54 protein-coding genes and 1 pseudogene (2 of these 55 only partly in view) are annotated in these 55,888 nt (G+C 67.9%); 23 read left to right on the forward strand and 32 right to left on the reverse strand.

The window, feature by feature from the left end; genetic code table 11:
- Positions 1–357, forward strand: partial view of a thiamine pyrophosphate-binding protein gene (locus ACNJ7E_RS37560; protein WP_418342226.1) — the 3' portion only. It extends 1,245 nt beyond the left edge of the window; 357 of the gene's 1,602 nt are visible here — the last part of the coding sequence; the start codon falls outside the window, past its left edge; its stop codon occupies positions 355–357.
- Between the two features lie 77 nt (positions 358–434).
- Positions 435–1,070: a TetR/AcrR family transcriptional regulator gene (locus ACNJ7E_RS37565; RefSeq protein WP_105413268.1), complete on the forward strand. Its 636-nt coding sequence runs from the start codon at positions 435–437 to the stop codon at positions 1,068–1,070.
- Positions 1,071–1,073: 3 nt separating this feature from the next.
- Here ACNJ7E_RS37565 and ACNJ7E_RS37570 read toward each other — a convergent pair whose 3' ends face one another.
- Genes ACNJ7E_RS37570 through ACNJ7E_RS37580 form a run of 3 tightly spaced genes read right to left on the reverse strand, consistent with a single transcriptional unit; the run spans position 1,074 to position 4,695 of the window.
- A complete protein-coding gene (locus tag ACNJ7E_RS37570) occupies positions 1,074–3,038 on the reverse strand; it encodes an oxidoreductase (RefSeq protein ID WP_418342227.1) in 1,965 nt (654 codons plus the stop codon).
- A 5-nt stretch (positions 3,039–3,043) separates the two neighbouring features.
- The gene (locus tag ACNJ7E_RS37575) at positions 3,044–4,534 is read right to left on the reverse strand and encodes a cytosine permease (RefSeq protein WP_418342256.1); all 1,491 of its coding nucleotides are present in this window, start codon (positions 4,532–4,534) and stop codon (positions 3,044–3,046) included.
- Positions 4,534–4,695, reverse strand: a complete 162-nt coding sequence (locus ACNJ7E_RS37580; protein WP_280781408.1) for a hypothetical protein — start codon at positions 4,693–4,695, stop codon at positions 4,534–4,536. The genes ACNJ7E_RS37575 and ACNJ7E_RS37580 overlap by 1 nt, the downstream gene beginning before the upstream one ends.
- Before the next feature lie 129 nt (positions 4,696–4,824).
- On the opposite strand from ACNJ7E_RS37580, the gene ACNJ7E_RS37585 reads away from it, so the two are divergent.
- The gene (locus tag ACNJ7E_RS37585) at positions 4,825–6,225 is read left to right on the forward strand and encodes a flavin monoamine oxidase family protein (protein ID WP_418342257.1); all 1,401 of its coding nucleotides are present in this window, start codon (positions 4,825–4,827) and stop codon (positions 6,223–6,225) included.
- Positions 6,226–6,310: 85 nt separating this feature from the next.
- Here ACNJ7E_RS37585 and ACNJ7E_RS37590 read toward each other — a convergent pair whose 3' ends face one another.
- Complete coding sequence (locus ACNJ7E_RS37590) at positions 6,311–6,796, reverse strand: hypothetical protein (protein WP_280781406.1); 486 nt, start codon at positions 6,794–6,796, stop codon at positions 6,311–6,313.
- Between the two features lie 144 nt (positions 6,797–6,940).
- On the opposite strand from ACNJ7E_RS37590, the gene ACNJ7E_RS37595 reads away from it, so the two are divergent.
- On the forward strand, positions 6,941–7,816 hold the full coding sequence (locus ACNJ7E_RS37595) for a cyclase family protein (RefSeq protein WP_418342228.1): 876 nt from the start codon (positions 6,941–6,943) through the stop codon (positions 7,814–7,816).
- A gap of 10 nt (positions 7,817–7,826) precedes the next feature.
- Here ACNJ7E_RS37595 and ACNJ7E_RS37600 read toward each other — a convergent pair whose 3' ends face one another.
- The 5 genes from ACNJ7E_RS37600 to egtA form a co-directional block, all read right to left on the reverse strand.
- Entirely contained in the window at positions 7,827–9,020 is a 1,194-nt protein-coding gene (locus ACNJ7E_RS37600) for a PQQ-dependent sugar dehydrogenase (RefSeq protein WP_418342229.1), read from the reverse strand.
- A gap of 73 nt (positions 9,021–9,093) precedes the next feature.
- Positions 9,094–10,068: an L-histidine N(alpha)-methyltransferase gene (gene egtD, locus ACNJ7E_RS37605; protein ID WP_280781403.1), complete on the reverse strand. Its 975-nt coding sequence runs from the start codon at positions 10,066–10,068 to the stop codon at positions 9,094–9,096.
- Complete coding sequence (egtC, locus tag ACNJ7E_RS37610; RefSeq protein ID WP_418342230.1) at positions 10,065–10,811, reverse strand: ergothioneine biosynthesis protein EgtC; 747 nt, start codon at positions 10,809–10,811, stop codon at positions 10,065–10,067. The genes egtD and egtC overlap by 4 nt, the downstream gene beginning before the upstream one ends.
- 1 nt (position 10,812) lies before the next feature.
- Complete coding sequence (gene egtB, locus ACNJ7E_RS37615; protein WP_418342231.1) at positions 10,813–12,117, reverse strand: ergothioneine biosynthesis protein EgtB; 1,305 nt, start codon at positions 12,115–12,117, stop codon at positions 10,813–10,815.
- A complete protein-coding gene (gene egtA / locus ACNJ7E_RS37620) occupies positions 12,117–13,331 on the reverse strand; it encodes an ergothioneine biosynthesis glutamate--cysteine ligase EgtA (RefSeq protein WP_280781400.1) in 1,215 nt (404 codons plus the stop codon). The genes egtB and egtA overlap by 1 nt, the downstream gene beginning before the upstream one ends.
- A gap of 145 nt (positions 13,332–13,476) precedes the next feature.
- On the opposite strand from egtA, the gene ACNJ7E_RS37625 reads away from it, so the two are divergent.
- The 3 genes and pseudogenes from ACNJ7E_RS37625 to ACNJ7E_RS37635 all read left to right on the forward strand — a co-directional run bounded on the left by ACNJ7E_RS37625 (position 13,477) and on the right by ACNJ7E_RS37635 (position 16,603).
- Entirely contained in the window at positions 13,477–14,652 is a 1,176-nt protein-coding gene (locus tag ACNJ7E_RS37625; RefSeq protein ID WP_105413279.1) for an aminotransferase class V-fold PLP-dependent enzyme, read from the forward strand.
- A gap of 53 nt (positions 14,653–14,705) precedes the next feature.
- Positions 14,706–14,990 (forward strand): annotated as a pseudogene (locus ACNJ7E_RS37630) (PNPOx family protein); the annotation flags it as partial.
- Positions 14,991–15,130: 140 nt separating this feature from the next.
- Positions 15,131–16,603, forward strand: a complete 1,473-nt coding sequence (locus ACNJ7E_RS37635) for an FAD-dependent oxidoreductase (RefSeq protein WP_418342232.1) — start codon at positions 15,131–15,133, stop codon at positions 16,601–16,603.
- Positions 16,604–16,608: 5 nt separating this feature from the next.
- Here ACNJ7E_RS37635 and ACNJ7E_RS37640 read toward each other — a convergent pair whose 3' ends face one another.
- Positions 16,609–17,859 carry a GAF domain-containing protein gene (locus ACNJ7E_RS37640; protein ID WP_418342233.1) on the reverse strand — a complete coding sequence of 417 codons (1,251 nt, stop codon included), beginning with the start codon at positions 17,857–17,859 and terminating at the stop codon, positions 16,609–16,611.
- Positions 17,856–19,643 carry a flavin-containing monooxygenase gene (locus tag ACNJ7E_RS37645; protein ID WP_418342234.1) on the reverse strand — a complete coding sequence of 596 codons (1,788 nt, stop codon included), beginning with the start codon at positions 19,641–19,643 and terminating at the stop codon, positions 17,856–17,858. Before ACNJ7E_RS37645 ends, ACNJ7E_RS37640 begins: the two co-directional genes overlap by 4 nt.
- Before the next feature lie 334 nt (positions 19,644–19,977).
- Here ACNJ7E_RS37645 and ACNJ7E_RS37650 point away from each other — a divergent pair, with 334 nt between their 5' ends.
- Together ACNJ7E_RS37650 and pth are read left to right on the forward strand one after the other, a co-directional pair.
- Complete coding sequence (locus ACNJ7E_RS37650; protein WP_105413284.1) at positions 19,978–20,604, forward strand: 50S ribosomal protein L25/general stress protein Ctc; 627 nt, start codon at positions 19,978–19,980, stop codon at positions 20,602–20,604.
- Positions 20,605–20,711: 107 nt separating this feature from the next.
- Complete coding sequence (pth, locus tag ACNJ7E_RS37655) at positions 20,712–21,284, forward strand: aminoacyl-tRNA hydrolase (protein WP_005238771.1); 573 nt, start codon at positions 20,712–20,714, stop codon at positions 21,282–21,284.
- Positions 21,285–21,349: 65 nt separating this feature from the next.
- Here pth and ACNJ7E_RS37660 read toward each other — a convergent pair whose 3' ends face one another.
- Positions 21,350–22,981, reverse strand: coding sequence for a fatty acyl-AMP ligase (locus ACNJ7E_RS37660; RefSeq protein WP_418342235.1), 1,632 nt, complete (start codon positions 22,979–22,981; stop codon positions 21,350–21,352).
- Positions 22,982–23,193: 212 nt separating this feature from the next.
- On the opposite strand from ACNJ7E_RS37660, the gene ACNJ7E_RS37665 reads away from it, so the two are divergent.
- Positions 23,194–24,927: a peptide chain release factor 3 gene (locus ACNJ7E_RS37665; protein WP_317568146.1), complete on the forward strand. Its 1,734-nt coding sequence runs from the start codon at positions 23,194–23,196 to the stop codon at positions 24,925–24,927.
- A gap of 76 nt (positions 24,928–25,003) precedes the next feature.
- Here the strand turns inward: ACNJ7E_RS37665 and ACNJ7E_RS37670 are convergent, their stop codons facing one another.
- Together ACNJ7E_RS37670 and ACNJ7E_RS37675 are read right to left on the reverse strand one after the other, a co-directional pair.
- A complete protein-coding gene (locus ACNJ7E_RS37670) occupies positions 25,004–25,909 on the reverse strand; it encodes a 5-dehydro-4-deoxyglucarate dehydratase (protein WP_418342236.1) in 906 nt (301 codons plus the stop codon).
- Between the two features lie 52 nt (positions 25,910–25,961).
- Positions 25,962–27,041, reverse strand: a complete 1,080-nt coding sequence (locus ACNJ7E_RS37675; RefSeq protein WP_418342237.1) for an ABC transporter ATP-binding protein — start codon at positions 27,039–27,041, stop codon at positions 25,962–25,964.
- 172 nt (positions 27,042–27,213) lie between these two features.
- Between ACNJ7E_RS37675 and ACNJ7E_RS37680 the strand changes: the two genes are divergently transcribed.
- The gene (locus tag ACNJ7E_RS37680) at positions 27,214–28,038 is read left to right on the forward strand and encodes an NAD-dependent epimerase/dehydratase family protein (protein WP_418342238.1); all 825 of its coding nucleotides are present in this window, start codon (positions 27,214–27,216) and stop codon (positions 28,036–28,038) included.
- A 46-nt stretch (positions 28,039–28,084) separates the two neighbouring features.
- Here the strand turns inward: ACNJ7E_RS37680 and ACNJ7E_RS37685 are convergent, their stop codons facing one another.
- Positions 28,085–29,266: a hypothetical protein gene (locus ACNJ7E_RS37685; protein WP_418342239.1), complete on the reverse strand. Its 1,182-nt coding sequence runs from the start codon at positions 29,264–29,266 to the stop codon at positions 28,085–28,087.
- 56 nt (positions 29,267–29,322) lie between these two features.
- On the opposite strand from ACNJ7E_RS37685, the gene ACNJ7E_RS37690 reads away from it, so the two are divergent.
- The 7 genes from ACNJ7E_RS37690 to ACNJ7E_RS37720 all read left to right on the forward strand — a co-directional run bounded on the left by ACNJ7E_RS37690 (position 29,323) and on the right by ACNJ7E_RS37720 (position 36,553).
- A complete protein-coding gene (locus ACNJ7E_RS37690) occupies positions 29,323–30,408 on the forward strand; it encodes a hypothetical protein (protein ID WP_418342240.1) in 1,086 nt (361 codons plus the stop codon).
- Between the two features lie 268 nt (positions 30,409–30,676).
- Entirely contained in the window at positions 30,677–31,636 is a 960-nt protein-coding gene (locus ACNJ7E_RS37695; protein ID WP_418342241.1) for a carbohydrate ABC transporter permease, read from the forward strand.
- Positions 31,637–31,641: 5 nt separating this feature from the next.
- Positions 31,642–32,523 (forward strand): carbohydrate ABC transporter permease, encoded by an 882-nt coding sequence (locus ACNJ7E_RS37700; protein WP_418342242.1) that lies wholly within the window; start codon positions 31,642–31,644, stop codon positions 32,521–32,523.
- 26 nt (positions 32,524–32,549) lie between these two features.
- Positions 32,550–33,872: an ABC transporter substrate-binding protein gene (locus ACNJ7E_RS37705; protein ID WP_418342243.1), complete on the forward strand. Its 1,323-nt coding sequence runs from the start codon at positions 32,550–32,552 to the stop codon at positions 33,870–33,872.
- A gap of 27 nt (positions 33,873–33,899) precedes the next feature.
- Positions 33,900–35,060 (forward strand): enolase C-terminal domain-like protein, encoded by a 1,161-nt coding sequence (locus ACNJ7E_RS37710; protein WP_418342245.1) that lies wholly within the window; start codon positions 33,900–33,902, stop codon positions 35,058–35,060.
- Between the two features lie 72 nt (positions 35,061–35,132).
- The gene (locus tag ACNJ7E_RS37715) at positions 35,133–35,930 is read left to right on the forward strand and encodes an IclR family transcriptional regulator (RefSeq protein ID WP_418342246.1); all 798 of its coding nucleotides are present in this window, start codon (positions 35,133–35,135) and stop codon (positions 35,928–35,930) included.
- Between the two features lie 110 nt (positions 35,931–36,040).
- Positions 36,041–36,553 (forward strand): metal-sensitive transcriptional regulator, encoded by a 513-nt coding sequence (locus ACNJ7E_RS37720; protein ID WP_280781390.1) that lies wholly within the window; start codon positions 36,041–36,043, stop codon positions 36,551–36,553.
- A 19-nt stretch (positions 36,554–36,572) separates the two neighbouring features.
- On the opposite strand, the gene ACNJ7E_RS37725 is transcribed toward ACNJ7E_RS37720, so the two are convergent.
- The 3 genes from ACNJ7E_RS37725 to ACNJ7E_RS37735 are packed head-to-tail and all read right to left on the reverse strand — an operon-like array spanning position 36,573 to position 38,215.
- Positions 36,573–37,250, reverse strand: a complete 678-nt coding sequence (locus tag ACNJ7E_RS37725) for a pyridoxine/pyridoxamine 5'-phosphate oxidase (protein WP_105413298.1) — start codon at positions 37,248–37,250, stop codon at positions 36,573–36,575.
- Between the two features lie 28 nt (positions 37,251–37,278).
- Positions 37,279–37,692 carry a VOC family protein gene (locus ACNJ7E_RS37730; RefSeq protein ID WP_164059195.1) on the reverse strand — a complete coding sequence of 138 codons (414 nt, stop codon included), beginning with the start codon at positions 37,690–37,692 and terminating at the stop codon, positions 37,279–37,281.
- A 46-nt stretch (positions 37,693–37,738) separates the two neighbouring features.
- Positions 37,739–38,215 (reverse strand): nuclear transport factor 2 family protein, encoded by a 477-nt coding sequence (locus tag ACNJ7E_RS37735; protein WP_009478940.1) that lies wholly within the window; start codon positions 38,213–38,215, stop codon positions 37,739–37,741.
- A gap of 374 nt (positions 38,216–38,589) precedes the next feature.
- Here ACNJ7E_RS37735 and ACNJ7E_RS37740 point away from each other — a divergent pair, with 374 nt between their 5' ends.
- Complete coding sequence (locus ACNJ7E_RS37740; RefSeq protein WP_280781388.1) at positions 38,590–40,086, forward strand: acetyl-CoA acetyltransferase; 1,497 nt, start codon at positions 38,590–38,592, stop codon at positions 40,084–40,086.
- Between the two features lie 13 nt (positions 40,087–40,099).
- Here the strand turns inward: ACNJ7E_RS37740 and ACNJ7E_RS37745 are convergent, their stop codons facing one another.
- The 8 genes from ACNJ7E_RS37745 to ACNJ7E_RS37780 form a co-directional block, all read right to left on the reverse strand.
- Positions 40,100–41,884, reverse strand: a complete 1,785-nt coding sequence (locus ACNJ7E_RS37745; RefSeq protein WP_054247602.1) for an ABC-F family ATP-binding cassette domain-containing protein — start codon at positions 41,882–41,884, stop codon at positions 40,100–40,102.
- Positions 41,884–42,819, reverse strand: a complete 936-nt coding sequence (locus ACNJ7E_RS37750; protein ID WP_105413301.1) for a 4-(cytidine 5'-diphospho)-2-C-methyl-D-erythritol kinase — start codon at positions 42,817–42,819, stop codon at positions 41,884–41,886. The genes ACNJ7E_RS37745 and ACNJ7E_RS37750 overlap by 1 nt, the downstream gene beginning before the upstream one ends.
- A 72-nt stretch (positions 42,820–42,891) precedes the next feature.
- On the reverse strand, positions 42,892–43,545 hold the full coding sequence (locus tag ACNJ7E_RS37755; RefSeq protein WP_418342247.1) for an urease accessory protein UreD: 654 nt from the start codon (positions 43,543–43,545) through the stop codon (positions 42,892–42,894).
- Positions 43,545–44,234: an urease accessory protein UreG gene (gene ureG, locus ACNJ7E_RS37760; RefSeq protein WP_280781386.1), complete on the reverse strand. Its 690-nt coding sequence runs from the start codon at positions 44,232–44,234 to the stop codon at positions 43,545–43,547. The genes ACNJ7E_RS37755 and ureG overlap by 1 nt, the downstream gene beginning before the upstream one ends.
- Positions 44,235–44,268: 34 nt before the next feature.
- Complete coding sequence (locus ACNJ7E_RS37765; RefSeq protein WP_418342248.1) at positions 44,269–44,901, reverse strand: urease accessory protein UreF; 633 nt, start codon at positions 44,899–44,901, stop codon at positions 44,269–44,271.
- A complete protein-coding gene (locus ACNJ7E_RS37770; RefSeq protein ID WP_280781384.1) occupies positions 44,901–46,622 on the reverse strand; it encodes an urease subunit alpha in 1,722 nt (573 codons plus the stop codon). The genes ACNJ7E_RS37765 and ACNJ7E_RS37770 overlap by 1 nt, the downstream gene beginning before the upstream one ends.
- Complete coding sequence (locus ACNJ7E_RS37775) at positions 46,619–46,933, reverse strand: urease subunit beta (protein WP_029539516.1); 315 nt, start codon at positions 46,931–46,933, stop codon at positions 46,619–46,621. Before ACNJ7E_RS37775 ends, ACNJ7E_RS37770 begins: the two co-directional genes overlap by 4 nt.
- An 8-nt stretch (positions 46,934–46,941) precedes the next feature.
- Positions 46,942–47,244, reverse strand: a complete 303-nt coding sequence (locus ACNJ7E_RS37780) for an urease subunit gamma (protein ID WP_005238744.1) — start codon at positions 47,242–47,244, stop codon at positions 46,942–46,944.
- 138 nt (positions 47,245–47,382) lie between these two features.
- Here ACNJ7E_RS37780 and ACNJ7E_RS37785 point away from each other — a divergent pair, with 138 nt between their 5' ends.
- Positions 47,383–48,765 carry a cation:dicarboxylate symporter family transporter gene (locus ACNJ7E_RS37785; protein ID WP_418342249.1) on the forward strand — a complete coding sequence of 461 codons (1,383 nt, stop codon included), beginning with the start codon at positions 47,383–47,385 and terminating at the stop codon, positions 48,763–48,765.
- Here the strand turns inward: ACNJ7E_RS37785 and ACNJ7E_RS37790 are convergent.
- Entirely contained in the window at positions 48,759–49,601 is an 843-nt protein-coding gene (locus ACNJ7E_RS37790; RefSeq protein WP_283354019.1) for a YdcF family protein, read from the reverse strand. The two genes, ACNJ7E_RS37785 and ACNJ7E_RS37790, sit on opposite strands and share 7 nt — an antisense overlap.
- Before the next feature lie 227 nt (positions 49,602–49,828).
- Here ACNJ7E_RS37790 and ACNJ7E_RS37795 point away from each other — a divergent pair, with 227 nt between their 5' ends.
- Positions 49,829–50,797, forward strand: coding sequence for a helix-turn-helix transcriptional regulator (locus tag ACNJ7E_RS37795; RefSeq protein ID WP_283331602.1), 969 nt, complete (start codon positions 49,829–49,831; stop codon positions 50,795–50,797).
- Positions 50,798–51,017: 220 nt separating this feature from the next.
- Complete coding sequence (locus ACNJ7E_RS37800) at positions 51,018–51,338, forward strand: hypothetical protein (protein WP_418342250.1); 321 nt, start codon at positions 51,018–51,020, stop codon at positions 51,336–51,338.
- 89 nt (positions 51,339–51,427) lie between these two features.
- Here the strand turns inward: ACNJ7E_RS37800 and ACNJ7E_RS37805 are convergent, their stop codons facing one another.
- The 5 genes from ACNJ7E_RS37805 to ACNJ7E_RS37825 all read right to left on the reverse strand — a co-directional run bounded on the left by ACNJ7E_RS37805 (position 51,428) and on the right by ACNJ7E_RS37825 (position 55,285).
- Positions 51,428–51,631, reverse strand: coding sequence for a cold-shock protein (locus ACNJ7E_RS37805; protein ID WP_005255446.1), 204 nt, complete (start codon positions 51,629–51,631; stop codon positions 51,428–51,430).
- 213 nt (positions 51,632–51,844) lie between these two features.
- Positions 51,845–51,982 carry a hypothetical protein gene (locus ACNJ7E_RS37810; RefSeq protein ID WP_280781381.1) on the reverse strand — a complete coding sequence of 46 codons (138 nt, stop codon included), beginning with the start codon at positions 51,980–51,982 and terminating at the stop codon, positions 51,845–51,847.
- A gap of 136 nt (positions 51,983–52,118) precedes the next feature.
- A complete protein-coding gene (gene rsmA, locus ACNJ7E_RS37815) occupies positions 52,119–53,009 on the reverse strand; it encodes a 16S rRNA (adenine(1518)-N(6)/adenine(1519)-N(6))-dimethyltransferase RsmA (RefSeq protein ID WP_418342251.1) in 891 nt (296 codons plus the stop codon).
- Between the two features lie 10 nt (positions 53,010–53,019).
- The gene (locus ACNJ7E_RS37820) at positions 53,020–54,147 is read right to left on the reverse strand and encodes a resuscitation-promoting factor (RefSeq protein WP_280781380.1); all 1,128 of its coding nucleotides are present in this window, start codon (positions 54,145–54,147) and stop codon (positions 53,020–53,022) included.
- 22 nt (positions 54,148–54,169) lie between these two features.
- Positions 54,170–55,285, reverse strand: a complete 1,116-nt coding sequence (locus ACNJ7E_RS37825) for a resuscitation-promoting factor (protein WP_280781379.1) — start codon at positions 55,283–55,285, stop codon at positions 54,170–54,172.
- A 241-nt stretch (positions 55,286–55,526) separates the two neighbouring features.
- On the opposite strand from ACNJ7E_RS37825, the gene ACNJ7E_RS37830 reads away from it, so the two are divergent.
- Positions 55,527–55,888: the 5' portion of an amino acid ABC transporter substrate-binding protein/permease gene (locus ACNJ7E_RS37830; protein ID WP_373418917.1), read on the forward strand. The gene runs 1,108 nt beyond the window's last position; the window shows 362 of its 1,470 coding nt (coding positions 1–362); the start codon lies at positions 55,527–55,529; the stop codon falls past the right edge of the window.

The following is a 55,888-nucleotide window of genomic DNA, read 5'->3' on the forward strand; positions in this document are numbered from 1 at the left end:
GCGTCCGTCGCCGACCCGGACGCGCGTGTCCTGGCGATCCTCGGTGACGGCGGGGTGATGTTCACCCTTCCCGAGCTCGCGACCGCGGCGCAGCTTCGATTGCCACTGCCCATCGTCGTCGTCGACAACGGCGGTTACGGCGAGATCCGCAACGAGATGGCGGACCGCGGCGACACCGTCCACTCGGTAGCCCTCGGCGGCATCGACTTCCCCGCCGTGGCGCGGGCGATGGGATGTCACGGACGAGCCATCGAGTCCCCCGCGGCGCTGACGGACGCGATCACGGCGGCGTTCGACGCGGATCGCCCGACCCTCCTGCACATCCGTGAGAACAGCAGGGCAACGCAGCAGGGGTGACGGCTACGCTGGTTCGGCCGAACTCTCGACTACGGTCTCTGTAGACGAGACGTCACATCCTAGGAGTTGAGAGCGCGATGCCACGCCCCAGCGTTGAAGCGGAACGTCGAGAACAGATCCTTCAAGCGACGTGTGAAGCCATCGCCGAGCTCGGCTTCCGCGCCGTCCGGATCGCCGACGTCGCGACACGGGCCGGGGTGAGCAACGGGACGATCCACTACTACTTCGATTCCAAGGATGCGCTGCTGCATGCGGCGTTCCAGTTCAACTTCGAGCACTCGCTGGAACGACGGCGATGGATCATGGAGAAGAGCGACGTCCCGCTCGTGCGGCTCCACCGGCTCGTGGAGTCGTACCTGCCCGCCGGGCCGGAGACGATCACGGCCTGGCGGGTGTGGGTGGAGCTGTGGGCGTCCGCGCTCGGCAACGTCGAACTCCAGGAGCTCAACGACACCGTGTACGGAGAGTGGCGCGGGGTGGTCCGGGAGACCGTCGAGGCCGGTGTCGAGCAGGGCGCTCTGCGGGTGAAGGATCCCGGGGCCGCCACCGACATGCTCCTCGGCCTTCTCGACGGCCTCGCGATCCAGGTGCTCACCGGTTCCACCCTGATGACTCCGACGCGGATGCGGGCGGTGTGCGACGACTTCATCGACGCCATCACCGTCGACAAGCACCGGGTCGCGTCGACCGCCCGCAAACGCACCGCCAAGTAACCGTCAGAGCGCCGATGCGACGGTGAGCCCTTCCAGCACTGCTTCTTCCACGGTGCGCGGCGACAGGCAGTCACCGACGGCATGGATCCGCTCCCGCGGGAACCCGTCGACCTCCAGCAGATCGGTGACCGACGCATGTCCCTGGGCGAGAACGACTGCGCTGACATCGTCGACCAGCACGGGCCGTTCGGTGAGCGTGTGCTGCAGATAGGCCGTGTCGTCGTCCGCGCCGCGCAAGCGGACGTTGGGAAGGATCTCGACCTTCGCCTCCACCGCCGCGGCCACCATCGCGTTCCGCACGTACTGCTGGAGGTGTTCGCCCGCAGCGTATCCGGTGACCGCGAGCGTGACGCGGTGGCCGAGCCGGGCGAGGTGGTTCGCGACACCCAGCCCGATCCAGTCGCCGCGCCAATCGGCGACGAGGACCCTGCCGGCGGGGAGTGTGTGCCCGCGGATCACGTCCCACGCCTCCACCAGATGAGGCTCGTCGAGCGTCTCGATCCCGGGGCGGAACGGCCTCGCACCGGTCGCGACGATCAGCTCGTCGGGTTGCTCCGACCTGACCAGTCCGGGATCAACCGTCGTCCCGGTCACGAACCGCACACCCGCCCGGCGTGCCTCCCCCTCCAGGTTGGTGACGGCGCCACCGAACTCGCTCCTGCCCGGCAGCAGTTCGGCCAGCAGCACCTGGCCTCCCACCCGGGGCGCCGCCTCGTACAGGGTCACCCGGTGCCCACGCTCCGCGGCCACCGCGGCCGCTTTCAGCCCACCCGGTCCGCCGCCGATCACCATGACGCTCTTCGGCCGGCGTGTGATCTGCAGAGTTCCGAAACGCACTTCGCGGCCGGTCTCCGGATGCTGGATGCACGAGATCGCACACCCTCGCTGGAAATGCCCCATGCACGCCTGATTGCAGCCGATGCACGCGCGAATCGAATCGACCTCGCTGCGTTCGGCTTTCGCGGGCATCGCGGGGTCGCAGATGAGGGCGCGGGTCATCGCGCACGCGTCGGCCTGCCCCTGCGCGATCACCGTGTCTCCCTCGTGCGGTTGATTGATCCTTCCCGCCACGATCACCGGAACCCGGACCACCGATTTGACGGCCGCGGCCAGCGGAGCGGTGTAGGCGGCGGACTCGGTCATCGGGGCGGCGATGTGCACCGCGCCCGACAGACTCGACGAACTCCCGGCGCACACACTGACGTAATCGAGCAGTCCGTCCGCGTCCAGCGACGCGCACACCGCCTGCGATTCGTCCGGCCGCAGTCCGTCGTTGCCCATCTCGTCGCCGGAAATCCTCATCCCGACCACGAAGTCGCGGCCGACCGCCGCACGGACGGCCGCGAGTGCGGCGCGGAGGAATCGCTGGCGATTCTCCGCCGACCCGCCGTACTCGTCCGTGCGGAGGTTGGTGCGGGGGTTGAGGAACTGTGCCGGTAGATAGCCGTGGCTCGCGACGATCTCGACGCCGTCGAGTCCGGCGCGCTGCAGTCTCCGTGCAGCGTCGCCGTACCCCCGCACGACCGCGTCGATCTCGCCCGCCGTCATCGCTCTCGGCATCACGTGGAAGCGTTCGCTCGGCACGGCGGACGGTGCCAGCGCGACGGGAGTGGACCCGTCCTGCGACTCCAGGATCTCCCGGCCGGGATGGAAGATCTGCCCGACGACGACACACTCGTGGCGGTGACAGACGTCGGCGATGCGGCGGTACCCAGGGATGCAGTCGTCGTCCGTCGCCATCAGCACGTGGGATGTGTAGCGGGCGGTCTCGTGAACGCCTGCGACCTGGACCACGATCATGCCGACACCACCGGCGGCGCGGGCTTCGTGGTAGGCGACCAGTTCGTCGGTCACCTTCCCCTGTTGCACGAGAACGGTGTCGTGCCCGGAAGACACGATGCGGTTCGCGAGCGTCACGTTCCCGATGCGGAGCGGGGAGAACAGGTGGGGAAAGAGCTGTGACGTCATATCTTTCACCTTTCGGCGCCGACGGCGACGCGGGGCCGGCGGTCGTAGCCGCCGAGTCCGAGCGGCTGCACGAACGCCTTGGTCAACACGGCGTGGAGCGTGCCGGCGACGAGGAACGCCGGAATCGAGGCGGTGGTGTACGGAAAGAGCGAGGACGGAATGTAGGTGACCGGATTGAGCAGCAGAGCGTACGTCGCCGCGCCCGCAGCCACAGAGGCGAACGCGAAGGCGTTCACACCACCCCAGTACCCGTAGCAGGAGCGCGCACTGGGCAGGTACAGGTCGCGAATCCGCAGGACACCCCGGCGCAGCAGGAAGAAGTCGACTATCTGCACGGCGCACAGCGGCGCCACGAGGATCGCACCCCAGGACAGGAATCGACCGTAGTTGTCGTAGACGGCCGAGGGGAAGAAGACGAGGATCGCAGCGGGTCCGAGGATGAATGCCACCAGCACCGGCCAGGGCGTGCCGCGGAGCAGCTTCCCGCCACCGCCTTTGAGCGCCACCATGGAGGCGTACCCCTGGGAGAGGATGGCGGTGACGTTGGCGAAACCGATGACGATCAGGGCCAGGACGCCCAGCACGACTCCGGCGAGCGGGATCATCCACTCCGTCGGATCTTCGAGGTTCAGCGCCAGCGCCGCGAAGACACCGACGACCGCCGCAGCCACGGACGCGGCGAAGAGTCCGAGCCAGTTCGGCCAGAACGCCGCACGCGGACCCCGGGTGAGCCGCGCCAGATTTCCGACGTTCGGCCACCACGCGAACCCGCCGGCGATGTTCAGTTCGATCGCGACCATGAAACTGGTGTGCGGGTCGCTCTCCGGGTCGAGCGGCGGGAGACTGGCCAGTTCGGACCAGGATCGCTTGGTGAACACCATGACCAGGATCCCGACGATGATGAGCACGAGGACGGGTGCGATCACCCGGCACACCGACTCGACCGAGACCGGCCCCCGGGCGAGGACGAGCCAGGACAGGACCACCGCCACCAGCCCCAACAGGCTCACTGCCGCACCGGTCTGGGAGATCTCGACCCCGAAGACGTTGTCGATGACGTTCACCAGGCCGTGCCCGAACATGATGGCCAGTACTGCCGACCACGCCGCCGCGAAGAGCGTGGACATCACGACCATCACGATTCGGGCGCCGTTGCTGCCGAATACGCTGCGCAGGCCGACGAACTGCTCGATGCCGTACTTCGCCGACGGCAGGCACGGCGCGAGCGAGACGAGGAAGACGCTGATCGCGTAGCCGATGACGATGCTCGCGATCGCCTGTACCGCGCCGACGTAGTACGCGACGGCGGCGCCCTGCAGAAACGCCCAGGTCGCCACGGCCAAGCCGATGTTGACCGCCGAGTAGTCCCAGAAGCCCCAGATCCGCTCCGCCGGCAACAACGGCAGTTCGTTCATCGTGGCGTCCGTGCCGTCGTCGCCGGTCCCGCCTGTACTTCCCAGTTCCGTGGTGCGGTCCTGCCGCTGCCCGTCCAGCATCAGTACGCCCACCAGAGCATGACGGTGATCGTGGCGACGATCGCGGCGATCGCCGCCGCGACGTCCCGCCACGGAAGGTCGGGCAGGATCATCCCGCCTCCGCCGGGGGATTCCAGGAGGAGCAGTCGCCTCTCGAGTTCCTGTTCGAATGCGTCGTCCACGCGATCCCCATTTCTGATTGGCGGGCCAGTTATCAACAGTCTGTGGCACGGGTCACAGCGTGTCAACCCTCGAATCCTCCCGCAGGAAACCAGAATTGAGTATTGACTGGCGAGCCAATCAAGAACAGGATGCTGGTCATGACGAACACGAAGGATCACCCGACTGCCCTACCGGCCCACGTTCGGACCGTCGTGGTCGGCGCGGGGTACGCAGGCCTGTCCGCCGCACTCTCGCTGCACGACGACGGCATCGACACCGTGATTCTCGAGGGTTCCGGCCGAGTCGGCGGGAGGGTGTGCTCCGAACGGCGAAGGGACGGTGTCGTCGTCGACCACGGCGGGCAATGGGTCGGCCCCACCCAGAAACACCTGCTCGCCCTCGCCGAACGCTTCGACCGCCCGACCTTCCCCACGTACAACACGGGCGAGCACATCGAGCTGTGGCCCGACGGTGCACAGCGGCGCTATACCGGCGCCGGTCCCGACGACGGCCCCGGCATGGACGAATACCTGGCTGCCGCCGACCGCATCGACGAACTCGCGAGGACCATCGACCTCGACGACCCCACGGCCACTCCGGACATCGAGAAGTGGGACAGCGAGACCGTCCACTCCTACGTCGAGCGGACCGTCGCGAACGAAGACGCCCGTCGGCGACTCGCGCTCGCCGTCGAGGGGGTGTGGTCGATCGAGCCGCGCGATCTGTCGCTGTTCCATCTGCTGTTCTACGTCGCATCGGCCGGCGGATTCGACCAGCTGATGGAAACCGAGGGCTGCGCGCAGGAGCGCCGATTCCGGGACGGAGCACAGTCGACGGCGCTGGCTGTCGCAGAGTATCTCGGCGACCGGGTCCACGTGAATACGGCGGTGCGTCACGTCGAGCACACCACCGACGGCGTGCGGATCGAGACCACCCGGGGAACGATTCTCGCCGACACCGTCGTCATTGCACTGCCACCGTCGGCCACCCAGCGAGTCACGTTCACTCCCCCGCTGCCGGTCTCGCGCACCCGATGGGTCGAACGCAGCCCGATGGGCGACGTAGCCAAGGTGCACGCCGTCTTCGACACCCCGTTCTGGCGTGCCGACGGACTGTCCGGCCAGGCCACGATCTACGGCGACCGCGCCGTCGGAGTCGTGTTCGACAACTCCCCCGAAGATGCCGGACACGGTGTGCTCGTGTGCTTTGTCTACGGCGACCGCCAGCGGTCCTGGTCGGCGCTCTCCGACGACGACCGCCGGACCGCGATCATCGACACTCTCGTCGAACTCTTCGGCGACCGCGCCGCGTCACCGGTCGACTACACCGAGAAGATCTGGCCGCAGGACCAGTGGGCGCGAGGCGGATATGCGGCGAGTCCCACCCCCGGAACGTGGTTCGCTCACGGGCACGACGGCTGGCGCGCTCCCGCGGACCGCATCCACTGGGCGGGCTCGGAGACCGCGAGCATCTGGAACGGCTACATCGACGGCGCAATCTCCTCCGGGGCGCGTGCTGCCGAGGAGATCCGGAAGCAACTGTCCCACTGAACCAACGGGACGCTCGTTCGATCTGACGCAACGAGCGTCCCGTTCGTGCGGAGGGCGGAGTAGCGGCGGGGAGCCGCGAGGACACTCAGGGGACGAAGAAGTACCCCAGGCCCGGAACGATCGTCGCCGAGGATTCGCCGAGGACGGTCGCCGTCACGTGCCCCGACCCTGTGGGCACGTCGACGACCGGTTCTCGGCCGGGCACTCCGAAACTGCCCGACGGAACGGTCACCGTTCCGGTCGCCCCCGTGCTGAGATTGAGCCACCGCACCGTGGTGGCGGAGGTGTACGTCGTGCAGTTCGCTCCCGGGGTGAACGCCGGGCACATGCTCGTCGCCGACAGCCGCGCGATCCCCGGTCCCGGACTCGCGCCGGTGGAGGCGGCGAGCGACACCGTCGCGAAGGGAAACGGGTCACCGATGACCCCGGTGAACGGGATCTGGAACGCCGTCGTGGTCACCGACACCGGATCCGGTACGGCGGCGGCGATGCCGGCGGACGCGGTGGTCAGCGCCACCGCTGCGGCGCAGGTGCCGACGATCGTGCCGAGACGTCTGTTCCTCGTTGCCATGGTCAACCCTTCGTCACGTCGTGGAATCATGTTCCGGCTCTTCGACTGTATCGATCGACCACGTCGCACGTGCGCACTCCGGGATACCGGCGCGGCGAACCCTATGATGTAGCGAACCGCGACCGACCAGCTAAGGAGCCGCGTATGTGCTCGCCCCGCATCATGACTCACGTCTACGGAACCATCGAGAAACGCGGCGCCCCGATGAGTCGACGGTCGTTGTTCGGAGCGGTGGGCGCGGCAGCACTGGCGGCAGCGGTCGCACCGGCGACGGCATCAGCTGCCCCGACATCGGAAGCGGCGATCGTCGATCTCACCCATGTGCTCACTCCCAGCTTTCCCGTGTGGCCTGGCGCCCAGCAGTTCGCGATGCGGACGCTGGCGCGGATCGGTGACGCTCCGATTCTGCTCGGCTCCGTCGCAATCGGCGCTCCCAGTGTGTTCTACAAGAACGAACTCCGCTACGACGAGCACACCGGCACTCACGTCGACGCGCCGGCGCATGCGAGCGTGAACGGCCTCACCGTCGAGCAGATTCCGCCCCGAGACCTGGTGGTGCCCCTCGCCGTCGTGGATATCTCGGTGCGGGCCCGAGCCGACAACGACACGCTGCTCACCCGGCAGGACCTCCTCGACTGGGAGTCCGATCACGGCCCGCTCCCCGACCGCTGCATGGTGGCGATGAACTCGGGATGGGACGGCCGCGCCGCTCAGCCCGCGATGTTCACCAACCAGGACAACACGGGTGTGCAGCACACACCCGGATTCGACCCGGACGCCGTCGAGTTCCTCGTCCGGGAACGCGACATCGTCGCGTTGGGATCGGACACCCTCAGTGTCGACGCGGGCCGTAGCACCACATACGGAGCACATCTCGCGGCGCTCGGCGCCGGGAAGTACGCGGTGGAAGCTCTCGCGAATCTGTCGCAGGTTCCGCCGTCCGGCGCAACCGTCATGGTCGGCGCCCCCACCCACGCAGGAGGATCCGGCGGCCCCTGCCGGACCCTCGCGTGGTTCTGACGTGTGAGGGTCAGCCCTGCGGGGTGACCCGGAGAACCTGGTCGGTGGAACCGTTGTCCGTGGTGACGAGCAGCGAACCGTCGGCGGTCGGGGTGACCGACCGGAGGCGACCGTACTGGTTCTGCAGGCCGAACGTCTGCGCCGTCACCGACTGCCCGTCCGCGGCGAGACGCAGGAAGATCAGTTGTTTCGTCTTGAGGCCGCCCATGACGAGTGCGCCGTCCCACGGTCCCCAGCCGGGGCCGGTCACGAAGGCGGCACTTCCGGTTGCGAGGGTCGTGCTGCCCGAACTCCACGCCGCGGCAACGGCTCCCGGGACGCGCGACGGATCCGTCATCGGCACGGATTCGTCGTAGATGCCGGGGATCCGATCGGGCTTGTAGCCGTAGTTCCCTCCCGCGACCAGGAGGTTCACCTCGTCGTCGCGGGTCGTTCCCTGATCCACGGCGTAGATGCGGCCCGTTCCGGGCTGTTGCGCGAGACCCTGCGCGTTCCGGTGCCCCAGGGTGTAGACGGGGCTCGCCGGGTCCGGATTTCCGGCGGCGGGGGTGCCGTCGGTGTTGATGTGGAGAGTCTTGCCGCCCAGCGAGTTCGGATCCTGCGACACGGTCGGCTGCGCCGTGTCGCCGGTGCCGACGAACAGGGTGCCGTCGGCGGCCGTCAGTATCCGGCAACCGCCGTGACGTCCCTCGTTGACAGGGATTCCGGTCAGGATTGCGGCACCGCGGGTCAGGGTCGTCCAGCCGGCGTCGACGGTCCACGACTGGATCCGGATGTCGGTGACGCCACCGCCCTGGAATCCCTGGCACGTGTACAGGGTGCGCGTGTGCGTGAAATTGCTCGCGAGTGCAATACCCATCAACCCGGTCTCGGACTGCGCGTACAGGTCCGAGAGATCGGCGGTGACCGGGCCGGTGCTTCCGTCCGCACGCCGGACGAAGAACCCGCCCGAGCGCTGACCGGTGAGGACCGCGCCGTCCGGGGCCTGCACCGCGTCCCACGGATGGTCGAGCCCGTCGAGAACCGGAGTGACCGTCAGCGCCGGAAGCGTGTCCTCCGTGGGAATTCCCGGGCCGTCGCTACCCGAACCGAGGCTTCCCGTGTCGAATGGGAAGGGCAGCGGCTGAGCGGAGGACTGTGCGGCGGGGAGGCCGATCACGGACGCGGTGGCGAGAGCGAGGACAGCGAGCTTCGAAGGACGCACAAGTTCTCCTCGGGTCGATTGCGCACTACGCGGTCACTATAAGCGCGATCGTGCCCGAAGTTGATCTTGTCGGTCAGTTCCGCGCGGCGCACACCAGCGCGAAGCGGTCGTCGGGATCGGTCCAGGTGCGGTCGACGTCGAATCCCGCCTCCGCCAACTCCCGTCGGATCCCGTCGAGGGTGAACTTGGCCGAGATCTCCGTCCGCAGCTGCTCACCCGCGGTGAACTCCACGTCCAGATCCAGCTCCTCCACGCGGATCGACATCGCACGCTCGGCCTCGAGCCGCATCTCGATCCATTCGTTGTCGGCGTCCCACAGCGCGACGTGCCGGAACTCGTCCACCGGGAAGTCGGCGTCGAGCTGCGTGTTGAGTACCTGCAGGACGTTGCGGTTGAACTGGGCGGTCACCCCGGCGGCGTCGTCGTATGCGGGGACGAGGACGGCGGGATCGATCACCAGTCCGACACCGAGGAGGAGGTGCTCCCCCGGTTCGAGGACGTCGGCGATTCCGGAGAGGAACTCCGCACGCTCGGCCGGAACCATGTTTCCGAGGGTGCCACCGAGGAACGCGATCGTGCGGCGCCCACCGCGTGGAAGGTGGTGCAGCGACTCGGTGAAGTCGCTGACGACACCGCGCACGGTCAGATTCGGGAACTCCACGCCGATCTGCTCCGCCGCACCCTCGAGCGCGGACACCGACACGTCCTGCGGCACGTACGTATGGAGACTTCCGTGCCGCGTACCGGCGCCCAGCAGGAGCCGTGTCTTCTCCGAAGACCCGGATCCGAGTTCCACGAGAATCTCCGGCGCCGCGACCTCGGCGATCTCCCCCGAATATCGTCTGAGCAGTTCCCGTTCCGTACGCGTCGGGAAGTATTCGGGCAACGCGGTGATCTGCTCGAACAGCTCGCTCCCGCGGGCGTCGTAGAAGTATTTGGGAGGCAGCCATTTCGGGTTCGACGTGAGCCCTACGGTGGCGTCCTTGCGCAGAGCGGCCTTGAGCTGCTCGGGCTGCAGGTACACCTCGAGGGTCGGTGTGGTGGTCATCGTGCTCCCATCTCGAGCGGGGTGACGAGCAGGTGTCCGGGGCGTGCGCTGACGAAGTGACGGTCCGGAATCGATTGCCATGCGGGGTTGTCGTCGTAGGGTTCGGACATCACGATGGCCCGCTCGTCGTCGACGAGCGCCGACAGCGAGTGATGCCAGGTGGTGGCCCACAGTTCGCTGCCGTTGCCGAGCAGCAGATTCAATCGCGAGTTCGGGGCAGCGGCGACGACGTCCTGTACGAGCGCGCTCATCGCCTTTTCGGGGTCCTGCTCGCCGAGCGCCCGGCGCAGGAGCAGCCACAACGCGGCTGAGTCGGTCGGTGCCTCGAGTTGCAGCAGATCGCTCACGGGGAGTTCCGCGGCGAGCGCGCCGAGCGACTCCGGCCACCCGCGCACCACCCCGTTGTGACTGAAGGCCCAGGTCTCGTCGGAGAACGGTGCACAGGCCGTGTGCTGCACGGGCATCCCGACCGTCGCCGACCGTGCGGCGGCCACCACGGCGCGGGAGCGGATGTTCGGCAACGTCTCTCGCACGACGGGGTCGGACCAGAGCGGCTGGGAACTGCGGTAGCGGGAGAAACCGTCCGATCCCCACCAGCCCACACCGAATCCGTCGGCGTTGACGGTCCCGCCACCTCTCATGTCGCGTGGCGCGTAGGACTGGCGCAGGAGCGAGTTCTCGCCACGACTCAAGAGGTCGCCCACCGACTGCTCCGGTCCCAGATAGCCCAGGTGTCGGCACATCTCAGCGGTCGTCCCCCGGAAGGTCCCGAGCACAGCGGAATCCGGAGAAGATCTGCCTCCGGATCGGGTGGTCCCAGTTGCGGAACGTCCCACGGCACGCCACCGGATCGGTGCCGAACGAACCGCCGCGCAGCACGCGGTAGTCGCCGCCGTAGAACACCTCCGAGTACTCGCGGTACGGGAACGCCGAGAACCCGGGATAGGGCTCGAACGGCGACGACGTCCACTCCCACACGTCGCCGATCAGCTGATGGACGCCGAGCGGGGATGCCCCCGACGGATATGCCCCGACCACCGCGGGACCGAGGTGACGTTGCCCGAGGTTGGCGAGCGAGGAGTCGGGTTCGGCTTCACCCCAGGGGAATCGGCGCGACCGGCCGGTGAACGGATCCCACCGCGCGGCCTTCTCCCATTCGGCTTCTGTCGGAAGTCTCTTGCCGTCCCAGCGTGCGAACGCCTCGGCCTCGAAGAAGCAGACGTGCACGACCGGTTCCTGGAGATGGATCGGCTCGGTCACCCCGAACCTCCGTCGCCACCAGGTTCCGCAACCGTCGTTCTCCCAGAACTGGGGAGCATCCAATCCGGCGCCGAGGCGGTGCGCCCATCCCCGCTCACTCCACAACTCGGGCCGCGCGTAACCTCCGTCGTCCATGAACTCGAGGTAGCGGCCGTTGGTGACGGGGACGGCGTCGATCACGAACGCCGGAACGTGCACGCGGTGCGCGGACCTCTCGTTGTCGAGCGCCCACGGATCGTCCGACGTTCCCATCGTGAATTCGCCGGAGGGAATGACCACTTCGTCCTCGTCCATCGCCCCGCCGACACGCGGCGCGCTCTCCGCGGCCAGCACAGCTGGGCCGGTGCGCAGTTGATGGGTGGCGAGCATCGTTTCGGCATGCTGCTGCTCGTGCTGCGCGATCATGCCGAACGCGAATCCGTTCTCCTCGAGCGGCCGGCCCCGGAACGTGCTGCGGTCGAGCACGTCCCACGACTTGTCTCGAACGGTACGTACGTATTCCCTGGCCTCGTCCGGGTTCAGCAGCGGCAGGGACGGCCGGGAGTTCCTCGAATGTTTGAATGCGTCGTACAACTCGTCGATGTCGCGGCGGACCGGTTCCCGTCCTCCGACGTCCCGCACGAGCCACAACTCTTCCTGGTTGCCGATGTGCGCGAGATCCCACACGAGCGGGCTCATCAACGCGGAATGCTGTGCAACGAGGTCCTCCCCGTCCACACAGTCCGTCAACCCCGCGGTGCGCTCCCGCGCCCGTGTCAACACGGTCTCGATCTTCTCGCGGGTACCCATCAGCGTTCCTCGCTCGGTGCCTGGCCCCGGCAACATCGTTCGGCGGCGGCATCGAGCAGTCTGACGAATTCGGGGTCGGGCGAGTAGGCCGCCGCCAGCGACAGCAGAGCTGTTGCCGCAGCGCGCAGTTCGAGGTCGGCCAGGCCGAACTCGGCCGCGTCCCGCCAGCGTTCGGCGGTGGGCAGCGCCGCGTCGAGCGCCTCGGCCATGGCACCCGGACCCGACAGCAGCGCGTCGATCGCCGCGATGGGAACCCGCCACTGGTCACCCGGTTGCGCGTCGAGGTAGCGCACCTCGAGATGACCGGCCGCGCGCACGGGCGGAAACAGGGTGGTAAGGTGATAGTCGAGGTCGGCGGGCGTCGGGCGACCGATCACGTCGTCCAGTGCGCCCTCGACCCAGTCCGCGAAAGTTGCACCGTCGGGCGCTGTCCAGTCCGTTCCGTCGTTGCGGATGCACAGCAATGGCACGTCCAGTACCCACCCCGCATAGTCCGCGATGTGCGGGGTTCCGGTGGTGCGCGGCGAATCGAGTTCGAGCCACGTTCGCATCCGCTGCGACGCCCATTGCCCGTCGGGTACCCCGTAGAGCCGCGGCGAACACGCGAAGGCCGCGGTCAATGCGGGACCGATGGCATGGAGCAGATGCCACCGCTTCTCCACCGCAACCGGATCTGCCCCGGCGTCCACGCTGATCTGCGTTGCGGCGGTGTTGCACATCATCAGTTTCCCGAAGGGCCCGATGCCGGTGAAGCGGGATTCCATGGCGCAGTACCGCGGCGATTGGAGGAGACGTTGAGCGGGCCGGCGAGTGTCCGCGGCCTCGGACGACATGAGGATCGATCGGGAAGACAGCAGTTCCGCGAGAACCGCCTGATCGGCGGCGAGATAGTCGCACAATTCGCGTGCGGAGTAATAGGGGGCACTGGACAGTTCGATCTGTCCGCCGGGTTCGACCGTGACGGCGCTGCCACCGGGAAGGAGCTGAGCAGGAGAAGAGGGATCGATGGTTCTGGGAGTGTGCGGCCCGAGAGCTTCGGCGAGAGCGGCGAGGTCGGGGCGCACGTATTCCGGCAGTTGCGCGGTCAGCCACTCCAATTCCGCGCCGATCAGCTGCGGTGGCCCCAGTTTGAAGCAGACACCACCCAGGTACGCCTCCGCCGCCGGCCGCGACGTGAAACACGTTGCCTCGACGGACTGAACTGCAGTAGCCATTCGACCCTCCCCTTCGGGCGCCGCCTGAACGTCGTTATCGACATTAGAGCGCCTCGGCCGTCGATGCACGCCCCAACGGCATACTTTTCGGGGAACCTGCACGGGTACGTTCGAGTCCAGTCACCGCGAAAGGGAGGTATCGGACATGCTCGACCTCGAGCAGGCGCGACGGGACACCCCGGGCTGCCTCGACAAGGTGTTCCTCGACAGCGCGGGCTCCTCGCTTCCGCCGACCCCGGTCCTGGACGCCGTGTTCGCGCACCTGCGCAGGGAGGCCGACGTGGGTGGCTACGTCGCGGCCGCCGAACGGGCCGACGACCTCGCGGCCGTGAAGTCGTCCCTGGGCCGGCTGATCGGGGCGAGCGCCGACAGCATCGCCCTGGTGGACAGCGCCACCACCGCCTGGAACGACTTCTTCCACGCCGTTCCGCTCGGGGCCGGGGACCGTGTGCTGATCTCGGAGGTCGAGTACGCCAGCAACGCCATCGCCGTACTGCAGCGGGCGCGATCCGTGGGCGCGACGGTCGACGTGATCCCCAGCGACCCCGCAGGCCAGATCGACGTCGCCGCCCTCGAAACGCTGCTCGACGACCGGGTCCGTCTCGTGTCCCTCGTGCACGTGCCCACCAACGGCGGCCTGGTCAATCCCGTCCGTGAAGTGACGGAGCTGGCACACGCGCACGGCGCGCTGGTGCTGCTCGACGCGTGTCAGTCCGTGGGTCAGATCGCCCTCGACGTCAGCGAGCTGGGCGTCGACGCACTCTCGGCCACGGGCCGCAAATGGCTTCGTGCACCGCGGGGCACCGGCTTCCTGTACGTCCGGCCGGAACTGGCCGCGACCCTCGAGCCGGCCGCCCTCGACCTGCACAGCGCGGAGTGGACCGCCGCCGATGCGTACCGGCTCGCCACCGATGCCAGCCGGTTCGAATTCTGGGAATGCGACGTCGCCGCGCGCCTCGGGCTCGGGGTGGCGGCCGACTATCTCCTCGACCTCGGGGTGGACGACGTCGAGGCGGCCGTCGCGGCCGGGGCCGAGCACCTCCGGTCGGGGCTCGCGGCGATCCCCCGTGTCACCGTGCGCGACCTCGGCGCCCGCCGCTGCGGAATCGTCTCGTTCACCGTCGACGGGTTCGATCCCGGCGACGTCCGGAAACAGCTGGCTGCCCGCAACGTCACCGTCACGGCCAGCCTGCGCGGATCGACACTGCTGGACATGAGCGCCCGCGGGCTGGACGCCGTGGTGCGGGCATCGCCGCACTATTTCTGCTCCCCGGACGACCTCGACCGGTTCCTCGCGGAGGTGCGGACACTCGCGAACTAGCGCACTGAGCTGGAACTCACCCGGGAACCAGGACTTCGCGATGACGGACCAGGGAGGGCGATCGGGCGTACTTCCGCACCCCGGGCCGGGCGTCCGAGAACAAGCGGCTGCGCAATTTCCCCGACGTCCGGATCCGTCCGTGCACGTGGTCCGCCAAACCGACGGGCCCGCAGGCGCAGGCCACGGCGCGACTGCTGTCCGGTGAGGAGGCGCGGGCCGCGGGCGCCCTGATCGACGAGAAGTATCCCGTGGTGCAGCGGATCGGGGTGCATCTCGCGCACCGTCTGGCACGCACGTCGACGCTGCACTACGAGCTGTCCGGCGTGACGGACATGCCCCACAGCCGGGCCCTCGCCGACCTCCGGACGCGACGTCCCACTGACCGGGAGATCCACCGATTCGGGTTTTGTAACAGGTTACAGTTTGAGGGTAACCCACGTCACACCACACCTGTGACCGCCCGAGAGGACTTCCACCCATGGTCGACGCCACACCGATCCGCCCCCGGTCCGCAGCAACGGTCGCCGAGTGGGACTACGAGGCCGACGTCGTGGTCGCGGGGTACGGCATCGCCGGTGTGTCCGCCTCCATCGAGGCGGCGCGCGCCGGCGCCGACGTCCTGGTCCTCGAACGCACCAGCGGCTGGGGCGGTGCCGCCGCTCTCGCCGGCGGCTTCATCTACCTCGGCGGAGGGACGCCGCTGCAGAAGGCGTGCGGGTTCGACGACTCTCCCGAGAACATGAAGACGTTCATGATGGCGGCGCTCGGCCCGGGTGCCGACGAGGAGAAGATCACCGACTACTGCGAGGGCAGCGTCGAGCACTACAACTGGCTCGTCGACTGCGGTGTCCCGTTCAAGGAGAGCTTCTGGGGCGAACCCGGCTGGGAACCGCCGTTCGACGACGGACTCATGTACTCGGGCGGCGAGAACGCGGCGCCTTTCAACGACATCGCGACTCCCGCACCGCGCGGCCACGTTCCGCAGATGGACGGCAAGAGGACCGGCGAGAAGGGTGGCGGCTACATGCTGATGAAGCCGCTCGTCGAGACCGCCGAAAAGCTCGGGGTCCGAGCCGAATACGACATGCGCGTCCAGACTCTCGTCACGGACGACACCGGTCGCGTCGTCGGGATCGTCGCCAAGCAGTACGGCAAGGAGGTGGCAGTCCGGGCGCGCCGCGGCGTCGTCCTCGCCACCGGCAGCTTCGCCTACAACGACAAGATGATCGAGGCCCACGCGCCGCGACTGATCGGCCGCCCCGGAGCCGCCATCGAGGAGCACGACGGACGGTCGATCCTCATGGCGCAGGCCCTGGGCGCCGATCTCGCCCACATGGACGCCACCGAGGTCGCGTTCGTCTGCGACCCCCAGTTGATCGTCCGCGGCATCCTGGTCAACGGCCGGGGGCAGCGCTACGTTCCGGAGGACACGTACTCCGGACGGATCGGCCAGATGACCCTCTTCCACCAGGACAACCAGGCGTTCCTCATCATCGACGAGGCGTCCTACGAGGAGGGCGCGGCCGCCACCACGGCCACGCCGTTCCTGCGCGTCCAACCGAAGTGGGCGGCGGAGACCGTCGAGGAACTCGAATCGGACATGGGCCTGCCCGCCGGCGCTCTTCAGTCGACCGTCGAGGTCTACAACAAGCACGCCGCGGAAGGATCGGACCCGCTGCTGCACAAGAAGTCCGAGTGGGTAAAGCCGATCGGCACCCCCGTCGCGGCACTCGACCTGCGCGGGTTCACCCTCGGCTTCACGCTCGGCGGCCTGCGGACGACCGTGAACTCCGAGGTACTGCACGTCTCCGGCGAACCGATCCCCGGCCTCTTCGCGGCGGGACGGTGCACGTCCGGCGTGTGCGCGGGCGGCTACGCGAGCGGCACCTCCCTCGGCGACGGCAGCTTCTACGGCCGCCGCGCCGGGATCAGTGCGGCGGGGCAGGCCTGACCGGACTACCCGACGAGCCGGACCGTCACGCCGGCCGCGAACCGGTAGGGCTGGGTGCTCAGGACCGCGCCGAGACTCTTGCGCAGACGCGAGACCTCGGCGCGGACCGCCACCACGTGGTCGCGGTCGCCGAACAACGATTCGCTGAGTGAGGCGGCGTCGACGCCCGCCGGTCCCGCGACCGACAGCACCCGCAGGATCTGGGCGTGCCGGGGCGAGAGCGCCCGCGTCCAGTTGACGTCGCCCCGGACCGTCACGTGCGGCGCGTCACCGAGGTCGAGTTCCAGTTCGATGGCCGCCCCGCCGACGCGCCTGCGCACCAGCCAGCCGTCGCCGAGCGGTTCGGGCACGCACAGCCCGAGCCCCGGGACGAGCAGTGGCCGGTCCAGGCTCGGCGGCGCGACCCGCTCCGGGGCCGCGATGCCACTCGCCTCCGCGACCCACCCGTGCTTGTCGACGACCAGCGCCGGACCGCCCGCCGACGCCAGCAACGGTGCCGCCCGGCCGCGCAGCTTGTCCAGTTGCGCCGTGTGCTCACGCCACAGCGTCGCCTCGGCCAGACGCACCGCGGTGCGGACGAGCGCGACCGTGGTCGGGTGAATGGACATCGCCGACCCACTGATGTCGACCACGCCGAGAATCTCACCGGTGCGCGGATCGTGAACCGGCGACCCGGTGCACGACCAGCCGTGATGCGAGGGGGCATAGTGCTCGGCCGAGAAGAGTTGCACCGCAGCATCTTCGATCAGCGCCGTGCCGATCGCGTTGGTGCCGACCGCCTGCTCCGCCCAGCGCGCACCCTCCGTGAATCCCAGGGCATCAGCCGCTTTCCGGACCCCGCGGGAACCTTCCCGCCACAACAGGACACCGTCGGCGTCGGCGATGACCACGATGAAGTTCGCATCGTCCGCGACCTGCGTCAACGTGCTGCGCAGTTCCGGGAGCACGGTTCGCAGCGCCGTCCGGGTGCGCCGCGCCTCGATCTCGGAGAAGTCGGCGGGCTCCACGTCCGCGCAGAGGTCCGGGCTCACACCGCCGGCCTGCAGACGGGACCACGACCGCGCCACCACGCCCCGCGGAAGGGCGGGCGGCTGCTGCCCGGACAGCACGGCGTCGTGCACCCGGCTGAGCAGCCGCGCATGTCGCGGCAGATCCACACCGCTTGCCACTGCGGTCAGCCGGTCTGCGGTCGGACGTTCAGCGCTCACAAGGCCGAGGCTACCCCCGGCTTTGTGAGCCACACCACTGTCCGTCATCGGATCGGCTGCAACCCTTCCTCCTGAGCCTTGATCTGGAAGGCCAGATACTTCGAGTAGTGCCGGGACTGATGCAGGTTGCCGGCCATGAACCAGAAACCCGGATGACCGGACCGGCGCCACACCGTGCGCAGCTCGCCCTCGTCGTCGAGGCCCCACACGTCCTGGCAGCGGTCCGCGACCGCGTCGCCGAGGAACTTGCGGGCGCTCTCACGCATGTTCTTGTATCCCGTCGCGAGAACCACCACGTCCACCGGCATCTCGGTGCCGTCGGCGAACACCACCCCGTCCGGGGTGAAGTGATCGATCTCGGTTCCCTGCTTCACCGTCACCTCGCCGCTCGCGATCAGCTCGGATGCGCCGACGTCGATGTAGTAGCCGCCGCCGCGTCGCAGGTACTTCATGAACAGGCCGCTGCCGTCCTCGCCGAAATCGACCTTGAATCCGGCCTTCCGCAGACCGTCGAGCATCTCCGCGTCCTTCTCGGCGATGGCCTCCGTCGCCCCCGCGTGAATTCCCGCGAGCAACGGGTACGGCAGCGACGCGAAAATCAGGTCGGCGTCCTGCACCGCGGGCCCGCCCTCCTCGTACACGCCGCCGAACAGTCCGGGGATACCGTGCTTGCTGCTCATCACATACGTGGACGAGCGCTGCAGGATGGTCACATCCGCACCCTGCTCGTTGAGTTCCTGGGCGATGTCGTGGCCCGAGTTGCAGCAGCCGACGACGAGGGCCTTCTTGCCCTGCATCTCCCGGCCGCCGACGAACCAGCTCGAATGCTCGATGGTTCCCTCGAACGTGTCGGCGCCAGCGATCCGCGGAATGTTCGGCACCCCACTCATTCCCGTGGCGAGGACGACGTGCCGGGGGTGCAGCGTGCGGGTGGAGCCGTCGTCGCGGGCGACGGTCACGGTCCATTCGCCGGTGGCGTCGTCATAGCTGCCGCCGGTGAACTCGGTTCCCGTCCACACGTTGAGTTCCATTGCGTCGGCGTAGAACTCGAACCAGTTCGCGAGCTTGTCCTTGGGCGTGAACACCGGCCAGTGGTCGGGGAAGTTCAGGTACGGCAGGTGGTCGTACCAGACCGGGTCGTGCAGGACCAGCGAGTGGTAGCGCTTTCGCCAGCTGTCACCGATCCGGTCGTTTCGCTCCACCAGCAGGGTGTCGACTCCGAGCTGTCCCAGACGGGCGGCGAGGGCGAGACCACCCTGGCCGGCGCCGACGATCACGACCGCCGGCTGCTCGGTCTCGAACTCGCCCTTGGCGGTTCGCCGGTCGAGCCAGTTGATCTTGCCGCGGTGGGCGCCGTGATTCGTGCCCTGAACCCGCCGATGCCCCTTCTTCTCCTCGTGACCCTTGATCTCCTCCATCGCGCTGATCAACGTCCAGGCACGCCACTCGCCGTCGTCGTCGCGCCTCAGCCGAACGAAACCGCGGCTGCGGGCCAGGGTCGTCTCGAATGTGAAGAAGGCCTGTATCCAGTCACCCTCCGGATCGGCCACCGCCTCGGCGGGGTGCGCGGGTGAGAGGACGAGGTGGCGCGGCTCGTGCACCGGAACCGAATCCGCGAGGCGCGACTCGATGTCCGCGCGACCGTGCGTGGTGTGCAGATCCCAGGTGAACGACAGCAGGTCGCGCCACCAACCGTCGATCAGGAAGTGCCCTGCGGCCCCGCGCACGTCGCCTCGTTCGAGGGCGGCACCGAATCCGGCCAGCCAGCGCCGGGCGATGTCACCCGGCTGCGGGATGGCGGTGTCGACGGGTGCGTCGATTGTGGCGGTCATGATGTCCTCCGTCGTCGGGAATCGAGAAGTTCGATACCTCTGTGATACGGGTCACAAGGACGGGGCGGCAGGGTTGCATCGGATTGCACCGGCCTCACCTCGTCGTCGCGCAGCCCGCCCGACGACACCCGATTAGCAGGTCAGCAGGCCATCCGGTAGAGTTCCATAAGTTGTCTCGGCGAGGGTGAACCAGAAGTTCCAAATGGCTGGCTCACCGTGATCGACGCGGCGACGGCTCTGCTCGAGCGTTTCGCTCCTGGCCGTCGCGTGTTCGTCCCTCGTCGACTCGAACCGCCCGCCAGTTACCACCGTGAGTTGTAGGAGCCGTTTCACCATGTCTGACGAAAATCGCCTCGTAGCCGCCGTGCGCACCGAGTTCGGCAAGGGTGCCGCCCGCCGCGCGCGCCGCGACGGCCAGGTCCCCGCGGTCCTGTACGGCCACGGTGAGGACCCCCGCCACCTGAACGTCCCCTCCCGCGACTTCGCCGCGATCCTGCGCGCGCACGGCACGAACGCCATCCTGACCCTCGACATCGAGGGCAAGGAGCAGGTCGCGCTCACCAAGTCGGTCGTGGTTCACCCGATCCGCAACTACATCGAGCACGCCGACCTCCTCGTCATCAAGAAGGGCGAAAAGGTCACCGTCGACGTTCCCGTCGTCGTCACCGGTGAGGCCGCTGCCGGCACCCTGGTCGCGCAGGACGCCGCCACCATCTCCCTCGAAGCGGACGCGCTGCACATCCCCGAGCAGATCGAGGTCTCGGTCGAGGGCCTCGAGGTCGGCACCCAGATCCTGGCCAACCAGCTCGAGCTGCCCAAGGGTTCCACCCTGCAGGCCGACGAGGAACTGCTCATCGTCAACGTCGTCGCAGCCCCGACCGCTGCTGACCTCGAAGAGGAGACCGGCGAAGCCGCCGCCGAGACCGCCGAGGCTCCGGCCGAAGAGGGCGCCGAGAGCTGATCCTCTCGCAACCGCACTGATGTCGGCGGCGCGTCGTCCCGGATTGTCCGGGGTGACGCGCCGCTGTCGTCTGACACGACCCCCTCACGCATGGAAGGACCCTGTCGGTGAGTGAAGACACCGCTCTGGTGGTGGGCCTGGGCAACCCGGGACCGCAGTACGAGAAGACCCGGCACAACGTCGGCTTCATGGTGGCCGGCGTGCTGTCCGCTCGCATGGGTGGCAAGTTCAGCGCGCACAAGAAGAGCGGCGCCGAGATCGTCCAGGGCCGACTCGAGGGCCGTCCGACGATCCTCGCCAAGCCGCGGTCGTTCATGAACCTGTCCGGTTCCGCCGTTGCCGGCCTGGCCCGGTTCTTCTCCGTCGATCCGGGCAACATCGTGGTCATCCACGACGAACTCGACCTCGACTTCGGGACCATTCGCCTCAAGCAGGGCGGCGGCGAGGGCGGGCACAACGGACTGCGGTCCATCTCGAGCGCACTCGGCACCAAGGACTACCTGCGCACCCGCGTCGGGATCGGCCGACCCCCCGGACGGATGGATCCGGCGTCGTACGTGCTGAAGCCGTTCTCCTCGGTGGAACGCAAGGAACTCGACCTGGTCTGCGAAGAGTCGGCCGACGCCGTCGAACTGGTCCTGCGCGTCGGGCTGGAGGCCGCGCAGAACCGCCTGCATTAGGCGCTCCGCGCCCGTGCGCCAATCTGGTTGTCCCAGCTACCAAAAAGGCGCACGGCGCGAAGCGCCTAGTGGACCAGATTCGCCGACGTGGCGCGGCGGAGTTTGCCCGACGACGTCTTGGGGATGCTGCCGGGGCCGAGCACTGCGACGGTGCGGGGTCGTACTCCGACCTCGGAGAACACGGCGTGCACGACCTCGTGCTCGATTCGCTTGACCACTTCGGGGTCCTGGTAGTCGTTGGTCTCCACCGCGACGGCGAAACTTTCCCGCTTCTGCCCCGCGTCGAGGCGGACGGCCACCGCGTTGCCGGGACGCACGCCGGCGACGGTGCCCGCGGCCCGCTCGATGTCCGTCGGATAGATGTTGCGGCCGCCCATGATGATGACGTCCTTGACGCGGCCGCACACGACGACGAGGCCCTCTTCGGTGAAGTAGCCGACGTCGCCGGTGTTCAGCCAGCCGTCCGCGTCCTGGGCGGGCTTGTGGCCGTCGACCGTGATGTATCCAGGGGTGACCGCCTTGCCGCGGACTTCGATGATGCCGACACCGCGGGTCGGGAGCAGCTCACCCTCACTGTCGACGACGCGTCCCTCGAGGTTCGGCACCATCTTTCCGAGGGTGGCGAGGGCACGCGCGTTCGGCTTGCTCGACGGGACGGCGCGCTGCATGGCCTCGAGGAGATCCGGGTCGACGAGGTCGAGGACCTGGCCCTGATCCGGATCCGGGATGGAGACGGCGAGGGTGGTCTCGGCCATGCCGTAGACGGGGGCGAGTGCCGACGGGTTCAGGCCGAAGCGGGCGCCCGCCTCGGCGAGCTTGTTCATCGTCTCGGGGTCGACGGGCTCGGCACCGTTCCACATGTACCGGACGGTGCTGAGGTCGACGGCGCCGTCCTCCGCCTGCTTGAGGCGGCGGGCGAGCAACGAGTACGCGAAGTTGGGGGCGGCCGTCACGGTGCCCTTGTACTTGCCCATCAGCTCCGCCCACAGCAGCGGCGTGCGGAGGAAGTCCATCGGGGTGATGCTCACGACCTCCGCGCCGACCTGCATCGGCACGCTGAGGAACCCGACCATCCCCATGTCGTGGAACAGGGGCAGCCAGCTGATCATCACGTCGTCCTCGATGGAGAACTTGATGCGGTCGATCATGGCGTAGGCGTTGGTGTAGAAGTTCTCGTGCGTGATCTGCACGGCCTTGGGCGAACCGGTGGAACCGGACGTGAGCTGCTGCAGCGCGATGTCGCTCTCGAACGTCTCGACTGGGTCGATGTCCGTGCCCTCGTTCAGCTCGGCCACCGTCACCACGGTGATGCCGCGCTCCTCCAGCAGCGGCTTGGCGGCGTCGAACGGCGCACCGAGGATGACGGCTTTCGCCTGAATCATGTTGATGACGGTCTCGGTGTCCTTGGCCCACACGGCCAGGTCGGTGCGCGGCGTCGGCTGATGCAGCATGGTGACGGACGCCCCGCGCATCCAGGTGCCCTGGCAGGAGGGCGCGATGTCGACGGGCTGACCGGCGAGGATGCCGATGGCGTCGCCGTGGCCGATACCTGCCTCGGCGAGCGCCCCCGCCATACGGCGCGCGGTCTTGTGGATCTCGCCCCACGGCTGCCGCAACGGCGCGTCGGGCTCACCCGTGTTGAGGCCACGGGTGCTGCTCGCCGCGGTCGCGTACATCTCGTCGGTGAACTTGCTCACAGTCTTCCTCCTGCACATACGGGTGTCCGAACGCAGAAACGGTGTACTCCGGAGCGCCCCGACGACTCACCCATATAAATCCCTCACCGGCCTCCGATCGTTACTCCTCCCTGGATGTGACTGTGCTGCGAGTTCGTGTTCGGCACCCGAGTAACCTGGTATGCGGCCACACGGCCTTCCTACACGCATCCCGTCCCCCGAGAGGTTCTTCGTTGACTACCCCGTCCGACTCGGCCGACACCATTCCAGCCGAGGCGGCGCCTGTCGCCACATCCGGCTCACCGGAAGTGAAATCCGAGGCATCCGCCTCACCGGTGGGGAAATCCGAGAAGGGTGTCCGGGCAGAGGCGTCGCGTCGCCGCACGTTCGCCGTGATCTCGCACCCCGACGCCGGTAAGTCGACGCTGACGGAGGCTCTCGCGCTCCACGCGAAGGTCATCTCCGAAGCGGGCGCGGTCCACGGCAAGGCGGGCCGCAAGTCGACGGTGTCCGACTGGATGGAGATGGAGAAGGCCCGCGGCATCTCGGTCAGCTCCACTGCCCTGCAGTTCAACTACCGCTCCACCGAGGCGTCGGTGGACGAGCCGGTCGACAACGTGATCAACCTGGTGGACACTCCCGGCCACTCCGACTTCTCGGAGGACACGTACCGCGTCCTGACTGCGGTCGACGCCGCAGTCATGCTGATCGACGCCGCGAAGGGTCTCGAACCGCAGACGCTGAAGCTGTTCCAGGTGTGCCGTCACCGTGGAATCCCGGTAATCACGGTCATCAACAAGTGGGACCGGCCGGGCCAGACGCCGCTCGAGCTTCTCGACGAGATCCAGGAACGCATCGGTCTCACCCCCACTCCCCTGTACTGGCCCGTCGGGATCGCCGGCGACTTCCGGGGCCTGCTGCGGCGCGGCGAGGACGGTGCCCCGCGGGAGTACATCCGGTTCACGCGGACCGCGGGTGGCGCGAAGATCGCCCCCGAAGAGGTCATGGATGCCGACGCCGCCCTCGCGAAGGAGGGCTCCGAATGGGAGACCGCCGCGGAGGAGAGCGAGCTGCTGTCGGCCACCGGTCAGGACCACGACCAGGAGCTGTTCCTCGGTGGCCAGACGTCGCCGGTGATCTTCGCGTCGGCGATGCTCAACTTCGGTGTCCGCCAGATCCTCGACACGCTGGTCGAGCTGGCGCCGCCGCCGCGCGCCCGGGAGGACGTCGCCGGCACCCCTCGCGAGGTCACCGACCCGTTCAGCGCGGTCGTCTTCAAGGTCCAGGCCGGCATGGACACCGCGCACCGCGACCGGCTGGCGTTCATGCGCATCGTGTCGGGCGTGTTCGAGCGCGGCATGGTGGTCACCCACGCCCAGACCGGCAAGCCGTTCACGACGAAGTACGCGCAGACCGTGTTCGGTCGCGAGCGTTCGACCGTGGAATCTGCGTACCCCGGCGACGTGGTGGGACTGGTCAACGCCACCGCGCTCGCCCCCGGCCACACCCTGTTCTTCGAGAAGAAGGTGGAGTTCCCGCCGATCCCGTCGTTCGCGCCGGAGCACTTCTCCATCCTGCGGGCCGAGAGCGCGGGCAAGTACAAGCAGTTCCGGCGGGCCGTGGATCAGCTCGATTCCGAGGGTGTCGTGCAGATCCTCCGCAACGACCTGCGTGGCGACGCCTCCCCGGTCATGGCGGCCGTCGGCCCGATGCAGTTCGAGGTGGTCGCGGCGCGGATGAAGGCCGAGTTCAACGTCGAGGCCCGAATGGAACCCCTGGGCTACGCGTTGGCGCGGCGCACCGACGCCGAGTCGGCCGACGAGCTGAACCGTCAGCGCGGCGTCGAGGTGTTCACCCGCTCGGACGGGGTGATGCTGGCTCTGGTCAGCGACAAGTGGCGCCTGCAGTACATCCAGAAGGAGCTGCCCGACCTCACGCTCGAGCCGCTCGTGGCCGCCGCCGACTAGCGTCCCGAGGCGCTGACGTACGTTCGAAGCCTCGATCCATCGACGGGGTACGCACCCCGCCGATGGATCGAAGACACTACTGCGCCAGCACTTTCCGCCCCGCCGCCACGATCTGCTCCAATTCGTACCTGTGCTGGGCGCTGGCGTCGACGAGCGGCGCGCGCACCGAGCCGGCGTCGAGGCCGGTGAACGTCACGCCCGCCTTCACCAGAGCGACCGCGTACCCGGGGGTGGTGTCGCGCAGCCGAACCAGCGGATGGAAGAACTCGCGGTTCAGCGAGTCGACCAGCTCGGTGTCGTCTTCCTCGAGCGCCCGGTAATAGGCGAGAGACACATCGGGTGCGAATGCGAACGTCGCGGAGGAATAGAGCGTGACGCCGATGCTCCGGTAGGCCTGCTGCGAGACCTCGGCGGTCGGGAGGCCGTTGAAGAACTGGAATTCCTTGTCGCCGAGTGAATCACGCAGGGTACGAACGATTCGCGACGTCAGGTCGAGGTCGCCGACGCCGTCCTTGAATCCGACGACCTTCGGCAGTCGCGCGACCGCGAGAGCACTCTGCTCGGTGAACTGACCGTTCGCGCGGTGGTACACGATGACCGGGAGGTCGCTCGCCTCCGACACCTGCGTCACGTACTCCACCAGCCCCTGGGCCGGTGCGCCGACGAGGTAGGGCGGCAGGAGCAGGATGCCGTCAGCTCCCGCGTCCTCGGCGATGGCGACGAATTCCTTCGCGACGGGCAGGGCTCCGCCGGCGCCGGCGAAGACCTGGACGCGGCCCTTCGTGGCTGCGACCACCGTTTCCACCACGGTCCGGAACTCGGCGGCGGACAGCGCGTGGAACTCGCCGGTCCCGCATGCGGCAAACACTCCACCCGGTCCGGCCGCGACACCGGATTCGATGTGCTGGGCCAGTGCGGGAAGGTCGACGTCGCCGTTGCCGTCGAACGGTGTGACAGGGAAGAAGAGAACTCCGTCAAGCATGGATGGCTCCTTGGATCATTGGTCGGGTTTCAGTCGGAGGTCTGTGTCTCGACTAGTCGACGAGGCGGTCACCGGTGACGGTGGAGAACAGGTGGGTGCGCTCTGCCGCATACGACAGGGTGATCACCTCTCCGCGCTTCGGCGGGATGCGACCGTCGGCGCGCACGACGATGGGCTGCGTGCGCCCGTGGATGTCGGCCTGGCCGTAGACGTACGCGTCGGCGCCGAGTTCTTCGACGACGTCGATGGTGACGTCGAGTCCGCTGCCGGTTGTGATCACGAGATCCTCCGGACGCACACCGAGCGTGACCGAGCTTTCGCCGATGCCGGCGATCGCACCGCGCGGGACGGGGACCACGGAGCCACCGAAGCTGACCCCGCCGTCGACGAGGGGAAGTTCGAGCAGGTTCATCGCGGGCGAGCCGATGAAACCGGCGACGAACACGTTGTTCGGGTGCTCGTACATGCGGCGCGGTGTGTCGCACTGTTGGAGCACTCCGTCTTTCAGGACGGCCACCCGGTCACCCATCGTCATGGCCTCGACCTGATCGTGGGTCACGTAGACGGTGGTGGTGGCGAGACGACGCTGCAGCGCCGAGATCTGCGCGCGGGTCTGCACGCGCAGCTTGGCGTCGAGGTTGGACAGGGGCTCGTCCATCAGGAACACCTGCGGCTTGCGAACGATGGCGCGTCCCATGGCAACTCGCTGCCGCTGACCACCCGAGAGGGCCTTGGGCTTGCGGTCGAGGAACTTGGTGAGGTCGAGGATCCTGGCGGCATCCTGGACGCGACGCTTGATCTCCGCCTTGTCCTCACCGGCGATGCGGAGGCCGAAGCCCATGTTCTCGCCCACCGTCATGTGCGGGTAGAGAGCGTAGTTCTGGAAGACCATGGCGATGTCACGGTCCTTCGGCTGGAACTCGGTGACATCGTTGCCGCCGATGGCGATCGTGCCCCGGTCCACGTCTTCGAGTCCCGCGAGCATGCGCAGGGACGTGGACTTGCCGCAGCCGGACGGTCCGACGAGGACGAGGAACTCGCCGTCCTCGATGTCGAGGTCCAGGTGATCGACCGCGGCCTTGTCGCCACCGGGGAACAACTTGGTGACGCCCTGAAATGCGACTGTTGCCATGATGTGGGTGGTCCCTTCACCGGCAGGAACGTGCCGGACGATCCGAGTGGGAGTGCGAAGCGAACGACTTGTTCACATACGTGAATCTTCGTCAAGATAGTGACTTCGTTTCGAAGTATGTACTACCGTGATGTGCATTACAAGGCTTACTCCCAGAGAGGTACGAGAAGACATGACCGACACCGCCTCGCGTCTGCTGATCACCGGCGCCGCAGGAAACATGGGCAAGATGCTGCGACCCTTGCTCCGCAAGCCCTGCCGCACCCTGCGCCTGTTCGACATCGCCGACATCACCGACATCGATCCCGCTCACGAGGAGTTCGTCCAGGGTTCGGTCACCGACCGCGCGGCCGTGACCGCTGCGGTCGACGGCGTCGACGCCGTGCTCCACCTGGGCGGACTCAGCACCGAGGACTCGTGGGAGAACATTCTGTCCGTCAACGTGGACGGCACCCAGGCGGTGTTCGAGGCCGCCGTCGCCCACGGCGTGACGCGCGTGATCGCGGCGTCGAGCAACCACGCCGTCGGCTTCTGGACGCACGCGGAAGCCGGCTCCAACCCGCTGCCCGGCGACGTCTCGCCGCGTCCGGACGGGTTCTACGGCTGGAGCAAGGCGGCAGTCGAGGCGCTCGGCCGGCTGTACCACGATCGTTTCGGCATCGACGTCGTCAACCTGCGGATCGGCTCGAGCTTCGACCGGCCGCCCAACTACCGCGGGCTCGCCTCCTGGATGTCGCCTGCCGACACCGCTCGTCTGATCGAGGCCGCACTGTCCGACTCCGCCAAGGGTTTTCACACCGTGTGGGGTATCTCGCGGAACACCCGCAGCTGGTGGTCCGCAGCGGAGGGCGCAGCCATCGGGTACGAGCCGCAGGACGACGCGGAGGTGTTCGCCGACGAGTTCCTGGCCGATCACGAATGGACGTTCGACGACCCGATTCTCCAGCGTGTCGGCGGCGCGTTCTGCGACCACCCGCTCGGACAACGGATGCGCTGATGTCGCGCCGGGGCGGGCACCAGCGGTGGTGCCCGCCCCGGACGCGTCAGAGGGCGTTCTCGCGGACGATGCGCCCCAACGCGTCGAGCTGCACCTTGTTGACCAGACCGAGGTGATAGAGGTGCAGCTCATTGGCTCCGGCCGCGACCGTGGCCGCGACGTGGCTGCTCACGTCGTCGAGATTCTTCGGCGGCAGCACCGACACGTAGGCGCCGACGTCGACGGCCTCTCCGACGATCGCGCGGGTGTCCTTCGTGACGGCGACGGTTTCGGCCGTCCCCGGCCAGGCCGAGACGAGCACGGCGTCGACGTCTCCCGACGCAGCCGGGGTCAGCGCAGGCGACGGCCCGGTCTTCCAGGGATTCGGATGGCAGTGCAGCGTGACGCGGGCCGACGGGATCTCCGCACGCACGGCGCCGAGCACCGCACCCCGGAGTGCGTCGGCGTCCGCGTGGCGCACGGACAGCACCGCGTCGGCCTCCGCCTCGCCGAGGACGTCGGTGATCGCGGCGTCCGGAGTGAGCGTCCCCCTGGACAGCGCATCCACGCCGGAACGCAGCTTCGCGATCATCTTGTCCGGATCGACGCCCCGCTCCGCCCACAGTGCGCGTTCCCGTTCGGTGCAGCTGATCGACATCAAACTGTCGCCGATGCCCGGAAATGCGCCATCGGTCTTCTCGTGCGGGCCGACGTGGGCGATCCCCAGCTGTCCGCACGCTTCGATCGACACGCCGTGCAGGTCGACACCACGGACCGCCTCCGCCGCGAGGGTGCGGGCGTAGCGGACGATGTCCGGATGCCCTGGCGCGAGCGCGTACGGGTAGCGGTCGCCGAAGCAGTTCACGACGGTGACGTCGGGATGCGCCTGCCCCAGAACGGTACTGTGGGACAGCACGATCCACGCGTTCACGCGGATGCCCGCATCGATCAGGATGCGAGCCGCATCGGCGAACGCATCCTCGGATCCGCCCCACGTCGCCGCCCTGGCCGTGACCGCGTGCCCGTCCCACGCGGCAGGCCGGATTGGCCGGTACAGCGCGGCGTGATGCGCGTCGACCACCTTGTGGGCCGGATGCAACGGGGTTGCCGCGCGGGTCGAGTGATAGCTGGCGGCGAGCGAGATCTCGGTGACTCCGAGCGCGCGCGCTCGGTCGACGAAGTGCGGATCACCGAGCACGTCCCACGGATACGCGTGCGCGACGATGCGATCGACAGTTCTTCCGGACATGCAGTTCCCCTCAACGGTTCGAATACAGAGTTCGATAGACAAGACGGAGTTCACACATGGGAACACATCGTTCGGCCAGCTGTCCACGATCGACCCCGGCCGGCGCGCGACGCGACGCCGTTCGCGACGTACTCGGCGTGACGGACGAATCGGCGGCGGACACACCCGAGGTGACGTACGGCAGGTCGTGGGTTCGGCACGGCGTCGCCGGTCGCGAACTCACCTGGGCGGCCGGTGACGACGGCCCCGACACCGAGGGCTGGCTCCTCCGCCCCGACCACGGGGGCGAGATCGCGGCCCGCCCTGCAGTCCTGCTGATGCACGCACACGACGGCGTCAAGTTCTACGGCAAGGAAAAGGTGGCCGACGGTCCCGACGGAGCCTCACCGGGTGTCCCCGAACTCCGGACCCGCGGGTACGAAGGCAGGTCGGTCGCAACAGGACTCGTACACGCGGGCTTCGTCGTCCTCGTCCACGACGTGTTCCCCTGGGGCAGCAGGCGGGTGCCCTGGCCGGAACTACCGGACCGAGCCACAGCAGCGGGATACGCCGCATTCCCGCCCAGCCCGGACACTCCCGAGATCCGTCGGCGCCGATACGACGCGGCAGCGCGCGAGCACGAACACGGCCTCGCCAAAACCGCCGCCCTGACGGGCACCTCGCTCGCCGGCACTGTCGTCGCCGAGGACCTTCGGGCGCTGAACGTGCTCCTCGCGACGGACGGTGTCGATCCGCACCGGGTCGCGGCCGCGGGATTCTCGGGCGGCGGCGCTCGCGTCGCACATCTGCTGGCGTGTTCGACACGCCTGCGAACGGGGGTGATCACCGCGATGATGAGCACTTTCGCGGATGTCGCGGAGGGCAGAGCAGACGATACGACGTGGCTGATGATCACTCCGGGCCTGCCGGCGGTGTGCGACTGGCCCGAGATCGCCGCATGCCAGGCGCCACGGCCGCTGCTGGTTCAGTTCGCGCTGGACGACCCCCACTTCGGCCGCCAGGGAATGCGCGACTCCGAGGCTGTGCTGCGGCGGGCGTACGAGGGGTCCGGGGCGCTCACTACGCAGTGGTTCGCAGGCGGACACCGGTTTTCGGCCGGAATGCAGGTCGGGGCCGCCCAGTGGCTAGCCCGCAATGTCTAGGCGAACACCCTTGACAGACCTTGTGACTGCCGTCATAGTGAGTTCGACAATTCACATAGAGGGCGTGAGTTCACATACATGAACGCGCAAGCGCAGACGCCGCCAACGGAACCCCTCACGCACACCGGGTACCTCGGCAGGTCGGAGGCCGCATCGTTCCCATCACCTTCCACGATGACGAGCCACCCCCGTGATCTCGCCTCAGCAGCAGTAGCCACAATCCCCTGACCCGCCGGCGCGACCGGCACCGAACTTCGGAGCGTGCACCATGGTCACCACCACCTCCCTCCGGCCAGGAGGGCAGTCCGCGCCGACGGCACAGGCCTCGCCCGGTCGAACTCGTCGCAGACCGGCCTGGCGCAGAGCCTCTGCCCCCTACATCCTGATCGCACCGGTGGTCATCCTGCTGGCCGTCTTCATCTTCTACCCGGTCGGCAGCGTCTTCTACTACAGCCTGCAGTACTACAACCCGACGACGCCGTGGGACAACGGTTTCGCCGGCCTCGACAACTTCCGGCTGATGTTCGCCGACTCCCTCTTCTGGACCAGCCTGGTCACCACCGCGAAGTGGGTCGGATTCCAGGTCGTGTTCCAGTTGATCCTCGGACTCGGACTGGCCTTGCTGGTCAACGAGGTGTTCCGGGGCCGCGGCCTGGCACGCGCCCTCGTGTTCTCCCCCTGGGCGGTGTCCGGCGTTCTCACCACCGGCATCTGGCTGCTGATCTACAACCCGTCAACCGGCCTCTTCAAGCTTCTCGGAAACATGGGCATCGGCGACGGCACTGCCGCTCCCATCGCCGATCCGGACACCGCGTTCTGGGCGACGGGCGTCGCAGAGCTGTGGCGCGGTGTGCCGTTCTTCGCCATCCTCATCCTGGCCGAGCTGCAGAGCGCACCCAAGGACCTGTACGAGGCGGCCAACGTGGACGGCGCCAACCGCTGGCAGCGGTTCCGCTTCGTCACCCTCCCGCACCTGAAAGCCGTCATCATCCTGTCGACGCTGCTGCGCGGTGTGTGGGAGTTCAACAACGTCGATCTGCTGTACACCCTCACGGCGGGCGGCCCGGCCGACGTCACCACCACACTGCCGCTGTACGTCTCACAGCTCGCAACCACTGCCCAGGACTTCGGATACGGCTCGGCGCTCACCACGGTCGCATTCGTGATCCTGCTGTTCTGCTCGATCCTCTACTTGCGCCTGAGCAAGTTCAACAGTGAGAAGGTCTGACCGTCGTGACCACCACCACCGATCGTCCCGCCGTTGCGCTGTCCGAGCCGGACATCACCGGGAAGCTGCGCGTACACAAGAAGAAGCCCCGCTTGTTCAGCGTCGGACTGCCGCTCGCGCTGTACCTGCTGTTCACTCTCGTCCCCTTCTACTGGATGATCGTGTTCGCCTTCCGGCCCGCCGGATCGAATTCGATGCTCCCCTGGCCCATCACGTTCGAGCACTTCGACACCGTGTGGAACAGCCTCGGCTTCAGCTTCTTCTTCAAGAACAGCCTCATCGTTGCCGCGTTGTCCCTCGTCCTGACCACGTTCGTCGCACTGGCCACCGGATATGCGTTGGCCCGCTTCAAGTTCCGCGCCAAGATCCCGCTGGTGATGGCACTGCTGTGCAGCCAGTTCGTGCCCGGCGCCATGCTGCTCATCCCCCTGTTCCAGGTGTTCCGCGAGATGAACCTCGTCAACAACCTGACCGGCCTCATCATCGCCGACACCGTGTTCCAGCTTCCCCTGGCCGCCATGCTCATGGCGGGTTTCATCGCGCAGATCCCGGTGGAGCTGGAAGAGGCCGCGATGGTCGACGGCTGCTCACGCCTGCGCGCGTTCCGCATCATCATGCTGCCGCTGCTGCGGCCCGGCCTGATCGCCGTCGGATCGTTCGCCTTCATCGGCAGCTGGAACAACTTCCTGTTCGGCCTGATGTTCATCAGCAGCCAGGAGAAGTTCACGCTGCCGGTCGGACTCAGCTACACCATCGGCTCCTACAACGTCGACTTCGGAGTTCTCGCCGCGGGCGGTCTGATCGCCGCGGTGCCGGTCGTCGCCGTCTTCGCCGTCATCCAGAAGTACCTCGTCCAGGGCCTGAGCGCCGGTGCGGTCAAGGGCTGATCATGACTTTCGAAAAGAGGACTCACATGAACCGGCGAACGCTCCTGCGGTCGACCCTGATAGGCGCGGCGGCCACGCTTGTGCTCGCCTCCTGCAGTTCCGAAACCTCCCTGCCCGACGGGGCACTCGGCGACCCGAACAACGCGCGGCTCACCTTCTGGGACAACAACGCCGGTCCGGACCGCACTCCGCTGTACGAGGAGCTCATCCGGCGGTTCGAGGCCGCCAACCCCGGCATCGACATCGAATACGTGGGCCTGCCGTCGGACAGCGCCCAGCAGAAGTACCAGACCGCGCTCGCCGGCGGTTCGGCGCCCGATCTCGGGATCGTCTCGACCGCCTACCTGGCCCCGCTCGTCGCCCAGAACGCCGTCATCTCACTCGACGACTTCGTGGCGGCGTCACCGCAGCACGACGAGTACGACGCCGGAATTCTCGAGTCGGCACGTGAATCCGGTGGCGGCGAGCACCTGTACGGTCTGCCCTACACCAGCAACAACGCCACCCTCTGGTACCGCGCCGACTGGTTCGCCGAAGCCGGGATCGAACCCCCCGACACGTACGACGAATTCTACGAGGCCGCACAGACTCTGACCGACAAGGACGACGGCCGTTACGGATTCACGATTCGCGGGGGCGCCGGATCGATCTACCCGCTGCTGCAGTACATGTTCGCCAGCACCGGCGTCGAGAGCTTCTTCGAAGACGGCGAGTCGACGCTGAACCGTCCCGAGATGGTCGACGCCATCGAACGCTTCGCGGCGCTCTACGACGTCGACACCCCGACCGCCGACGTCAACAACGGCTTCCCGCAGATGGTCGCGAGCTTCGGCGGCGGCTCGGTGGCCATGATGCAGCACAACCTCGGCTCGCTGAGCAACCACGAGAAGGCACTCGGCGACAAGGCCGGAGCTGTGGCGCTGCCGCGTAACGAGGACGGCAAGCGCACCGTCATGACGGACCCGTTCCCGTCGTACACCGTGTTCAAGAGCAGCAAGAATCAGGCCGCGGCCTGGAAGTTTGTCGAGTTCATGACCTCTCAGGAATCGCAGGCATACTGGAACGAGCGCGTCGGACAGATCCCGGTCAACAAGACGGCGCGTTCGGCTCCCGAGTTCGCGAACATGCCGTCGGTGCAGGCCGCGCTCGCGGCACTGGACGACCCGGAAACCGTACTGGTCACCCCTCCGGACTACCTCCCCGACTTCGGGAAGATCGTTCAGGTGCAGATGCTCGGCCAGTGGCAGAAGGTGCTCATCGGGCAGCTCAGCGCACAGGATTTCGCCGACGACTTCGCCGAGAAACTCGATCACTCCATGGCCAAGTACATCGCCCGCCAGGGCAAGTAGAAGATTTCGAACAGGAAGCGAATCATCATGTCCAGCGTGATCACAGAAGTCGCCGTGCAGGTTTTCAAGACCGAGGCACGCACCTCGGTCGACTCGTACGGTCATCGCCATCCCGGCCCGTCCATGCCTGCAACGGGGGCGCTCCTGCGGATCACCGACTCCGACGGCGTCAGCGGTTACGTTCTGGGCAAGCCGAACTACCTTCGGCAGGATCAGGTGGAGCAGCACTTCCGGCCGGTCCTGATCGGCTCCGATCCGCTGGCACGCGAGGCAATGGACAAGAAGTTCGCGATTCGTCAGCGCACCCGGGCTGTCGAACTTCCCGAGCACAGCTGCAGCTACGTGGACCAGGCATTGTGGGACCTGGCAGGCAACAAGTTCGACACGCCGGTGTGGAAGCTGCTCGGCGGTGCGCGCACCGAGATCAAGGCGTACGCGAGCACCATGTGCGGCGACGACATCGAAGGCGGCCTCGCCACCCCGGAGGATTACGCGAACTTCGCGGTCGCGCTGAAGAAGCGTGGCTACCAGGGCATCAAGCTGCACACCTGGATGCCCCCGCTGCCCGGCTCCCCGAATCTGACCCGGGACATCGACGCGTGTGCCGCCGTGCGTGATGCCGTCGGCGAGAACTTTTCGCTGATGCTCGACGGGTACCACTGGTACTCGCGCACCGACGCGCTGAAGCTCGGTCGCGAGCTGGACCGGCTGAAGTTCGACTGGTTCGAGGAGCCGATGGACGAGTTCTCGCTGCGGTCGTACAAGTGGCTCGCCGACCAGATCGACACCCCGCTGATCGGACCCGAGACCACGCCGGGCCGGCACCGGTCTCGTGCCGACTGGATTGCGAACGAGGCGTGCGACATCCTGCGGGTCGGGGCCATGAACGGTGGTGGCATCACACCGGCCCTGAAGACGATGCACATGGCCGAGGGTTTCGGACTCGAGTGCGAGATCCACGGCAACGGCGCCCCCAACCTCGCGCTCGTCGGAGCGGGCAACAACGTCCAGTGGTACGAGCGCGGTCTGCTGCACCCGCACGTGGATTACGACTGGGTTCCGCCGCACCTGAATTCCATCGTCGACCCCGTCGACGAGAACGGCATGGTGGCGATGCCGCAGAGACCGGGCCTCGGCGAAGACATCGATCTCGAGTACATCGCGGCCAACCTCGTCGCGGAGTACTGAATGCGCCACGTCGCCGGCACCGAACACGGGTCAGTAGGTGATATCGCGTTCAGAATGAGAGATAGTGTCTTCATGGTGACAGAAGACATGCGTGGGGCAGCGCCGGAAACCCAGCCGGTCAAATCTGCCGAGCGCACCATCCACATCCTCGAGACGCTCGCCGCATCGCCGACGCGTATGAGCCTCGGCGAGTTGCAGGAAGCGTGCAAGTATCCGCGCTCGAGCCTGCACGCCCTCCTGCGCACGCTCAAGGATCTGCGGTGGATCGAAGCCGACGAGTCGGGGTCGCGCTACGGCATCGGCACCCACGCCCTGCTCGCAGGCACGTCGTACCTCGACAAGGATTCGGTCGTGTCGAGGGCGGCGGCGGTGCTCGAGGCGCTCCGGTCGGAGGTCAGTCATACCGTCCACTTCGCGCGGCGCGACGAGGCCAGCGTCATCTATCTCGCCAGCCGCGGTTCGAAGGTCGAGGTTCGGCGCATGCACCGCGTCGGCCGCAAGCTGCCGTGCCACGTCACCGCACTCGGGCAGGCCCTCCTCGCCGAGCTCACCACCAGCGAGGTCCGGGAGATGCTTCCCGCGAAACTCGAACGATTCACCGAGAACACCATCGTCGACGTCGACGATCTTGTCACCGAACTGGGCGAGGTGCGCAACCGCGGGTGGGCCCTGGAACGGGAACAGGGGACGGTCGACGTCGTGTGCATCGCGACCGTCGTGCCCTACCGAATCCCCGCCACCGACGCCCTCAGTGTGTCCATGCCCGCCGAGGTCGCGTCGTACCCGGGTGAGCTGGAGCGGATCGCCGGCGTGCTCACGAAGCACGCGTCCGCCTGGGCCCGGGAATTGAGGGCCGAAGGGGTTCGGTGAGCCGTCGAGGTGTGCGGCTCGCCGGACCCTCCTGGTAGCTTTCAGGTCGAATCGAGCACACTGACGGGCTTTGCGCGGTACCCGTTTGGCCACGAGCAGGAAGCGACACGATGGAGAACGGCATTTCCACCAACGGATCGGGCAGCAACGGCTCCGCCGGCACGAGTTCGGCGTCGGAGTCCCCCTTCGCCGAACCGAGCACGGGCGGGCTGACCGGCAGCAACGGCAGCGGCAACGGCAAGTCCACGGCCAGCTCCGCCGAGACGTTCACCTTCCCGCTGCCGACGCGCAGCTCGGGTTCGCACAGCTCCGAGGAGCCGGCCGAGGTCTCCGACACGACGGCGTCGCTCGAATCTCGTGGGCGCACCGTCATGCGACGCAACGCGATGGGAGTGGCAGCCGTGCGAGTCGCGGGCCGTCTTGCACACACCGAACTGCTCGAGGAGCACCTCGCGTCGGCGAGCAGTCACTCCGCCGATCCCACGGTGGACGCCGACGAACTGCTGGCGCTGCTCGGCGAGTACCTCGTCGCGGCCGGGTTCGAGCGCCCCGAGATCCACGCGAAGCTGAACGGCCAGTCGATCGTCGTCGACCTGCGCTCGCCGTCCGCGACCGCACGCTGACCCCCGCCGCCGGGCGCGGTCAGGGCCACAGCACCTCGCGGATCCACCGGCCGGACTCGCGGCGGTAGAGCTGGCGCACGTGCCTGCGCCCGGCGTCCGCCTGCCAGAACTCGACACTGTCGGGGACGATGCACCACGCCCGCCAGGTGCCCGACACGAAGTCGGGGTCGGCCTCGATGCGGGCCACCGCCGCCGCGACGGCGCGTTCGTATTCGGCGGGATCGTCCAGGACCTCGCTCTGGCGGCTGGCGGCTGCCACGGCCCGCGCGGTGACCGACCGTTCGCGGAAGTCGCGGGCGGAGAGTGCCGGATCGCCTTCGACGACGGAACCGCGCACCCGCACCTGCCGGCCCTGTTCGCGCCAGTAGAACGACAGTGCTGCAATGGCATTCGCGGACAGTTCACGGCCCTTCGGCGAGCGAGTGTCACCCGAGAACCAGAAGCCCTGCTCGGTGACGTCCTTGAGGAGCAGGAAACGCGCGTCCGGATTGCCGTCGGCATCGACGGTCGACAGCGCAGCCGCGTGCGGTTCCGGAACACCGGCCGCTGCGGCCTGCGTGATCCAGTCGAGAAACAGCGTGGTCGGCGCGTCCGGAAGAGTGTCGACGGGCGGGGGTGTCTCGCCGCCGAGTGCGGGCAGGGCGCGAATCCATGCGCGGGTGTCCGGAAACGACGAACGGTCGGGTGTGGTCGGCATGTGCCGACAGTAGCCGCGGCCCGGGTCTTCAGGCCGACGCGGCCGGATCCGTCGGCCCCACCAGCATCCAACGGTGACCGAACGGATCGATGAGTGTCGCGTTGCGGTGTCCGTGGCCCTCCGAGATCCACCGTTCCACCTTGCCGCCGGCGTCGCGGGCACCCGCCAGGACGGCATCGGGGTCGTCGACGGACAACATCAGACTCACGGACGTCGAACCCGATTCCGGCGCCGTCAGACCCATCTCTGGGAACTCCTCGGCGAGATAGATCATGCCGCTCGGCAACCGCAGTTCCGCATGACCGACCCGGCCGTCCTCCATGACGATCGGTTCACCCACCACCTCGGCGCCGAACACCTTGGAATACCACTCGATGGCCTCGACACCCCGCCGCACCGTCAGATACGGCAGCGCGCCGGGAACGGGGACTTCCGGAGCCATCGTCACCTCCCAGTGTCCGCGGTGCGTCGAGTCCCAGTGTGCTCCCTCACGCAGACGCCGGAGGTTGCAACATCGCCCACTTGTTGGACGTGAGCCGGAAACTCGGGAAATCGGAGAGCGCCGCAACCGATTCCCAGGTGCGTTCGTAGCCGGTGTGCGTGATCCGCCAGTTTCCGTCGGGGCACCGAAGATAACGATCGTGATAATAGGCAGACCCGCGCAGCAGCATGCCGTCCTCGGGAATCAGCGTGGTGTCCGCGAGAAACCACACCCCTACCGCGGTGTCACCGGTGACGGTGATCTCGGGCTGGCCGCACTGATGCTCGGTGATGACGTGGGTCCCGAGAGTGTTCTCGAGGAAGGACACGAATGAGTCACGGGAATCGAACGTGAGGTATTCGCTGTACGTCGCCGTGACGTCCGGGACCATCGTGTCGGCGAACTCCACCCACGACTTCGTATCGAGAGCACGTGAATAACGGTGCTTGAGCTGCTCGATCTGTTTGATTGCTTCGAGATCCATGACCCCCGCCTCCTGTGCAGCGAACATGCAAGCCCTGGACTGCAGATTAGTCGGATTATCTGCAGGTTCGCCTTGGTTTCCCCCGTTTTGCCCAGATCATGCATATTCAGGCCGTGATCCGGGACACGAAAAGGTTACGAAATGACTGCATGGCCTGGGCACCCGCACACCAGTCACACTACCTTAGGCTACCCTCACCTGGCGAGGGCGCGGGCGCGCCGGCCCCCGCGAGCCCGAGGGTTTCACATCCTCGAGCATCAGAATTCTAATTCCGTTGCTACACATAACCGGTCGGGATTGCTGTGACCCCGAATCCACAGGTATCTCGTCCGGCGCTATCGTGACGCTGACGTGGTCACACGAGAGGGGAATCCATGGATCCGACCCGCATACCGGTGATCGTCGGAGTCGGCGACATCCGCTCCGGCCGTGCAGGCGATCCGGCGGCCCCGCGTGAACCGCTCGACCTGATCACCGACGCCGCGCGTGCTGCTCTCGCCGACAGCGGCTCCGCGACCCTCGGCTCCCGGATCGACGCAATCCATGCGGTGAAGACCGTCAGCTGGTCGTACGACGATCTCCCCGGACTGCTGGCCGCCCGGTTGAATCTGCCGTCACGACGGTCGAGCACGTCCCCGATCGGCGGCCACTGGCCCGCGGCGCTCCTCGACCGCATCGGCGCCGACATCGCCGCGGGCCGGTCGTCGGCAGCGCTCCTCGTCGGCGGTGAGGCGCAGGCGACCATGACGGCGCTCCGGAAGTCGGGCACCGATCCCGCGGCACTGGGCTGGGCGTCGGCGCCGGGCGGTCCCCCCGCGTTCGACCCGGCGGATCTCGGGAGCCCCGCGATGCAGCGTGCCGGCCTGATCGTTCCGACCCGGGTGTACCCGTTGTTCGAGAACCGGGTGGCGCACGAGTCGGGTGTCGGACCCGATCAGTCGCTGGCCGAGTCTGCCCGGATGTATTCGGCGTTCTCCGAACTGGCGGCGAAGAACCCGGCGTCGTGGACGTCCGAGGTGTATTCCGCGGAGGAGATCGCCACGGTGGGTCCGGGCAACCGGATGGTGTGCGAGCCGTACCCGTTGATGCTCAACGCCATGCCGTTCGTCGATCAGGCCGCCGCGACGCTGGTGTGCTCCCTGGCCGTTGCGCGCGAACACGGCGTTCCGGAGGACCGCACGGTGTACCTTTGGGGCGGCGCGGGAGCCACCGATCCCGTGGATGTCCTGAGCCGCAACGGTTTCGGCACGTCCACGGCCATGACGGATGCAGTTCACCGGGCACTGTCGCGGGCCTCGATCGACGCCTCGGCACTCGACATCGTCGACGCGTACAGCTGCTTCCCAGTGGTGCCGAAGCTACTCACCCGCGCGCTCGGCCTGCCCGAAAGCATCGTGCCGAGCGTGACGGGCGGCCACTCCTTCTTCGGCGGTCCCCTCAACAGTTACACGCTGCACTCGATCGCCGAGGTCACCCGCCGACTGCGGGAAGGCGCGGGACCGGCCCTGGTCCACGGCAACGGCGGCTATCTGACGTACCAGCACGTGGTGTTGCTGGCGGGCGCCCCGCACCCGGGTGGATACGTCGGCGATCCGGCGCCGGTGCAGCTCCGGTCGGAGGCGCCGGAACTCGTCATCAGCTATGAAGGACGAGCCGACATCGTCACATCCACCGTGGAGTACGGGCGGGACGGCGCCCCCGCGACCGGCTTCGTCGTTGCGCACACCCCCGACGGCCGGCGCCTGGCCGGACATACCGGCTCCGAGGAGGCGCTCGCACTGTCCGCGTTCGCGCAGACCCCGGCGCGGTCGGTGATCGGGCGGACCGTTCACGTCACGGACCGCGACGGCATCCTGTCGGTGCGGTTCTGACTGGCCGGGGACACTAATCCAGCTCGGCGGCCAGCTCCATCCACTGTTCCTCGGTGGCTTCCTTCTCCGCGACGACCTGCTTGAGCTCGGTGTCGAGCTTCTGCAACTTGTCCGGATCGGTGGCCGCCTCCGCCAGCTTCTCGTGCAGCTTCCGTTCCCGGTCGTCCAGCTTCGCCACGGCCCGCTCGAGACGCGACAGTTCCTTGCGCGCGGCGCGTTCGGCGGCCCCGTCCCGCACCTGTTTGGGGGCCGACGCACCGGTTGCCGTCGACGCCACCGACGGCGCGCCGGTGTCGACCATCTTCGCCCGGCGACGCAGGTAGTCCTCGATCCCACCGGGCAGGTTGGTCAGCTTGCCGTCGCCGAACAACGCCCACGTGGAGTCACAGATGCGTTCGATCAGGTACCGGTCGTGGCTGATGACGACCATCGTGCCCGCCCAGCCGTCGAGAATGTCCTCGAGCTGCTGCAGCGTGTCGATGTCGAGGTCGTTGGTCGGCTCGTCGAGCAACAGTACGTTCGGCTCCGACATCAGCACACGGGTCAGCTGCAGCCGGCGACGCTCGCCACCGGACAGGTCACCGACCGGTGTCCGCTGCCGCGCAGGCGTGAAGCCCAGCCGTTCGGCGAGCTGCCCGGCCGATACCTCTTTGTCGCCCAACGTGATCCGCTCGGCGACGTCCTTGACGGCCTCGAGGACCCGCATGTTCGTCGGCAGATCGTCGAGTTCCTGACGGAGCCAGCCGATGTGCACCGTCTGCCCCTGGATGCGCTTGCCCGACGCCGGCGAGATCTCCCCGGCGAGCGTGCGCAGGAGCGTCGTCTTGCCGGAGCCGTTGACGCCGACCAGGCCGACCCGCTCCCCCGGCGCCAACCGCCACGTGAGGTCGTCGACGAGCACCCGGCCGTCCGGCGTCTCCAGGCGCGCATCCTCGAGTTCGATGACGACCTTGCCGAGCCGGCGCTGCGCGAACGACGCCAGCGCCACGTTGTCGCGGGGCGGTGGGACGTCCGCGATCAACGCCTCCGCGGCCTCGATCCGGTACTTCGGCTTGGACGTGCGGGCGGGGGCACCGCGCCGCAGCCAGGCCAATTCCTTGCGAGCGAGGTTGCGGCGACGTTCCTCGGACGCGTCGGCCTGCCGGGAGCGCTCCGCGCGGGCGAAGATCCAGTCGTTGTAGCCACCCTCGTAGCTTTCGACCTTGCCGCCCACCACTTCCCACGTGCGGTTGGCGACGGTGTCGAGGAACCACCGGTCGTGGGTCACGACCACCAGCGCGCTGCGACGACTGACGAGATGTTCCGCCAGCCACTGCACACCCTCGACGTCGAGGTGGTTGGTCGGCTCGTCGAGCACCAGCAGGTCGAGGTCCTGGACGAGCGCGGCGGCCAGTGCGACGCGTCGCCGCTCACCACCGGACAACCCGTCCACCGACACCTCGAGCCCCAGGTTGTCGATGCCGATGCCGGCCAGGATCGACCGGATGCGGGCGTCGCCCGCCCACTCGTGGTCGGCCACCCCGAGCGGTCCGAGCACCACGTCGCCCACGCTCGAACCGGGCGGCAGGACGCCGCGCTGGGTCACCACTGCCATGCGCAGGCCGCCGACCCGGCTGACTCGTCCGGAATCGGGCGCCTCCACGCCGGCCAGCACCTCGAGCATGGTGGTCTTGCCACCGCCGTTGAGGCCGACGACGCCGATGCGTTCGCCTTCCTGCACTCCGAGCGATACCGAATCGAGCAGCGGCTTGATGCCGAAGGACTTCGATACCTGCTCGAGATTGATCAGATTCGCCATCAGTGCGATCCCTCCGCCGCGTCGTTGATTATTCGGGCGCCCGGTACGGGTCCGCTGGCGACCCGCACCGTGCGACACACCCCCGCACCTGCGAGTTCTGCGCTGACCCGGACCGCGGCATCCGCTTCAGCACAAAGAAAGGCACAGGTCGGACCGGACCCGGAGACGATGCCGGCCAGTGCGCCCGCCGCGACCCCGGCTCGCAGCGTCCGCCGCAGGCCCGGATTCAGCGACAGCGCGGCCGACTGCAAGTCGTTGCCCAGCAACGGGGCCAGCGTCGCGGCGTCGCCCGTCGTGAGCGCGTGCATCAGGTCTTCGGGTCCGCCGAGTCGCGGCGGATTCCCGTCGGCACGCAACCGGTCCAGCTCCCGGAACACGGTCGGTGTGCTCAAGCCGCCCTTCGCGAGCGCGAGCACCCAGTGGAACGTGCTGCGGGAGAGCACCGGCAGAAGTCGCTCGCCGCGTCCCGTGCCGACCGCGGTGCCACCGTGGAGGGAGAACGGAACGTCGCTGCCGAGCTTCGCGGCGAACCCGTCGAGTTCTTCCCGCGACAGGTCGAGTTGCCACAGCGCGTTCAGCCCGACCAGCGTCGCCGCGGCGTCCGCGCTGCCGCCGGCCATGCCCCCGGCCACCGGGATGCCCTTGTCGATGGCGATCTCGACGTCCGGGCGCCGCCCCGACTCGGCCGCGAGCAGCTCGGCGGCCTGCCACACGAGGTTGCTGCTGTCGGTGGGCACGACGCGGGCGTCCTCACCGCGGACCGTCACCGACAGCGTCTCCGCGGGGACCACCGACACCGTGTCGCTGAGCGAGAGCGCCTGGAACACCGTGTTCAGCTCGTGATAGCCGTCGTCACGCAAGTCCCCGACGGCCAGATGCAGATTGACCTTGGACGGGGCCCTGACTACGACGGGGCGAGGAACGACGGAAAGCACAAGGGTAGAGCTTAGGCGCTCCCGGTACGGGTGCGGAAATGCGCACCATCACGCACTTTGCCACTCACCGCGTCACAGGTGCGGGCCGAGCCGGGTGGTGAGGCTGCCGCCGCGGGCGAGGGGCAGACGGGTCCGCGCCGACCGGATGTCGCCGGTGACGTCCGCGGGCCGGTCGTCCGGGTACCGCAATTCACTCGTGACGGCCGCCGGGCCGTCCAGAACGTCGTGCGACACGGTGCCGACGCCGAGTTCCAGCTGGTGCCGGAGCAGCGGCAGGGCGCCGAGATCGGCGTTGGTGACCCCGACCCAGCGTCCCGCGCTCTCCCCCGCCCGGCCGATCTGCACCCGCTCACGCAGCAGCACCGTCGACGACTCGGTGAGGGACACCGTCGTCTCGACGCGATGCTCCGCGCCACCCGCGATCACCGTGGGTTCGAGCGCGCAGTCGAGCACGGCGTCGTCCTCGACCTCCACCGACCACTGCGCCGTGGACAGCACACGACCCCGGCCGGGCAAGGCAAGGGACGCCGCGACGCTGCGCAGCGTCAGCCGGGCACCCGACCGGACCCGGACGGTGATCTCCCAGTGATCGCCGCCGAGCGGGGTCGCGGCGGTGCCGATCACGTGGACCGTGTCGCGGCCGGTGATCCGCGCCGCCAGTCCCCCGACCGCGGAGATCCGCGGACTGCGGTCGGGGGACGCGACGATCGTCAGTTCGGTGCGCACTACTGGTGCACGTCGGCGAGGGTGCGCACCTGCTCGCGCACCCACTCCAGCGCCGGCCCGGACGACGGATCCTCCGTCAACGAGATCAGCGCCGTGGGCCTGCCCTCGCGGACCTTCTCGGCGTCGCGGCGCATCACCCCGAGATCGGCTCCGACCATGGGCGCGAGGTCCGTCTTGTTGATCACGAGGAGATCCGAGAACGTCACACCGGGACCACCCTTGCGGGGAACCTTGTCACCACCGGCGACGTCGACGACGAAGATCTGCACGTCGATCAGGCCCGAGGAGAACGTCGCGGTGAGGTTGTCGCCGCCGGACTCCACCAGGATCAGATCGAGCGGCGGGTTGGCCGCGATCAGGTCGTCGATGGCGTCGAGGTTGGCGGTGATGTCGTCGCGGATCGCCGTGTGGGGGCACCCACCGGTCTGCACGGCGGCGATGCGCTCGTCCGGCAGCACGGCGTGGCGGCGCAGGAAGTCCGCGTCCTCCGTGGTGTAGATGTCGTTGGTGAGCACGGCCAGCGACAACTCCTCGCGCAGTTGCCTGCACAGCGCGGCGACGAGCGCCGTCTTGCCCGATCCGACGGGCCCGCCGATCCCGATCCGGACCGGCTCCCCCGCCACCCGGACCCGCCTGGGACGGTCGTGCTGGTGGTCGTGGGGTTCACCATCGATGAAATGCGGTGGCATGGTTGATCTCTCCTTACTGGGATACAGCTGAGTGTCACGACACGAACAGGGGGCGGTCCCGTAGAACGTGCCGCTCGGCGACGACATCCATGAAGGGGTCGGACACGCTGGACAGTCCGGTCACGCACTGGCCGGCGATGTCGTCGCACAGGTCGGACAGTGCGAACGTGCACGCGGCGACCTGCGCGGGATCGAGAGCGAGCAGACGCTGCGCGGCGATCGCGGACCCGGTCATGGTGGTGTACACGACGACCAGCGCCGCCTCCCGCGGTTCGACCGCGGTGACGGATCCGACCATCCCCGACACCACGGGCAGGTGCGGACGTGTCCCGACCGGCGACCAGTCGTGCTCCGGCCACGTGGTGCGGGCCAGCCGCAGCAGACCTCTCCCCTGCGCCCGCGACGACGACCGCGCCGCCGGGGACGGGGTTCGCGCATCCATCTCTGCGTCGGCGTGTTCGGCGGTGAGCCGGCCGGCGCACACCGCCGCGGTGATCGATCCCCCGACGAGCCCGGCGGTCCGTATCCGGCGACGCAGGAACGCCTCCATCGTGGCGACGTCGCGGACGACCCCGCTGGCGACGGCCTCCTCGATGCCGCCCGAATGCACGTGCCCGCCTGTGGGCAGCCGCGAGTCGGCGAGGGACATCAGGTGAGCGAGGCGCATCAGAACAGGAAGTATCGCTGGGCCATCGGCAGTTCCGCCGCCGGTTGCTCTTCCCACACGTCGCCGTCGATGCGGACCGTGAACGTGTCCGGGTCCACCTCGATCCGCGGCTGCGCGTCGTTGCGGGGCATGTCGGACTTGCCCCGCGACCGCACGTTCGCGACCGGGACGAGTCGACGGCTCAGGTCGAGTCGATCCGCCAGTCCGTCCTCGAGGGCGTGTGGAGCGACGAAATGCACGGACGTGGCGGCCGCAGCCTTGGGCGCCGCCCCGAACATCGGACGCGGAAGCACCGGTTGCGGAGTCGGTATGGACGCGTTGGCATCTCCCATCGCAGCCCACGCGATCATCCCGCCCTTGATCACCGCGTGCGGCCGGACACCGAAGAACGCCGGATCCCACAGCACCAGGTCGGCGAGCTTGCCGACCTCGACCGATCCGATCTCGGCTTCCAACCCGTGCGCGACGGCGGGGCAGATCGTGTACTTCGCCACGTACCGCTGGACGCGCTGGTTGTCGGCGCCGTTGTCGCCGGACAGGAAACCCCGCCGCCGTTTCATCACGTGCGCCGTCTGCCACGTGCGCAACACGACCTCGCCGATGCGTCCCATCGCCTGCGAGTCACTGCCGATCATGGAGATGGCGCCGAGGTCGTGGAGCAGATCCTCCGCCGCGATGGTGGACGGCCGGATGCGGCTTTCCGCGAACGCCAGGTCCTCCGGGATCTTCGGGCTCAGGTGGTGACACACCATGAGCATGTCGAGATGCTCGTCGAGGGTGTTGACCGTGTGCGGCCGGGTCGGGTTGGTCGAACTCGGCAGGACGTTCCCGTGCGCGGCCACCGTGATGATGTCCGGCGCGTGGCCGCCGCCCGCCCCCTCCGTGTGATAGGCGTGGATCGCGCGTCCGGCGATGGCCGCGAGAGTGTCCTCGACGAAGCCGGCCTCGTTCAACGTGTCCGAGTGGAGGGCCACCTGCACTCCCGCAGCGTCCGCGACGGTGAGGCACGCATCGATGGCCGCCGGAGTCGAACCCCAGTCCTCGTGCAGCTTGAAACCGGAGACGCCGCCGCGCAACTGCTCCCACATCGACTCGGAGCTGACCGTGTTGCCCTTGCCGAGCAGCGCGATGTTCATCGGCCAGCCGTCGAGCGCCTCCAGCATCCGGGCGGTGTGCCACGAACCGGGGGTGACGGTGGTGGCCTTGCTGCCCTCGGCGGGGCCGGTGCCGCCGCCGATCATCGTCGTGATGCCGCCGCCCAGCGCCTCGTCCATGATCTGCGGGCAGATGAAGTGCACGTGACAGTCGATACCGCCGGCCGTGAGAATCTTGCCGTTCCCGGCGATGATCTCGGTGGACGGACCCACCACCAGATCGGGGTGGACCCCCGACATCGTGTCGGGATTGCCTGCCTTGCCGAGCGCGACGATGCGTCCGTCCCGAATACCGACGTCCGCCTTGATGATTCCCCAATGGTCGACGACCACAACGCCGGTGATCACCGTGTCGGGGGCGCCCTCGGCGCGGGTCGCGCGACCCTGCCCCATGGACTCGCGCAACACTTTTCCACCACCGAACACCGCCTCGTCGCCGGCCAGCCCCGGCCCACCGCTGCGGTCCTCGGTGATCTCGATCAGAAGGTCGGTGTCGGCGAGCCGGATGCGGTCACCGGTCGTGGGACCGAACAGCTCGGCGTAGCGTGCGCGGCTGAGTTCGGTCATGACGCGTCCAGCTTTCCGGGAGGAGTGAGGCTCAGCCCGTGCACTTCACGGGTCCCACGCAAGGGGACGAGTGAAATCGTCTGCGCGATACCCGGTTCGAAGCGCACCGCGGTGCCGGCGGGAATGTCGAGCCGCAGCCCGTGGGCGGCGGAACGGTCGAACTGCAGTGCGTGATTGGCCTGCGGAAAATGAACGTGGCTCCCGACCTGGACCGGGCGGTCACCGGTGTTGACCACCTCGAGTTCGGTGCGGGGAGAACCTTCGTTGAGCTCGATCACGCCCTCGGCGCACACGACTTCACCTGGAATCACGGTCACCCCTACGCAATCGGATCGTGGACGGTGACGAGCTTGGTTCCGTCCGGGAAGGTGGCTTCCACCTGCACGTCGTGCAGCATCTCCGGGACGCCTTCCATCACATCGGACCGGGTGAGCACCTCACGACCGGACACCATCAACTCCGCCACCGACCGGCCGTCGCGGGCCCCCTCCAGGATGTGATCCGTGATGAGGGCCACCGCCTCCGGATGGTTCAACACGAGGCCGCGTTGCCGGCGCCTGCGCGCGAGTTCCGCGGCGTAGCTCAGGAGCAGACGCTCCTGCTCGTGGGGCGACAAGCGCATGTGTCCTCCTGCGGTCGGTGCGTCGCAATACTGCCACGAACTGCAGTGTGGCACCGCCCACGCTCGGAACGGCCGCCGTTCTCACCGCGGAAACATTCGTGACACGAACCCGTCACAGCGCCTTCCTAGCGTTCACCCATGGCCATCTCCACTGACGCCCATCCCCCACCCGGTGACGTGTCGCCGACCGGGACGCGATCGCCCTGGTACACCAACCTGTTCGTCCAGCTTCTCCTCGGAATCGTCGGCGGCATCGCTCTCGGCTGGCTGTGGCCGACGGTGGGGTCGGAGCTCAAACCGATCGGCGACACGTTCGTCAAGCTGATCAAGATGCTCATCGCGCCGTTGATCTTCACGGTGGTCGTCACGGGAATCGCCAAGGTGGGCGACGTCAAGGCCGTCGGACGCATCGGCGTGAAGGCGCTGATCTACTTCACCGCCGTCACCGGGTTCGCGCTGCTCTTCGGACTGGTCATGGGCAACATCGTCAAGCCCGGCGCCGGATTCGACATCGACCCGGCCACTCTCGCCGACGGCACCGAGCAGATCGCGGAGAAGACCGGCGGTGGCGAACTTCCCGGCGCCGTCGAGTTCCTCATGGACATCGTCCCCACCAGTGTGGTGGGCGCGTTCGCCGACAACATGTTGCTGCAGGTCCTCTTCTTCGCGGTGCTCTTCGGCATCGCGCTGGCCAAGTACGGCGAGCACGGTCCCCCGCTGGTCCTCGAATTCGTCGACCACCTCAGCCACATCATCTTCATGCTCATCGGCTGGATCATGCGGCTCGCCCCGATCGGCGCGTTCGGCGCGATGGCGTTCATCATCGGCCAGTGCGGAATCTCGACACTCGGCAGCTTCGCCAAGCTCATCGCCTGCTGCTACCTCGCCGGAGCGCTGTTCGTCCTCGTCCTCGCGCTGATCGCGAAGGTCGCCGTGGGACTGAACATCTTCACGTTCATCCGCTACACCAAGGAGGAGTTCGGTCTCGCGCTGGGAACCGCATCGTCCGAGGCAGTGCTTCCCCGCATCATGACCAAGCTCGTCGGCGCCGGGAACTCACAGGCCGCGACCGGGCTCGTGGTGCCGACCGGATACTCGTTCAACCTCGACGGGGCCGCGATCTACCTGTCCATCTCGACGCTGTTCCTCGCCCAGGCCACCGGCCACGACCTGTCCGTCGCCGACCAGCTCGGCGCGCTGTTCATCCTGCTCCTCACGTCGAAAGGCATGGCGGGCGTACCCGGGTCGTCGTTCCTCGCGCTGTCGGCGACCGCGACCGCGCTCGGAATCTTCCCCGTCGCGGCGGTCGCGGTGCTGCTCGGCGCCGACCGGATCATGGACTCGATGCGGGTGTTCGTGAACCTCCTCGGCAACTGTGTCGCCACGTTCGTCGTCTCGAACTGGGAAGGCCAGCTGGACAAGCAGAAGATGCAGGACGCCGTCCACGGAAGGCTCAGCCCCGGCGGCGCGGATCCCGTCGCGCAGCCGCCGGTCGTGGCCGAGTACGAGTCGCGTCAGTAGCCGGCGGGAATGCCGAACACCCTGATCGCGTCGCGGTACATCCCGAGCTGCTGGTCTTTGGTCAGCGGCATGACTTCGGCGATCAGCTGACCGGCACTGGTGATCGCGCTCATCGCCCCGACCACCGGCAGTCCGGCGACGTTGAAATCGACCGTTGCCCTGCGGATGTGGTTGGCCGACGTCACGATGATCGCGCCGCCCGCACCGAGCGAGCGCGCGAGCGGAACGGAGTTGAGCGCGTTGCCCACCGTCGATCCGGCACGATGCTCGGGGTGGATGCGTTGCGCCGGGACACCGTGCGACTGCAACCACCCCTGCATCGCGGCCGCCTCGGTGATGCCGTTCTGCGGGTTGCCGCCGGTGACGATGATCGGCGACATCGGTGAGGCCCACGACTGGACGAGCGCGGCCTGCAGGCGGTTGATCAATTCCGGTCGCATCGCGCCGTCGGGGAGCAGTCCGAAGCCGAGGACGATGATCGCGGTGGACGGACCCTGGATGGCCGGAAGGGGGTTCGGGGGCGTGAACGACGCAATTCTGATCGCGTTCAGCATCCCGTCGACGCCGGCGCGCATCCCACCGTCCATCGCGCCGAGCCGGGCGAGCGCGGTCTCGCGGGTGATCAGGTCGCCCGCGGCGTCGGCGTAGATGGCCTGCAACGCCAGCGCATTGGTGTCGCCGGGTTCGCCGGCGACGGCGCCACCGATGTCCGCGAGGGCGCCACGGGTGTCACCTGCGGCGAATCTGCCCTGCGCGCTGTTGAAGAGGTCGGCGGCCGAGGCGGATGCCGTCGCGGTGGTCGAAACCGCCAGAGCCAGGCAGAAGGCAGTGGTCATGACGGTGGCGAGCAGCGCCCTGACTGCTGAAGAAATGGGCCGAACACGAAACTGCGTCACGCTGAGACCTTTCCGTCGGATTTTCACGAAGTACACATGCGATGGTCCGTGGAGCGTCGGCGCCAGTGTAGTGACACTCGTGGGGCTGGTGGGAAAATCGTTACCTACCGTTACCCACAGTCGATAGAGGACCGGAGATGTCCTCTATCGATGGCATTCTGGGACGCATGCGGGAAACTTCGGCACGACTCCTCCGGCTGCTGTCGCTGCTCCAGACCCGAAAGGACTGGTCCGGGGCAGAACTCGCCGACCGACTCGGCATCACCCCACGCACTGTCCGGCGAGACGTGGAGAAACTCCGCGACCTCGGGTACCCCGTCGACGCGACCGTCGGGGTGGGCGGTGGCTACCAACTCGGCGCGGGCGCGGAAATGCCGCCCCTGCTCCTCGACGACGAAGAAGTCCTGGCCGTCGCACTCGGCCTGCAATCCGGCGCGACCGGGTCCGTGGTGGGCATCGGGGAGGCGTCGATGCGAGCGCTCACCAAACTCCGGCAGGTGATGCCGTCCCGGCTGCGACACCGTCTCGAGGCGCTGCAGGTCGACGTGGTCCACCGCGAGCCCGCAAAGAGCGCCGTCGACGCGCAGGTCCTGTCGGCCGTCGCCTCCGTGTGCCACAACCACGAACGACTCCGATTCGACTACAGCACCCACGACGGCACCGAGAGCCGACGGGAAGTGGAGCCGTACCGGCTCGTCCGATCCGGTCTGCGCTGGTACCTCGTCGCCTGGGACCTCACGCGCGCCGACTGGCGGTCGTTCCGCATGGATCGCCTGACACCCAAGATCCCGACGGGACCGCGGTTCGCACCCCGTGAACTGCCGCCCGGCGGCGCCGCCGAATTCGTCGCACGCGGCATCAACCGCGCCGTCACCCGGATCCGCGCACGGGTACTGCTGCACGCGTCGATCGACGAGATGGCGGCCCTGGTCCACGAAGACTGGGGAACTCTCGAAGAAATGCCCGACGGACGATGCGCAGTGGCGCTCGGCGGCGACTCCGTGCCGTCGATAGCCAACTGGCTCAGCGCATTCGGCGTCGACTTCACCGTCCTCGACCCTCCTGAGCTGCGCGAAGAGTGCCGACGGGTGGGTGAGCGTCACCGCCTCTTCGCCGACCGCTACGGTAACGCCTGACCGAGACGCCGTTCAGCCGTCACCGCGGACCGAAAATCCGTGGGAACCGAACGGTCCTGCGCGGCGTCCAACCAGGTGACGACAAGGAAAGGTCGGGGTAGTCGGGGATGCAGCACACGATTGTCGAGGAGGGGCGCGCGCGGGCGCCTGCGGGGACGGGAACGGTCGGCAAGGTGCCGTCGGGGGCCATCTGGCGCTCGGGGGCGCGACGGTGGTGATCATGGCGTTCTCATTGGCGTTCGTGTGCACCCTCGACAACGGAACCCAGCCGTGGACGTGGCCGAGCAGGTATTCGACGGCCTGGTTCGTCGCCACGACCATCCTCGCCACCACACTGTGGGCGCTCTTCGTCACGGGTGTGGTGATCTTCTCGTCGAGGCCCCGGCGGGCGCTCGGCACGGCCACGTTCTTCGTCGCCGCTGCACTCGGAGCCGCTGCGGTGATCGGGCTGTTCGGTCCGTCGGAGAATTCCGCGCTGCAACTCTGGCTCGTCTGCGCCATGAATCTCGGGTATCAGGCCGCTCACCTGCGGTCGGCGTAGCCGGACCGAAACGAGTCAAGGCCCCACTCTGACGAGTGGGGCCTTGCTCGAACGTCATGTCCCGGCGAACCGGGAAGTCATGGCCGTTCTCAGATCAGGGTGACGCCGGTGGCCTGCGGGCCCTTGTTGCCCTGGCCGATCTCGAACGAAACGCGCTGATTCTCCTCGAGCGTGCGGAAGCCGCCGCTCTGGATCTCCGAGTAATGGACGAACACGTCAGCGCTGCCATCCTCGGGGGCGATGAAGCCGAACCCCTTCTCGGAGTTGAACCACTTCACGATGCCCTCTGCCATGTAAATCTCCTCTAACACAGTAACTTCTTCAAGCAACCGGCTCGGTTACCTGGGTCATTGAACACGACCGTCTATGACAATTCCTGTGGAGGACGTCCAAACGCTCGCAACCATCGATTTGCGAACGTGGGAAACACAAACACAAAACTTACGACCTCCAATAGTGAACCACACATCCGGTCGGTTGTCTCCCCCGGGCCGAACTCGCGCAGGTCAGGGGATGAAATTGGCGTACACACCGGGAGCAACGGGCGCCACGATCCCGTCCGGCGCCCACGGCGCACCCTGACCGGGCAGGACGGTGACGCTCCCCGTCACCGACACCACGACGGTCCCGCTGCCGGTGAGCATTCGAGCGGACGAGCGCCATCCCCGGTCGTCCCGGAACCGGCCACGACTGACCCTGCACCGTCGAGAACGGCGGGATGCCGATGACCGTGGGGTTCCCCCTGTGAGTACTTATTAACGTCCCGCGGTTAACAAGTACTCACGGCTGGGTGGCGGCGAGACGCACGAAGGCCGCCGCGTCGAGGGTCTCACCGCGGGCGGACGGTGCGATGCCGGCCTCGCGCAGTCGCCGCTCCGCCTCCGCGGGCGAACCGGCCCAACCGCCGAGCGCGGCCCGTAAAGTCTTGCGGCGCTGAGCGAACGCCGCATCGATGACGGCGAACACACGGCGGCGGTGTGCGTCGTCGACGGGCCACGGCGGTTCGGCGTAACGGTCGATGCGCACGAGACCCGACTCGACCTTCGGCACGGGCCAGAACACCGCGCGCCCGACGGCGCCCGCGCGTCGGACGGCGCCGAAGAAATTGGCCTTCACGCTCGGCACACCGTAGATCTTGCTGCCCGGGGACGCCGCCAACCGGTCGGCGACCTCGGCCTGCACCATCACCAGAGCGGTTCGGAGACTGGGAAGTTCGGAGAACAGGTGCAGCAGCACCGGCACCGCAACGTTGTACGGCAGATTCGCGACGAGAGCCGTGGGCTCACCGGGGATCTCGGACGGCTTGACCCGCATCGCGTCCGCGCCGACCACGGTCAGCCGGTCCGCGAGTTCCGGTGCCCGGTCGGCGACGGTGACCGGGAGTCGCGCCGCGAGGTTGGGGTCGATCTCGACGGCGATCACCTTGTCGACGACATCGAGCAGCGCCAACGTGAGCGAGCCGAGCCCGGGGCCGACCTCGAGGACCGTGTCCTCGCGTCCCACGCCCGCGGTGGCGACGATGCGGCGCACCGTGTTGGCGTCGTGCACGAAGTTCTGCCCCAGCTGCTTGGTGGGGCGCACGCCGAACTCCTCGGCTAACGCACGCACCTCGGCGGGGCCGAGCAGTGCGGCCTGACCTCGAGCGACGGGGGGTACTTCGGCTTCGGACACCAGCCGAACTTTAACGCACGCCGAGCCTGCCCGAGCACGACGGCCACGCTCCCCAGCCCTGTGTCTTCTGCGTCTGCGACGCGACGGCGATCTGCTCCTCGCGGGTGGCGAGGTCGGCGCGCGGCGCGTACTTGAGGCCGCCCTGGCGCTCCCACGTGTTCTGGTCGAACTGGACGCCGCCGAAGAATCCGTTGCCGGTGTTGATGGCCCAGTTGCCGGTGGCCTCGCACTGCGCGAGCGCGTCCCAGACCGAACCGTTCTCGACGGGCGGCACCTCGGTGCCCGGCTTCGCGCCGACGCGGATCACCTTCGGCTGCGCCGGCGTCGTGACCGTCGCGGACACCTGGTTGCGTCCGACTTCCCTGCCGTTGACGGTGTTGACCGCGAACGTGACGTCCTGGACGCCGGGCACTCCTGGGTTCTCGAGCACGGTGCGACTCTGGTTCATCGTCGGATCCTCGATGCGCTGCTCCTCCGGAGCCAGCGGCAACGTCTCGACCTTCGTCTCGGTGCGGTCACGGGTGACGGTCACGGCCATGCCGTCGGTCAGCGGAGTGTCCGCGGCCGGGACGACGGTGTCGGCCTGCTCGAGGGGCGCGCCGTGCGCGGCGAGGAACTCCCCGACCGTCGGTGCGGCCATGCGCACGTCGGTGACCGGCAGCGCGCCGTCGGCAAGCGTGACGACGAGCGGATTGAGCACATCGAGCGCTGCACCGTCGAGCGGAAGTCGCTGCGAACGGGACGCGGACACGTGCACGTCCTCGCCGAGTTCGAACTGCTTCAGCGCGTCCTCGACGGTGAGCGCGGTGGTCCACACCGTCTTGGGCTGACCGTCCACCGTCAGGGACACTTCACGCGCGCGGCGCAGCACCACGGTGTCCCCGTCGGACAGGCTCGCGTCGCGTTCCGGTGCCACGACGTCGCGGTCGCTGATCGAGTACCCGGCGTCGGACAGGGCGGCGTCGACGTTCGTGGTCATGGTGCTCAGCGAGATCTTCTCGCCGTCCACGTCGAGGGTGACGGTCTTGTGCCGGACCACGGCCATCACTCCGCCTGCGATCAGTGTGGCGAGAAGCAGGGCCACCACGGTGTAGAGCAGCGGCGAGCGAGCCGAGTTGATCTTCGCGAAGGGCGACATCGTGTTCCTTTACTTCAGACCGTCAGCGGAGTCCGAGCTTGCTGGTGCAGGAGGGCCATGCGCCCCAGCCCTGTGCCGCCTGGACCTTCTCGGCGACGGAGATCTGCTGTTCGCGGGATGCGAGGTCGGCGCGGGCGGCGTACTGGCTTCCGCCGAACGCCTCCCAGGTGCTCTGGGTGAACTGCAGTCCGCCGAAGAATCCGTTGCCGGTGTTGATGGCCCAGTTGCCGGTGGCCTCGCAGTGCGCGATCGAATCCCAGGTGGAGGCGTTGGAGATGGCGAGTTCCTTCACACCGACCTTGACCAGTGCCGGCGCGGGCTCGCGGAGCACCTGAGAGCTGAGCTCCTGGCGTCCGGCCTCGACACCGTTGACGGTCTTCACGGATGCGGTGACGGTGCGCTCGCCGGGAACCCCGGGGTTCTCGACAACGGTCTTGCCCTTGTCGAGCGCGGGATCCTCGACGCGGTTCTCGGGCGGCGCGATGGGCAGCGTCTCGGTGCGGGTCTCGGTGCGGTCGCGGGTCACGTGGATCTCGGCGCCTTCGACGACGGGGGCGTCGGCGGGCGGAACGACGGTGTCGGCCTGCTCGAGCGGGGCGCCGTTGGCCGCGAGGAGCTCACCCACGGTGGGGGCTGCCAGTCGGACGTCCGTGAGCGGTGCGCCGCCGTCGGCGACCTTGACGAGCTTGGCGTTGACGACCTCGAGCGCGGTGCCTTCCAGCGGCAGGCGCTCGGAGCGGGACGCCGAGACGTGGACGTCGTCGGCGAGTTCGAACTGCTTCAGTGCGTCGTCGACGGTGAGGGCGGTGGTCCACACGGTCTTCGGCTGCCCGTCGACCGTGAGGTCGATCTCGCGGGCACGTCGCAGCACCACGGTGTCGCCGTCGGAGAGCGACGCGTCGGCCGCGGGGGCGACCGCGTCACGCTCGCTGACGGTGTATCCGGCGTCGTCGAGCGCGCCGCCGACGTCGGAGGCCATCGTGCCGAGCGAGATGGTCTCGCCGTCGACGTCGAGCGTGACGGTCTTGTGCCGCGCCACTGCCAGCGCACCGCCCACGACGAGCGTCGCGAGCAGTGCCGCGACGACTACGTAGAGAAGGGGCGATTTGGCGTTGTTGATTCTGGCTAAAGGCGACACATGAAATCCCAAGGCTGGCGAAGGTTTGATCACGGTACGGTAACGAATCGGCGATGGTCTGGCAACTTTGCCGCTACGACCTGCGTGCGAGATCACGAAAAGGTTGAGATCGGGGACAGTTTTCACTTCACCGCGAAGGATTGCTTCTGGTCCGGACCACGTGCGAAACGCAGTATCTTGCGACATGCACCAAGAAGCCCGGAAGCGACCGGGCACTACTGACTGAGAAAGCTGGGGTTCCGTGCGCAGCAGATCCGATCGACTTCTGAGACTCGTCAGACGTCCGAGAGTGCCCGCGGTGATCGCCGCGCTGACGCTGCTCGTCACACTCGTCGCGCCCGGCCTCGCCGGCGCACAAGAGCCCGCACCGGGCAACAACTACACGATCGCCACCGACATCACGTTCGCCCCGTTCGAGTTCCAGGACGAGAGCGGCAAGCTCGTCGGAATCGACATGGACCTTCTCGCCGCCATCGCCGAGGACCAGGGGTTCACCTACCAGGTCAACCCCGTCGGATTCGACGCCGCACTCCAGGCGGTCACCGGCGGTCAAGCCAACGGCATGATCGCCGGCATGTCGATCACCGACGCCCGCAAGGCGAC

The sequence above is a fragment of the Rhodococcus mengyinensis genome, assembly GCF_048381435.1.
GTDB classification, from domain to species: domain Bacteria; phylum Actinomycetota; class Actinomycetes; order Mycobacteriales; family Mycobacteriaceae; genus Rhodococcus_F; species Rhodococcus_F opacus_D.

Excerpts from the sequence above, each read along its gene's own strand:
- ACNJ7E_RS37690 (WP_418342240.1), top strand. The coding sequence starts at position 29,323 with ATGGGAACACATCGTTCGGCCAGCTGTCCACGATCGACCCCGGCCGGC.
- ACNJ7E_RS37770 (WP_280781384.1), bottom strand. The coding sequence starts at position 46,622 with ATGACCGAACTCAGCCGCGCACGCTACGCCGAGCTGTTCGGTCCCACG.
- ACNJ7E_RS37595 (WP_418342228.1), top strand. The coding sequence starts at position 6,941 with ATGTGCTCGCCCCGCATCATGACTCACGTCTACGGAACCATCGAGAAA.
- ACNJ7E_RS37725 (WP_105413298.1), bottom strand. The coding sequence starts at position 37,250 with ATGCCGACCACACCCGACCGTTCGTCGTTTCCGGACACCCGCGCATGG.
- ACNJ7E_RS37675 (WP_418342237.1), bottom strand. The coding sequence starts at position 27,041 with ATGGCAACAGTCGCATTTCAGGGCGTCACCAAGTTGTTCCCCGGTGGC.
- ACNJ7E_RS37740 (WP_280781388.1), top strand. The coding sequence starts at position 38,590 with ATGGATCCGACCCGCATACCGGTGATCGTCGGAGTCGGCGACATCCGC.
- ACNJ7E_RS37685 (WP_418342239.1), bottom strand. The coding sequence starts at position 29,266 with ATGTCCGGAAGAACTGTCGATCGCATCGTCGCGCACGCGTATCCGTGG.
- ACNJ7E_RS37795 (WP_283331602.1), top strand. The coding sequence starts at position 49,829 with ATGCGGGAAACTTCGGCACGACTCCTCCGGCTGCTGTCGCTGCTCCAG.
- ACNJ7E_RS37745 (WP_054247602.1), bottom strand. The coding sequence starts at position 41,884 with ATGGCGAATCTGATCAATCTCGAGCAGGTATCGAAGTCCTTCGGCATC.
- ACNJ7E_RS37730 (WP_164059195.1), bottom strand. The coding sequence starts at position 37,692 with ATGGCTCCGGAAGTCCCCGTTCCCGGCGCGCTGCCGTATCTGACGGTG.
- ACNJ7E_RS37800 (WP_418342250.1), top strand. The coding sequence starts at position 51,018 with ATGGCGTTCTCATTGGCGTTCGTGTGCACCCTCGACAACGGAACCCAG.
- ACNJ7E_RS37820 (WP_280781380.1), bottom strand. The coding sequence starts at position 54,147 with ATGTCGCCCTTCGCGAAGATCAACTCGGCTCGCTCGCCGCTGCTCTAC.
- ACNJ7E_RS37670 (WP_418342236.1), bottom strand. The coding sequence starts at position 25,909 with ATGCTTGACGGAGTTCTCTTCTTCCCTGTCACACCGTTCGACGGCAAC.
- ACNJ7E_RS37805 (WP_005255446.1), bottom strand. The coding sequence starts at position 51,631 with ATGGCAGAGGGCATCGTGAAGTGGTTCAACTCCGAGAAGGGGTTCGGC.
- ACNJ7E_RS37585 (WP_418342257.1), top strand. The coding sequence starts at position 4,825 with ATGCTGGTCATGACGAACACGAAGGATCACCCGACTGCCCTACCGGCC.
- ACNJ7E_RS37810 (WP_280781381.1), bottom strand. The coding sequence starts at position 51,982 with ATGCTCACCGGCAGCGGGACCGTCGTGGTGTCGGTGACGGGGAGCGTC.
- ACNJ7E_RS37625 (WP_105413279.1), top strand. The coding sequence starts at position 13,477 with ATGCTCGACCTCGAGCAGGCGCGACGGGACACCCCGGGCTGCCTCGAC.
- ACNJ7E_RS37640 (WP_418342233.1), bottom strand. The coding sequence starts at position 17,859 with ATGACGGACAGTGGTGTGGCTCACAAAGCCGGGGGTAGCCTCGGCCTT.
- ACNJ7E_RS37565 (WP_105413268.1), top strand. The coding sequence starts at position 435 with ATGCCACGCCCCAGCGTTGAAGCGGAACGTCGAGAACAGATCCTTCAA.
- ACNJ7E_RS37710 (WP_418342245.1), top strand. The coding sequence starts at position 33,900 with ATGTCCAGCGTGATCACAGAAGTCGCCGTGCAGGTTTTCAAGACCGAG.
- ACNJ7E_RS37645 (WP_418342234.1), bottom strand. The coding sequence starts at position 19,643 with ATGACCGCCACAATCGACGCACCCGTCGACACCGCCATCCCGCAGCCG.
- ACNJ7E_RS37780 (WP_005238744.1), bottom strand. The coding sequence starts at position 47,244 with ATGCGCTTGTCGCCCCACGAGCAGGAGCGTCTGCTCCTGAGCTACGCC.
- ACNJ7E_RS37720 (WP_280781390.1), top strand. The coding sequence starts at position 36,041 with ATGGAGAACGGCATTTCCACCAACGGATCGGGCAGCAACGGCTCCGCC.
- egtD (WP_280781403.1), bottom strand. The coding sequence starts at position 10,068 with ATGACCACCACACCGACCCTCGAGGTGTACCTGCAGCCCGAGCAGCTC.
- ACNJ7E_RS37635 (WP_418342232.1), top strand. The coding sequence starts at position 15,131 with ATGGTCGACGCCACACCGATCCGCCCCCGGTCCGCAGCAACGGTCGCC.
- ACNJ7E_RS37570 (WP_418342227.1), bottom strand. The coding sequence starts at position 3,038 with ATGACGTCACAGCTCTTTCCCCACCTGTTCTCCCCGCTCCGCATCGGG.
- ACNJ7E_RS37695 (WP_418342241.1), top strand. The coding sequence starts at position 30,677 with ATGGTCACCACCACCTCCCTCCGGCCAGGAGGGCAGTCCGCGCCGACG.
- ACNJ7E_RS37650 (WP_105413284.1), top strand. The coding sequence starts at position 19,978 with ATGTCTGACGAAAATCGCCTCGTAGCCGCCGTGCGCACCGAGTTCGGC.
- ACNJ7E_RS37790 (WP_283354019.1), bottom strand. The coding sequence starts at position 49,601 with ATGACCACTGCCTTCTGCCTGGCTCTGGCGGTTTCGACCACCGCGACG.
- egtB (WP_418342231.1), bottom strand. The coding sequence starts at position 12,117 with ATGGGTACCCGCGAGAAGATCGAGACCGTGTTGACACGGGCGCGGGAG.
- ureG (WP_280781386.1), bottom strand. The coding sequence starts at position 44,234 with ATGCCACCGCATTTCATCGATGGTGAACCCCACGACCACCAGCACGAC.
- egtC (WP_418342230.1), bottom strand. The coding sequence starts at position 10,811 with ATGTGCCGACACCTGGGCTATCTGGGACCGGAGCAGTCGGTGGGCGAC.
- egtA (WP_280781400.1), bottom strand. The coding sequence starts at position 13,331 with ATGGCTACTGCAGTTCAGTCCGTCGAGGCAACGTGTTTCACGTCGCGG.
- ACNJ7E_RS37705 (WP_418342243.1), top strand. The coding sequence starts at position 32,550 with ATGAACCGGCGAACGCTCCTGCGGTCGACCCTGATAGGCGCGGCGGCC.
- ACNJ7E_RS37715 (WP_418342246.1), top strand. The coding sequence starts at position 35,133 with ATGGTGACAGAAGACATGCGTGGGGCAGCGCCGGAAACCCAGCCGGTC.
- ACNJ7E_RS37785 (WP_418342249.1), top strand. The coding sequence starts at position 47,383 with ATGGCCATCTCCACTGACGCCCATCCCCCACCCGGTGACGTGTCGCCG.
- ACNJ7E_RS37765 (WP_418342248.1), bottom strand. The coding sequence starts at position 44,901 with ATGCGCCTCGCTCACCTGATGTCCCTCGCCGACTCGCGGCTGCCCACA.
- ACNJ7E_RS37735 (WP_009478940.1), bottom strand. The coding sequence starts at position 38,215 with ATGGATCTCGAAGCAATCAAACAGATCGAGCAGCTCAAGCACCGTTAT.
- ACNJ7E_RS37680 (WP_418342238.1), top strand. The coding sequence starts at position 27,214 with ATGACCGACACCGCCTCGCGTCTGCTGATCACCGGCGCCGCAGGAAAC.
- ACNJ7E_RS37575 (WP_418342256.1), bottom strand. The coding sequence starts at position 4,534 with ATGCTGGACGGGCAGCGGCAGGACCGCACCACGGAACTGGGAAGTACA.
- ACNJ7E_RS37590 (WP_280781406.1), bottom strand. The coding sequence starts at position 6,796 with ATGGCAACGAGGAACAGACGTCTCGGCACGATCGTCGGCACCTGCGCC.